Source organism: Streptomyces sp. NPDC050508, assembly GCF_040655155.1.
Classification (GTDB): Bacteria; Actinomycetota; Actinomycetes; order Streptomycetales; family Streptomycetaceae; genus Streptomyces.
The window spans coordinates 509,549-567,219 of sequence record NZ_JBFAJJ010000004.1 but is presented as its reverse complement, the minus strand read 5'-3'; the positions used below and the strand labels follow the sequence as shown (position 1 = coordinate 567,219).

Genomic DNA, 57,671 nt, shown 5'->3' with positions numbered 1-57,671 from the left:
GGAAGTGACAGGCCGTCAGATGCCCGTCGGCGACGGCCGCGAGCGGTGGCTCCTGGGCGGCGCAGACGTCCTGCGCCTTCCAGCAGCGGGTACGGAACCGGCAGCCGGACGGCGGGTTGGCGGGGCTCGGTACGTCACCGGTGAGGCGGATGCGCGCGCGTTCGCCCCGCCTGCGCGGGTCGGGTTCGGGCACGGCCGAGAGGAGTGCGTGCGTGTAGGGGTGGTGCGGGGCGCCGTAGAGGGCGTCGCGGTCGGCGATCTCCACGATCTTGCCGAGGTACATGACCGCCACGCGGTGCGAGAAGTTCCGTACGACGGCCAGGTCGTGGGCGATGAACAGGAAGGAGATGCCCTGTTCGCGCTGGAGCCGGCGGAGCAGATTGACCACCTGCGCCTGGATGGAGACGTCGAGCGCCGACACCGGCTCGTCCGCGATGATCAGCTTCGGGTCGAGGGCCAACGCGCGGGCGATGCCGATGCGTTGGCGCTGACCGCCGGAGAACTCGTGCGGGAAACGCTGCGCGTGCTCGGGGTTGAGACCGACCGTCCGCAACAGCTCCTGCACGCGCGCCGCGCGCCCGCCCGGCGGGGCGATGCCGTTGACCTCCATCGGCGCCTCGATGATCGAGCCGACGGTCTGGCGCGGGTTGAGCGAGGAGTAGGGGTCCTGGAACACCATCTGGATCTCGGAACGCACCGGCTTCAACTCGCGCCGGGAGGCGTGCGTGATGTCCTGTCCCCGGTACGCGATCGAGCCGCCGGTGGGTTCCAGGAGCCGCGCGACCATCTGGCCGGTGGTCGACTTTCCGCAGCCGGACTCACCGACCAGGCCGAGGGGCTCGCCCTCGTGGACGGTGAAGCTGATGCCGTCGACGGCGCGCACTGCGCCGACGGTGCGGCCGAAGACGCCGCCGTTCCCCCTGACCGGGAAGTGCTGTTGGAGGTCCTTGACTTCGAGCAGCGGGGTTTTCTGACTGGTACTCATACGTCGCTCCCGTGCCTGGAGTTGATCTCCTCGACGAGGATCTGTTCACGGGTGGCGGCCGGGAGGTGGCAGGCCGCCTGATGGCCTACGCCGTCCAGGGTCGGCCGCCGTGTGAGGCACGGGTCGCCGACCCGGTCGACGTAGGTGCACCGGGGGTGGAACGCGCAGCCGGGCGGCGGGTCGAGCAGTGAGGGCGGGGTGCCCTCGATGGGGGTGAGGTCGGCGTCGGGGTCGCCGTCCAGGGTGGGCATGGAGCCCAACAGGCCCCAGGTGTACGGGTGTTGGGGGTGGACCAGAACCTCCTCCGCGGTGCCGCGCTCCACGCACCGGCCGCCGTACATCACCATCACCTCGTGCGCGGTCTGCGCGACGACGCCCAGGTCGTGGGTGATCAGGACGATCGCGGTGCCGAACTCCCGCTGCACATCGGCCAGTAGGTCCAGGATCTCGGCCTGCACGGTGACGTCGAGAGCGGTGGTCGGCTCGTCGGCGATGAGCAGATCGGGGTCGCACATCAGCGCCATGGCGATCATCGCGCGCTGCCGCATACCGCCCGAGAACTGGTGCGGGTAGGCATCGGCGCGCTGCCTCGGCTGCGCTATGCCGACCCGGGCGAGCATGTCGACGGCCCGTTCCCGCGCCGCCTTCCTCCCCGCCCCGGTGTGGGTGCGGTAGCCGTCCGCGAGCTGGTTGCCGATCGTGTAGTACGGCGAGAGGGCGGTCAGCGGGTCCTGGAAGATCATGGACATGCGGCGGCCACGGAGCTGTTCGAGCTCCTTCTCGCGCAGGACCGTGAGGTCCTGGCCGTCGAGGAGGATCTCGCCCTCGACGCTCGTCTTCGCGCGGTTGTGCAGGCCGAGGACCGCGAGGCTGGTGACGGACTTGCCCGAGCCGGACTCGCCGACGATGCCGAGGGTCCGGCCGCGCTGGAGGTCGAAGCTGAGGCCGTTGACGGCGTGCACGGGACCGGCCTCGGTCGCGAAGCGGACGTGCAGATCGCGTACGGACAGGAAGGCGTCGGTCATGACAGGCGCACCCGGGGGTCGATGAGGCCGTAGACGAGGTCGACGAGCAGGCCGAAGAGGACCATGAAGAACGCGGCGATCAGGGTGACCCCCACCAGCGTCGGCAGGTCCTGGTGTTCCACGGCCTGGACGGCGGTCTGGCCGATGCCGGCGATGTTGAAGGTGGTCTCGGTGATCATCGCGCCGCCCAGGAGGTGGCCGAGGTCGAGGCCGAAGATGGTGACCACGGGGGTCAGCGCGGCCCGGCCCGCGTACTTGAAGAAGACGGTGCTTCCCGGCAGGCCCTTGGCGCGGGCGGTGCGGACGGCGTCGTCGTTCAGCGCGTCGATCATGGACGAGCGGGTGTAGCGGGAGTAGCTCGCGGTGTAGACGACGGCCAGCACGAGCCACGCCAGGACCATGCCGCCGAACCAGTCGCCGAGGCCGTCGGTGAAGGGCTGGTAGCCGGGCTGGGGAAGCCAGCGCAGCCGGTCCACGAAGAAGTACCGGGCGAGGATGCCGATGAAGTAGATCTGTACGGCAGCGCCGACCAGGGCGAAGACGGAGACGGCCTTGTCGGTGGCGCTGCCGCGCCGCGCGGCGGCGATCAGGCCCGCGCCGACTCCGAGGACGAGGAAGACCAGCACGGCGCCGCACACCAGGGAGAGCGTCGCCGGGAAGCGTCCGCTGAGGGTGTCGAAGACCGGCTTGTGGTTGTAGAAGGAGTAGCCGAGGCAGGGCGCGTCGCAGTGCGAGGAGCCGATGTCACGGCCGGCGACGATGCCGCTGAGGTACTGCCAGAGCTGCTGGTACACGGGCTGGTCGAGGCCCATGTTGTGCTTGATCTGCAGATAGCTGGCAGGGGTGCACACGGAGCCGCAGGAGAGTCTTGCCGGGTCGCTGGGTGCGGTGAAGAAGAGGAAGTACGTGACGGCCGTGACCACCAGCAGGATCACCAGCGCGCCCAGGATGCGGCGGACGAGGTAGCGGGCCATGAGGAGAGCTTTCGGTTGCGTGGGTCAATTGCCCGAGCGGGAAAGGAAGTTGCCGCCGGGCCCCGCGTCGGCGAGCGGGGCCCGGCGGAGTCCGGTCACGCCTTGACGTACACGTGCGAGGGCTGACAGCCGGTCGGCGACATGGTCACGTAGGCGCCGCCGAGCTTGCCGCCGATGAGGTACGTCTTGGCCTCGTAGGCGAGCGGCACGATCGGTATGTCCTTCATGATCTTCGCGTCGAGCGCGGCCCAGGCGGTGTTGGCCGCATCGGCGTCGGTGAGCGCCTTGATGCGGTCGATCTCTGCGTTGACCTCGTCGTTGTCGTAGTTGTAGTAGTTCGTCGCACCGTCGGCGATGGTCCGGCCGTCGAAGCAGCCGGGGATGACGCTGGAGCCGGTCGGCCAGTCCGGGGACCAGCCGGAGTGGAAGATGTCGTACGGCTTGTCGACCTTGCCGATCTCCGTGAAGTACGTGGTGGAGTTGAGCGGCTTCTTGACGACCTCGAACCCGGCCCGGGTGAGCGCCTCGGCGACAATGATCCCCGCCTTGTCGGCCTGGTCGGTCTGCCCCCAGGCGTAGACGAGTTTGGTGCCGAGCTTGCCCGCCTTCTTCAGGATCTTCTTCGCGGCGGCCGGGTCACCCGCCTCGGCGACCGGGTACACGTCGTTCTTCTTGAAGCCGACGACGACCGGGGCGAGGATGTCGGTGGCGATGTCGCCGTAGACGGGACCGCCGTAGATCCGGCGCCAGCCGGTCTTCGGGAAGGCGGTGAGGATCGCCCTGCGGACGTCGACGTCCGTCACCCGCTTGCAGTTGATGCCCAGCACGCGGCTGGTGATGCCGCCCTCGGAGAGCGTGCGGGTCTTCAACTCGCCGGTGGTGCGCGAGAGATACGAGGCGTCGACCACACCGGTGAAGGTCATGACCGCGTCGCCGTCGGCGGCGGCCAGCTGCTGCGACTCGTCCAGCGAGGCCACGTTGAAGGTGATCTCGAAGCTCTCGGGGTACTGCGCGCGGACCGGGTCGGTGTCGGCGTCCCACTGGTCGTTGCGGACGAGCACCATCTTGGCGTCGTCGTGGCTCTTCACCTTGTACGGACCCGTCGTCGCCGTCGGCGACTGGTCGAAGTCGCCCTTCTTCGCGGCCGATTCGAGCACCGGGGTGGTGATCGGGTAGGCGCAGGCGAACGGGAAGTCGGCCTGCGGCTCCTTGAGATGGAAGACGATCGTCGTGTCGTCGGGGGTCTCGATCACCGAGTCCGGCAGCGACTTACCGGCGGACGGGCCCGTGTACTCCTTGCGATAGTCGTCGCCCGACAGCCAGGCCGGGATGAAGGTCGGACCGTCGGTGATCTCGGCGTCGTAGGCGCGCTCGATGCCGTACTTGACGTGCTTCGAGGTGACCACCGTGCCGTCGGAGAACTTGACGCCCTCCCTCAGCGTGAACGTCCAGGTCTTGTTGCCGTCCGACGCGGTACCGGTGTCGGTGGCCAGGTCGCCGCAGAGGATCTGCTCGTCGCCGACGCGCTTGTAGGCGACCAGGCGGCGGTGGATGAGGGTGGCCGCGACGCCGCCGTCGGAGGCGTACACGCGCTGCGGGTCGAGGTGCGCGAAGTCGTACGGCTGGAGCACCTTGACGGTGCCGCCCTTCGTGGCGCCCTCGACGGTGAGCGGCCCCTTGGAGTCGGCGGCGGTGCCCAGTCTGACCTTGAGACCGGTGACGGCCTTGGCCTTGGGCGCGGTGGAGGCACCGCCACCGGGCGAGCCCGAGCTGCACGCCGTGGTGAGAGCGGTGCCGGCGACCATCGCGGCGGCGGACTGGAGGAACAGACGGCGGTCCATGGCAGGAGTTCCGTTCTGGGTACGGGAGTTGAGGGTGGTGGCGGGCCGCGGGACAGCTGGGTTCAGCGGTCGGACCGGGGGTCCAGGGCATCGCGCAGGGAGTCGCCGAAGAGATTGAAGGCGACGACGAAGACCAGCATCGAGATGCCGGGGATCACGGTGTACGTGATGTCGTTGAGGTAGACCTCGGCGCCGCGCTTGATCATGCGGCCCCAGTCCGGGGTGGGCTCGATGATGCCCACGCCGAGGAAGGACAGCGCGGCCTCGGTGGTGACCAGTGCCGGGAGGTCGAGGGTCATGAAGACGAGGATCGGCGTCCAGAGATTGGGCAGCAGCTCCTTGGTGATGATCCGCCAGGGGCTCGCGCCGTACACCTTCGCCGCGTGCACGAACTCCCGCTCGCGCAGGGAGAGCACCTGGCCGCGCAGCAGCCGGGCCACCCTGGTCCAGCCGAACATCGACAGGGCGACGATCAGGGTGGCGACCCGGACCCAGGTGGGGGTGTTCTCCTCGTCCGAGACGAAGAAGGACATCACCACCGGCGTCATCGCGATGAAGAACAGGGTGGACGGGAAGGCCATGGTGACGTCGATGACGCGGCTGATCGCGTAGTCGATCCGGCCGCCGAAGTAGCCGGCGGCGATACCGACCAGCGAGCCGACGACCGTCACGATGATCACGACCGCCGCCGCGATCAGCAGCGAGGTGCGGATGCCGTACAGGAGCTGGGTGAACACGTCACGGCCGACGTTGGGCTCGACCCCGAGCCAGAACGCGCCGCTGATACCGCCGTTGGCGCCGGTGGGGAAGCCGTAGTCGTCGAGCAGACCGGGGTACCGGTCGGCGTAGACGGTGTAGGGATCCTTGCCGTACAGGGCGGCGATCAGCGGTGCGCCGATGCCCGCGAGGAGGAACAGGGCGACCACGGACCCGGCCACCACGGCGACCCGGTCCCGGCGCAGCCGGCGCCAGGCCAGTGCCTTCGGGGACAGCCCTCGCACGGGGGCCGACCGCTCGCTCGTCTCGGCGGAAAGAGTGCTGGACATGGCGCGGAGCCTGGCACGTACGGTAAACGCCAGGTAATCCCAGCTCGTTATAACGCCTGGGAGTTATAACCTCCCGGACGCCTGCGGTTCGCGGGAGCGGGCCGTGCTCAGACCCCGCGCCGGGCCGCCCAGCGCAGATAGCCGGAAGCGTTCTCCATCGAGGCGGTGTACGCCCGCTGCGCCAGCCGGAGCATGTCGTCGCCGTACGGCGCCAGCGGCCCCTTGCCGTGCCAGGCCAGGTGGTAGCGCATCCACATCGGGTCGCCGGCGATCGGGTGCACCACGATCCCGGTGTCCGCCCGGAAGGTCGGCTGGACGGGGCTCACCGCCCGGCCGGTGGCGATGAGTTCGCGGCGCAGGGAGTTGTCGGCCAGGCGGTAGCGCGCGCGGGGCGTGAAGCCGCGGGAGGCGCAGGTGTCGAGGAGGTGCTCGGGCCAGCCCATGCCGTCGGACGCGGGCAGCACCCAGTCCTCGTCGGCCAGCGCGTCCAGGGCGACTTCGTCCCCCTCCGCGAGCGGATGACCGGCCGACAGCGCGATGAAGACCGGCTCCACGGCGATCAGGCGGTACTCGACCGAGGGGTCGGGGTGGGCGTCGTAACCGGGGTAGTCCCCGACGACCGCGCAGTCGAGTTGCTGGCTCGCCACCATCTCCAGGAGGGTCCGCACCGAGTGGTCCGTGCGGACGGTGACCGGCACGCCGGAGAGCAGGAAGCCGAGCCGGTCGGCGAGTTCCACCACCATCGGGCTGGCCACGCTGCCGAGACGGACGGCCGGCACGGGGGCGTCCTGCGGGCGGGCGGTCAGGATGTCGTCGAAGGCGGACAGCACGGTCCGGGCCCTGGACAGGACGAACTCCCCGAAGGGTGTCGGCTCGACGCCCTTCGGGCCGCGCAGGAAGACCGGGGCACCGAGGGACTCCTCGATCCGCTTGAGCTGGGCGGTCAGCGCGGGCTGCGAGACCCCGAGCGTGGTGGCCGCGCGGTTGAGACTCCCGTGGTCGGACACCGCCCGCACGATCCGCAGGTGACGGAGATCCAGCTGCATCCGCGCAGCGTAGGGCGGTTTCGGCCGGCGGGCCAGGGAATGTCTGGATGCTGGACGAACGTGGGTGAGTGCTGGGCGGCTGCTGGGTGAAGCCTGTGGACGGAACCCTCTAGTGCTATGTCACATGTGACGCTACTCTCGCCGGAGTTCGGCATCCCGAACATCCTCTCGGCATGGCGAACACCCCCTCCCCCACCCGCACTTCACCTCTTCTTCCGCCTCACCAGAAGGAAGTGTCATGCGCGCAGCAATATCGGCCGCTCTCGCCGTCGGGCTCGCCCTGTTCGGCGTGGTCGCCGGAACCGGAACCGGGCCCGACCGCGCCGCGGCCCTCGGCACCACCGCCCCGGCACCCGCCTGGAACGCCCCCCACCACGGCACCGTCAAGGGCCTGATCACCGGCCGCGCCGCCCGCACGGGCATGGCGAAGGCGGAGCAGGCCTTCACCACCGCTCACGAGAAGACAGCGGCAGCCGAGAACGCCGGCGACGAGAACGTCCCGGCCCCGGCGTCGGAGGCGGCGACCGCCTCCACGTACGTTCACAAGTGGTGGGGCGTGAAACTCACCACCGGCAGTGCCACCGTCAGCGGCGTCCAGGCCACGCACTCGGTCGACTCCGCGCTGCGGATGACCGACGCGAGCGACTACCTCTACTCCCCCACCACCAAGCCCCGCCAGGGCGCGTGCATTGAGTCGACCACCGCGTACAGCAAGACCTACGCGCAGTTGTGGGCGTACGACTGGTGCGCGTCCGACCCCGGGATCGGGGTGCGGCTGACGATCGACAGCAGCTTCCTGAGCACGTACACGACCACCGTCAACGGCGTGGCCAGTTACAACCTGCAGATCCTGCAGACGGATTCGGCGACCAACACCTGGACCGCCTACCTCTACGACTACAAGACCGGCGCGTGGGAGACGTACTACACCAGCAGCGGTACGGACGGTGGTACGGCGACCTTCGGCTGGGACGAGTTCGAGTTCTACTCGTACCTCGACACCGACGGCGAGACCTATCTCTGCGACGGGTACGCCGGTCACTCAAGCGAGAGCAGCAACCTCAAGATCCGTACTGGCACCGGCACTTGGGCCGACGCCACCACGTCCAACACCACCGTCTACCCGTCGACGACACCGAGTCCGTCCGACTACTACTGCGCCGGCCTGAACTTCACGACGGTGACCGCCAACACCCATTGGAAGGTCTCCGAGTAGTCCGACCTGGAGTCCTCACGCTGCACTGTCAGTGAGTGGCACCGCCCGCCATCCGGATGTCGTCGTCGAGGGACGCCGCCGTGGTCAGCACGGCTCGCAGTCCCCGTGCCGCGAGGGACGACGGAAGGGACGGCCGGGCGGTGCCCAGCGTCTGTTCCGGGGTGTACGGGACATGGACGAAACCGCCGCGCAGGCCCGGCAGTTCGGTCGCGAACAGGTGCATCAGGCCGTAGAAGACGTGGTTGCACACGAACGTGCCCGCCGTCTGGGAGACCGAGGCCGGTACGCCGACCGCGCGGGCCGCTGCGACACATGCCTTGACCGGCAGGGCGGCGAAGTAGGCGGCGGGGCCCGCTTCGACCACGGCCTCGTCGATCGGCTGCCGTCCGGAGTTGTCGGGTATGCGGGCGTCGTCGACGTTGACCGCGACGCGCTCCACCGTGAGGTCCGGACGGCCGCCCGCTTGGCCGGTGCAGAGCACGAGATCCGGTGCCGCTCGCGTGATCGCGGCACGGAGTTCGTCGAGGGCCGTGCCGAAGGCACAACTCAGGCGGGTGACCGTGATGTTCGTGCCGGGCGGGGTTTCGGCTGCGGCGCGAGTGACCGCCTCCCAGGAGGAGTTGGACGCTTCACCGCCGAAGGGCTCGAAGCCGGTGAGGAGAATTCTGGTCATGTCGACGACACCTCGGCCTCGGTTCCAACTCCCCTGGCCTCAGCCTCAGTTCCGGCCCGGCAACTCATCGCTCGGCGGAGGTCGTCGCACTGGTCGGTGAGCCAGCGGCGCAGGGCCGGTACGGGCGCGCCGTGGGCGAGGCAGTGCTCGGCGACCGCGAGGACGGCCGGGTCGGTGGTGTGCGCCGGGAAGCCGTATCGCCCCAAGGTGGCGGCGACGGTCGGGCCCTGTCGGGCGGCGAGGTCGGTGGCGGCGGGGAACCAGCGCGGGACATAGGGGGCGAGCAGGTCGGTCTGCTCGGGCTGCCAGAAGCCCTGGGCACGCGCCCTGAGGAGGGTGGCGGACTGGCCGTCGCTCTCGAACATGGCCCTCCAGGCCGCCTCCTTGGCCGCCGGGTCGGGCAGCGCGGCACGGCAACGGGCGGCGGACTCCCCGCCCGCCGAACTCCGGTCGCGGGCCGCCTCGTTCGCGATGTCGGCCTCGTCCGCAGCGCCGAGCACGCACCGGCGGAACAGGGCGTGCCAGCGCAGTTCGTGATCGTCTCCGGGGACCTCCGGGACGGGTACGGCGCTGTCGACGAGGGTGCGCAGGGCCCCGAGGTGCAGAGCTTGCCGGGCCGGGTCGACCAGGATCCCCCGGCATACGTCCGCCAGGGCGATCAGGGAGGCCGGGCGGAGTTCGGGCGCGAGGTAGCGGTCGGCCACCGGTCCGCGCGCGAAGGCCAGGACGCTGTCTACGACGGCGGCGTCCGTCTCGTACGGCAGGTGACGGGTGACGAGGTGCAGGTAGGCGACGGGCGGGAGTTCGGCGTCGCGGACCATGTCGCGGGCGGTGGTCCACAGCACGGCGCGGGTGAGCGGGTCGTCCAGGGTGGAGAGCGAGGCGGTGACGGCGGCCCAGGAGTGCGTGTCCAGACGGACTTTGGCGTAGGTGAGGTCACCGTCGTTGGGGAGGAGGAGGGCGGGGGCATGGGCATGACTGCCGGAAACGAGGGTGTCGGAGCCGGGCCCGGTGTCGCCTGGACCGGTCCAGATCCGCTCCCGCAGGACGAGCCGGCTGTTCGCGTCGTAGTCGTACAGGCCGAACCGGACGCGATGCGGGCGGCTGACCACCGACCGCTGCCCGCCGATCGTGTCCACGCCGGTCGTGCGCAGCCATGACTCGCCCCATGCGTGGACGTCGCGGCCCGACGCGCGGGTCAGGGAGTCCAGCAGGTCGTCGAGGGTGGCGTTGCCGAAACGGTGTCGGGTGAGGTGGTCGTTGACCCCGGCGAGGAACGGCTTCTCGCCCAGCCAGGTGGCGAGTTGGCGCAGTGCGGCGGCGCCCTTGGCGTACGCGATGCCGTCGAAGTTGGCCAGTGCCCGGCCGGTGTCGGGTACCGCGTCCGGTGGCGGTGCCACGGGGTGGGTGGAGGCGCGCTGGTCGGCGTCGTAGCCCCAGGTCTTGCGGGTGACGGCGAACTCGGTCCAGGCGCCGGTGAGTTGGTAGGCCATGTGGTCGGCGAACGACTCGTTCAGCCACAGGTCGTCCCACCAGCGCATGGTGACCAGGTCACCGAACCACATGTGCGCCATCTCGTGCGCGATGACTCGTGCCCTGTTCTGCCGCTCGGTGCCGCTCGCCGCGGACCGGAAGAGGAAGCTCTCGCGGAAGGCGACCAGGCCCGGGTTCTCCATCGCGCCGTTGGTGAACTCCGGGACGAAGACCTGGTCGTAGGAGTCGAAGGGGTACGGCTCGTCGAAGAGCTCGTGGTAGCGGTCGAACGCGTGGCATGTGATATTCCACAGTTCGTCCACGTCGGTGTCGAGATACGGGGCGAGGCTGCGGCGGCAGTGCAGGCCGAAGGGCAGACCGGCGTGTTCCGTGCGCAGGGAGTGCCAGGGCCCCGCGGCGAGTGCGAAGAGGTAGGTGCTGATCGGCGGGGTCGGGGCGATCCGCCACCGTCCCCGTCCTTCGTGGGCCGGGTCGCATGTGCAGACTCCGTTGCCCAGAACGGTCCAAGAGGGCGGCGCAGCGACCGTCACCTCGAAGACGGCCTTGAGGTCCGGCTGGTCGAAACACACGGTGATCCGCGGCAGTTGGTCCAGGAAGGCCTGGCTGTGGACGTACGTCTCGCCGTCGGCCGGATCGGTGAGACGGTGCAGGCCCTCACCCGTGCGCGAGTAGGCCATGTCCGCCTCGACGTACAGCTCGTGCGGTCCCACCGTGAGACCGCGGAGGGGAATCCGGCCGTCGGTGAGCAGGGCCGGATCGAGGACGTGACCGTCGAGTGCCGCCCGGTGCAGGACGGCGGGCTTCAACTCGGCGAAGGTGTCGCCCGCGGTACGAGCGGTGAAGCGTACGGTCGTCGCCGAGCGAAAGTGCGTCTCACCCCGGGTGAGGTCGAGGTCGACGGTGTACCGCTCCACGTCGACCAGGCGGGCGCGGGCCTCGGCCTCGGCGCGGGTCAGCGAGGGCATCCTTCTCCGTAACGTGTCGGGCGTACCGGCGGGCGGTCCGCTTGGGGCCGTTCAGTGGGCCCACAGGCCCCGGACATGGCCGAGGTGACGGGTCATCACCTCGCGTACGGCGTCCTCGTCGCGGGCGAGGAGCGCGTCGAGGAGCTGGAGGTGTTCCTCGGCGGACGACTTCAGCAGTCCCCGCTCGACGAGCGCGGTGAGCCCGTACAGCCGTGACCGCTTGCGCAGGTCGCCGACCACCTCGACCAGATGCTCGTTGCCGGCCAGGGCGAGCAGGCCGAGGTGGAAGCGGCGGTCGGCCTCGACGTAGGCGATGAGGTCGCCGTCCGCGGCCGCGGTCACGATCTCCGCGGCGGCGGGGCGGAGGGCCTCCAGTGCCACGGGGTCGGCGGTGGCGGCGAGGCCCACGACAACGGGGATCTCGATCAGCGACCGGACGTGGGTGTACTCGTCGAGCTGACGCTCGGAGACGGCGGTGACCCGGAAGCCCTTGTTGGGCACCGTGTCGACCAGTCCCTCCTTGACGAGGTCGAGCATGGCCTCGCGCACCGGTGTGGCGGAGACTCCGAAGCGGGTGGCCAGCATCGGCGCGGAGTAGACCTCGCCAGGGCTCAGCTCGCCGGCGACGAGGGCGGCGCGAAGGGCGTCGGCGACGCGCTCGCGGTAGCTGGGGCGCGCTCCGCCGAGGGTGGGGAGGGCAGGTCCTGCGGCGCCGGCGGAGGCCTTGGAACTCTTGTCCCCGTTGCGCTGAGCAGCCATGCGGTGGTCCTCCTGGACGGAATGTGTGTCTGTGCGGCCGAGCGGAACATGCGTCGCGGCGCCGCGCGCATCAGACACACGGTGCGGTATGCAATGTCACGTGCCACCAGCATTCATGGCTCGTTCACACCGGGGAGAGCAGGGTGACCGTCCGGGTGCGGGTGTAGAAGTCCAGAGCCGCCTTGCCCTGTTCCCGCGGGCCGTGGCTGGACGCCTTCTCGCCGCCGAAGGGAAGGTGGAAGTCGACTCCGGTGGTGGGGGCGTTGACCTTGACGAGACCGGTGTCGAGGCGGTCGGCGCAGCGCAGGGCGGCGTCCAGGTCGGCGGTGTGCACGGAGGCGGCCAGACCGTGGGCGACCGCGTTGGCGCGGGCGACGGCCGCATCCAGGTCCGGGGCCGAACTGAACGCGGCGATGGGCCCGAAGACCTCCTCGGTGGCGAGGAGATGCCTGTCGGGCAGCTCGTCGACCAGGGTCGGCCGCGCGTACCAGCCGGGATCGCCGCCCAGTGCCCTGCCGCCGGTGAGCACCCGGCCGCCCGAGCGGGCCGCGGCGAGTACGGCGTCCCGGGCCTGCTCGGAGATCAGCGGGCCGCAGGCGGTTGTGGGCAGGTCCGGGTCGCCGACGGCGAGCGCTTCGAGGGCCGCCACCAGGGCGTCCCGCAGCGGTCCGGGGTCGCCGACGGCGATGACCCGCTTTGTCGCGGTGCACTTCTGCCCGGCGTATCCGGCGATCGCGGCGGCGAGTTGCGCGGCGGTGGCCCCGATGTCGGCGTCGGGCAGCACGATGGCCGCGTTCTGCCCGCCCATCTCGGCCTGGACCGGTGTGCCGAGCGCGGTCGCGGCCTGAACGACCGCCCGGCCGACGGCTGTTGAGCCGGTGAAGGAGACGACGTCCGCACTGTCGACGAGCGCGCCGCCCTCCTCCGCCCCACCCGGGACGACGGTGAGGACATGGCGGGGCAGTACCTCGTCGAAGAGTTCACCGAGCCGCAGCGCGCAGGCCGTGGCCGGTTCGGCCGGCTTGAGGACGACGCAGTTGCCGGTGGCGAGGGCGGGCGCCGCCTTCCACACCGGGATGGCCAGCGGGAAGTTCCACGGCGTGATCAGCCCGGCCACCCCGTAGGGCGCACGTCGGGTGAACAACAGCCCGGCTCCGGCGGCCGGTTCGTGGACGGAGCCGACGGGGTCGTACGGCTGCTGCGCGTAGTACCGCAGGATCGCGACCGTACGGGCCACCTCGCCCCGCGCCTCGGTGATCGGCTTGCCGACCTCGCGCGAGACGAGGCTCGCGAGTTCGTCGCCGGCCGCCTCTACCCGGTCGGCGGCCGCGTGCAGTGCGGCGGCCCGGCGGCCGGCGCCGCCCTCCGCCCAGGAGCGGGCGCCGCTACGGGCCCGGTCGACTGCGGCGACGACGCCGGTCCGGCCGGTGGCGGGGGTCTCGGTGAGGATCTCGTCGGGGTGGGCGGGGTTGTGACTGACGACGGTCGCGGCCATGGCGGTCATTCCTCGGGAGGGTCGGGGCGAGTCAGAGGACGAGGCCGGCCGTGAACAAGTCGGCCGGGTCCAGCGGGTACTGGGCGGTGCCGGTGATCCAGGCCCGTCCGGTGATCGTCGGCACCACGACGGGGTGTCCGGCGACGTCGGCGGCCTCGACGAGGCGGCCGGTGAAGGACGTACCGACGAAGGACGTACCGATGAAGGACTCGTTGACGAAGTCCTGGTCCAGAGGGAGTTCGCCGCGGACGGGCAACTGCGCGCCGCGCGGATCACGTGCGCGGCAGTCGGCGACGGCATCACCTGACAGCCTTCTGGACACTGGACAACGGACTCCGCCCGCGAGATCCGGCACCAAGTGCGGTTCCAGGTCGGGTAGTTCATGGGGGCTACCCTCCGCGCGTCCACGACCGCCGTGCGCCAACCGGCGGCGAAGGTCTCCAGCGCCGCCGCGCTCTCGGGGCGGAAGGCGACGACCACACCGCCCTTCGCCTCGAACTCCACGCCTCTGCCCGTGCCCGGCTCGGGGCCAGGCCCGCCCGGGTCGCTCAGAGGGCGCAGGAGCGCCCGCCGTTTCGGCTCCGACGACCACGATGTCGCAGGTCAGTCGCTTGCTCACGCCAGTACAATGTCACATGTTTCTGTTCAGGCCAAGGCCCCCTGGGCCGCGCTTCACCGTCCCACGACGGCGATCACGACTGCCTCGCAACAGAGAAGGGCTTGAAGGTGGCCAAGGATCCCTGCTTGCACCTCCGCCACCACCGGCGCCGGACCACCCACTCCCCCGGTCCCCTGACCACGCTGCCGCTTGCGCGGCAAAGGAACTGAGACAGACCGTCGCCGACCACCTTGAGGCCTGGCTGGAAGCGAAGGCGCCGGTGCTCAATCCGGCGACTGGATGCAGGGTGTGTACGGCCCCGGGGTCAGTGGCCGCCCTCGGGTCCACCGGTGAAGACCTCGATCAGCTGAGCGACCGGGTCCGGGCCGAAGCACATCTCCAGCCCCTCGGCCGACTCCGCGGCCTTCTCCTCGCTGCGCGGGAACAGCTCCTCCTCGTAGACGGCGAGCGCCTTCTCCGTGTCGCCCGGGTGGGCGGCGATGGCCTGACCGAGCTGCGCGCCGTCCAGCATCGCGAGGTTGGCGCCCTCGCCGGCGAACGGCGACATCACATGGGCGGCGTCGCCCAGGAGGGTCACCCCGGGAACGCGGTTCCAACGGTGGCCGACCGGCAGCGCGTTGACCTTGCGCGGCGTCAGAGCGCCGTCGGCGCGGGCGATCAGCGCCTTGATCCTGTCGTCCCAGCCGTCGAACTGGGCGAGGACGGCTGCCTTCGCCGCCTCCGTGTCGGTGAAGTCGACGGTGCCGAGCCAGTCCTCGGCGACGCGCAGCGCGGTGTAGATGTGCAGGCTGCCGTCGGTCTTGCGGTGAGCGAGGAATCCCTTGCCTCCGTCGAGCGCGAAGAGCATGCCGTGACCGACGAGCGCGGCCTCGTCCGGGTGACGGGTGTCGGCCTCCTCCAGACCGGCTTCGACGAAGGAGATACCGGTGTACTCGGGCCAGGCGTCGGAGAGCAGCGGGCGGGTGCGGGACCAGGCGCCGTCGGCCCCGACGAGCAGGTCCGTGGTGATCCGGGAGCCGTCGACGAAGGTCACCTCGTGTCGGCCGTCACCGAGCGGACGGGCGCCGGTGGCCTGCCGGCCCCAGCGGACGGTGTCCTCGGGCAGGGAGTCGAGCAGCAGCTGACGCAGCTGACCGCGGTCGACCTCGGGGCGGTCACCGTTGTCGTCGCCACCGGTTTCGTCCCAGTGGACGGTGGCGTGCTTGTCCAGAACGCGGCTGGCGTCCCCGCCGCGATGGACCAGGGCGAGGAAATCGTCGTGGAGTCCGGCGGCGCGCAGCGCGATCTGGCCGTTCTCCGCGTGGATGTCGAGCATGCCGCCCTGGGTACGGGCGTGCCGGTCGGCCTCAAGGTCGAAGACCACGGCCTCGATGCCGCTGACGTGCAGCACGCGGGCCAGAGTCAGGCCGCCGAGGCCGGCGCCGATGATCGCGATGGGGTAGTGGTTGTCCATGTCGAGATCCTTTCAGGATGCGAGTTTTATTTCGTTTTGGACTGGTCTGATGTGCTTCCGATGCGCTCAGGAACCGGCTCGGGACGGCTGTTTGCCGGTGGGCTGATCGGTGGTGGACTTGCCCCGCAGGGGAACCTCCTCGATGAACACGGCGGCGACGAGTGCCGCCACGGCGCAGACCGCGCCGACCAGGAAGATCTGCTGGGTGCCGTGGGCCACCGAGTGCGTGTAGGCGCCCTTGGCCGCCTGGGACACGGCATGCGTGTTCGCGTGTCCGCCTTCGGCGGGAGCGGCGCCGTTGCCCTGCAGGGCGCGCGTCAGCAGGGACCCGAAGACGGCGACGCCCAGGGAACCGCCGAGGGTGCGGAAGAGGCTGGTGGCCGCGGAGGCGGCGCCGATGTCGCGCAGTTGGACGCTGTTCTGGGCGATGGTGTTGGCCATCTGGATGGTGAAGCCGGTGCCCACACCGACCAGGACCATGTAGGCGCTGGTCGTGAAGCGGGACGTACTGGTGTCCATGGTGGACAGCAGCCCCATGCCGACGGCGAGCGAGGCGGCACCCGCGACGGGGAAGATCTTGTACTTTCCGGTCTTGGACATCACCTTTCCCGCCACCATGGAGGCGACGACGGTGCCCGCCATCATCGGCAGCAGGAGCAGCCCGGAGTTGGAGGCCGAGGCGCCCTGCACGGTCTGCTGGTAGAGCGGCAGGTACAGCGAGCCGCCGAAGGTGGCCGCACCCGCGACGGTGAGCAGGACCGCGGCGATGGGGAAGTTGCGGTGCCCGCTGAAGATCCGCAGCGGCAGCAGCGGCTCGCCGGCCCGCTTCTGGGAGGCGACGAAGGCCAGCAGAAGGACCACTGCCGCCGCGGCGAGAGCGAGGATCTGCCAGGACCCCCAGGCGTACGTGCTGCCGCCCCAGGTCGCGGCCATGACGACGGTGCTGATCATGGCGGTCATGAGGGTGATGCCGAGCCAGTCGATGACGACCTTGCCCCGGTGGGTGGTCGGCACCTTCAGCAGGAGCCCGCACCACACCAGACAGACAAGGCCGACGGGAACGTTGACGTAGAAGGCCCAGCGCCAGCCGAGGTGCACTGTGATGAAACCGCCCACCAGCGGGCCGCCGATGCTGCCGACGGCCTGGACGATCGCCACCATGCCCTGGTACTTGCCGCGCTCACGGGGCGGCAGCAGCGCCCCGATCAGCGCGAAGGCCCCGGCCGCCAGGCCGCCGGCGCCGATCCCCTGCAGGGCACGGAAGCCGATCAGCTCGCCCATGGACGTGGCCTGGCCGGAGAGCACCGAGCCGATCATGAACACCACGAGTGAGCCCAGGAACATGTACTTGCGGTTGAAGAGATCGCCGAGCTTGCCCCACACCGGCGTGGAGCAGGTGGTGGTCAGCGTGTAAGCGGTGACCACCCAGGACATGTGGTCGATGCCGCCGATGTCCGCGACGACCGTGGGCATGGCGGTGCCGACGATGAGGCCGTCGAGCATGGACAGCAGCATCGCGAGCAGGACGCCGAGCAGGACCCAGCGGATGTTCTTCGGCACGATCGGCTCGGCGTCGGCCGCGGGTGCGGTGGATGCAGACATGGCGGAGCCTCCTCTTCGGAAGCGGTAGGAGGTGAACGATTACGATCGTAGCGAACACGTTCGCTACGAACAAGTTCGGCCTGAATACGAAGACGCTCACCACGCCAGGGAGGCGACCAACAAGGGACGGTTCGTCACGAACACGTTCGGTACGCTTGGGGCATGACCGCCCGACCTGAACCCGTCAGCCGCCGTGAGCGACCGGCCAAGCCCGCCCTGACCCGTAGCGGAATCATCGCTACCGCCGTCCGCGTCATGCGTGCGGAGGGACTGCAACACGTCACGATGCGCCGTCTGGCCAAGGAACTCGACACAGGTCCGGCCTCGCTGTACGTCTACGTGGCGAACGCAGCCGAGTTGCACGCCGCGATCCTCGACGAGCTGCTGGGCGAGGTCGACCTGGGGCCGGCCGGCGCGGGCGGGGACTGGCGCGAGGGGATCGAGGCCATCCTCTCCTCCTACACCCACCTCCTCGTCCAGCTTCCGAGCCTCGCCCACTCCGCACTGGTCGCCCGCCCCTCTGGCGCCAACTACCTGAACCTGCTGGACGCGTTGCTGGCTCTGCTCAAGCAGGGCGGTGTGCCCGACGACCAGGCGGCCTGGGGAGTGGACACGCTGCTCCAGGTCGCCACCGCCAGCGCCGCCGAGCACGCGGGCGAGGACGATTCGGACAGTACGGAGAAGGAGTGGGAGGCAGTCGCCGCCGCCGTGGAGAACGCCTCCGCGGACCAGGTGCCACACGTCACCGCACTCGGGGCCGAACTGCTCTCGGGGAGCCCGAAGATGCGCCGGAAGTGGGCGACCCGGATGCTGCTCAACGGCATCCTGCACACACCTCGCGACCCATCCTGACCTCGGGAACTGTCGTCCGGACCTGTCGCCGCCGGTGTCGAGTCGGACGCGGCCGACTTCGTCGGTGAGCTGGCCGCAGACCGTGCCAATGGCTACGGCCACGATCTCCGCGCCGTCCTCGGCGATGCCCCCCGGCCTCCGCCCCGTAGGGGAAACGGATGTGGTCCAGGGGTCGGGTGCGCCGGGAAGCCGCAGCGATCCAGCGGCCGGCCCAACGTCTGACGGCCCGGTTCTGCGCGACGCAACCCACTGGGACGAGGTGGTCCGGATGGGGACTCCGGCGTCCGCGAGGGGGGAGCAGCTCAGGAAGCCGTGTGGCTCCGCTTCCTTTCGGTGCGAGGTGGCTCCCGGACCCGTATTCAGGGCTTGGCAGAGGCGCGGGGAGCCCGGCGGCGGCGGGGGGTGGCGCGCTGGGGGGCCAGGTCCGGGGGTGGGGTGCCGGGGTCGGGCAGGGGCTGGAAGGGCAGGTCGCCGTCGTAGTGCACGGCGAGGGTCAGCATGTCGGCGGCGAGGCGGCGTGCGTCCGGCAGGCCGAGTGCGGACTCGTCGGTGATCAGCCGGTTGGTGAGGCCGTCGAGGAGCGCGAGGGCGACGGTCGCGACGTCGGAGGGGTCGCAGTCGCGGAAGTCACCGGTGCGCAGGCCGTCTTCGACCAGCGCGGCCAGGGGACGCAGCATGCGTGCGCGGAACTCGGCGAGCGTCGCGGCGAGTTCGGGTGATCCGGAGGAGCGGATCTCCAGTTCGGCCCACAGCCGGCATTCCAGGACGTCGGCGTGCGTGAGCGGGAGTCCGAAGTCGATGAGGTCCGCCAGCCGTTGGGGCGGGGTCTCGCGGTCCGCTTGTCGGGCGCGGCCGGCGAGGCGGGCTTCGGCGCGGGTGAGGGAGTGCGCGAGTGCGCCGGTGAGCAGCCGTTCGCGGCCGGTGAAGTGGTAGTGCACCAGCGCGGTCGAGACGCCGGCGCGGGCCGCGATGTCGGCGATGCGGACGCCGTCGAAGCCGTCCCGGGCGATCAGTTCGACGGCGGCCTGCAGAATGCCCTCGCGCGCGCCGCCGGCGGTGTCCGCGGCTGCGTCGTCGGTCTTGGTCGCATGCTCGTTCACGGCGTCGATCCTGTCACAGCCCCTTGCCTCATCCCTTGACTGACTTTAAAGTCAGCAACCTGCTCCTGACTTTAACATCAGGGGAACGGTACAAGGAGAGCACCATGAGCCGCTACGGCGCGATGTTCGGCCCCGACATCACCTTCCTGGGCATCGACCCCTGCACGCTGGACGAGCCCGAGACCTACGCGGACGCCGATGTCGTGATCGTCGGCGCACCGTTCGACGGAGGCGTGAGCCACCGCCCGGGCACCCGGTTCGGCCCGGGCGCGATGCGGTCGACGGACTACAACGCGCACGACGGCTCGCGTCCCTCGCTGCCTCTCCGGGTCGACGCACTGCGGGACCTGCGGGTGGTGGACGCCGGTGACGTGGAGATGTTCGCGGGCGACATCGAGGGCAGCATCAAGGCGATCGAGGAGGCCGTGGCGACCGTATCGGCGTCCGGCGCGGTGCCGATCGTGCTGGGCGGCGACCACACCATCGCCCTGCCGGACATCACCGGTGTGGCCCGCCACCGCGGCTGGGGCCGGGTCTCCGTCATCCACTTCGACGCGCACGCGGACACCGCGCACATCGAGTTCGGCCACCTGCACGGACACGGCCAGCCGATGCGCCGGCTGCTGGAGTCCGGCGCCGTGCGCGGGGACCGGTTCCTGCAGATGGGCCTGCGCGGCTACTGGCCAGACGGCGAGACGCTGGACTGGATGGCCGACCAGGAGATGCGCTCGTACGAGATGAGCGAGATCGTCGCCCGCGGTCTGGACGCCTGCGTGGACGAGGCAATGACCATCGCGCTGGACGACTGCGACGGGGTGTTCCTGTCCGTGGACGTCGACGTCGTCGACCCCGGCATGGCGCCGGGCACCGGCACCCCCGAACCCGGCGGTCTCACCTCGCGGCAACTCCTGGACACCGTCCGCCGCCTGGCCTGCCAACTGCCCATCGTCGGCATGGACGTCGTCGAGGTCTCGCCGCCCTACGACCACGCCGACATCACCGCGTTCCTCGGCAACCGCATCGTCCTCGAAGCGCTGTCCGGCATGGCCGCGCGCCGCCGCGGCGACGCCTGGCAACCGGCGCGCCCGCTGCTGGAGGGACGCGGCACCCGCGACCTCGCCGGCTGACGCGACTCCGCCCACCGCTGTCGCCACAGCACCCGCCGCCCCACCAGCACCGCAGCGTTTCCCCGGACCGCACCCTTTCACCCCGTTCGAACCGGAGGACCCGGTGCCCCCAACTGGACCTGCCAGAACCACGGCCGACCCGGTGCCGCCGCCCACATCGCCCGCCACAGCACACATCGAAACCCGCGGCATCGACCACATCCCCGACGACGAACGCCACGGCCGCCCCCGCGACCTGCTCTTCGTCTGGGCCGCGGCCAACGTGAACTACCTGTCCGTCGTCCTGGGCGGCAGCCTGGTCCTGCTCGGTCTCAACACCTGGCAGGCGCTGCTCGTCGTCGCCCTGGGCAACCTGTTCTGGACGTTCAACGGCATCCTCGCCATCAGCGGACCCGTCTCCGGCACCCCCTCCAGCGTGCTGACCCGCGCCGTCTTCGGCATCCGCGGCAACCGCGTGTCGACCGTGATCACGAACTGGTCGGTCTGCGTGGCGTACGAGGCCATCAACCTCGCCATGGGCGCACTCGCCGGCTTCGCACTCCTCGACCAACTCGGCGTCGCCGTCGGCACAACGACACGCTGGACCGTCGTCCTGCTGCTCGCGGCCGTCACCATCGTGGTCAGCGTCTACGGCCACGCCCTGATCGTGCGCCTGAGCCCGGCGTTCACCTGGATGCTGACCATCACCCTGACCGTGCTCGCCGGATTCGTCGTCGCCCACGCCGTACCCGGGCGGCAGCCCGCCGGGGCCCCGCACGGCGGCGAACTGTTCGCGATGGCGCTGCTCGGCTTCGCCGTCATCGCCTCCGGCCCCCTGTCGTGGGGCACGGGAGCCGACTACGCCCGCTACCTGCCGGCCGACTCCTCGCGCCGCGCGGTGGCCGGATGGACCACGGTCGGCGGCTTCATCCCCTCGGTCCTGCTCGGCGCGGTCGGCGTACTCGCCGGCACCGCCGTCGACATGACCGACCCTCAGGTGTCCCTGAAGGAGATCGTGCCGGGCTGGTTCTACCCGCTCTTCCTGCTGGCCGTCATCATCGGCTCGGTCGCCGGCAACATCCTCACCATGTACAGCTCCGGCCTGGCCCTACAGGCCGTCGGCCTGCCGATCAGGCAGTGGGCCGCCGTCCTGCTCGACGGCGTCGCCGGCGTCGCGATCACCGCGTACGCCCTGTTCGTGACCGACTTCATCGACGCCCTCAGCCAGGTCCTCGAACTCACCGTCGCCGTCCTCGGCCCCGGCCTGGCCATCAGCGTCGCCGACCTGATCCTGCGCAGCAATCGCTACCGCGGCCCCGGCCTGCATAACGAAACCCCCACCAGCGCCTACTGGTACCACGGGGGCGTCAACCGGGCCGGCGTCACCGCACAGGTCCTCGGCTCCACCGCCGCGCTGCTGTGCATCAACTCCACGGACTTCCAGGGCCCCCTCGCCACCGCACTGGGCGGAGCCGACCTGTCCGCGCTGGTCGGACCCACGTGCCGCGCCGTGCGGTCAACTGCCCGGTGCGGACCAGCAGGGCATCCCCCGGGCGCACGGTGGAGCCCTGTGCCGAGAGTGCCTGTTCGAGATCGTCGACGGTGATCGGACAGCCCGGATCCAGACCGTCGACACCGAAGTGGGCGGGAAGGTCCACCAGCACGCCGCGCAGTACCAGGCGGTCGCTCCAGTGCTGGATGCCGTTGCGTGCCGCGCCGCGCGAGGTGTGCTCGGCCGCGCTGCAGCCGTTCCACATCCGGCCCTTGTAGAAGATGTGCGAGAGCGCGTCCCACTGTGTTCCGCACTGGTGCCCATGACGACCAGGTCGTCGGAGAAGCCGAATCCGCCGACGGGCCCGAGGGCGGACAGCACCTCGTCCTGAGTCCCGGCGAGGTGGTCCGTGCCGGTCGCGGTGGTGATCAGCTGGGGGTTGGACCGCAACCCGCCGGGCTGCGGTCCGCTCCGGTCGTAGGGCAGGGTCAGGGAGATGACCTTGCCGTCGCGGACCAGCGAGGCGGCGGCGCGAACCTGTTCGGCGCCCACGAGGTTCAGTGCGCCGAGTTGGTCGTCCTCGCCCCAGCGGCCCCGGCGGCTGAGCCGGGTGATGTAGTCGTCGAGGATGTCCGTCGGGCTCATCGGACCGTCTTTGCGGTGGCGAGGGTGCGGTCGAGCCAGCCGATGATCGTCGGGAACACTTCGGGCAGCTTGCTGACCGCGCAGTGCCCGGTGTCGGGAACGAGGTTCACGACGGTGTCGCGGCGGCCCTGGAACACCAGGGTGTCGTGCTGGGGCACATGGACGTCGTCGGCGCCGTTGACCACCAGCATGGGGCTGTTGCGGTCCTGGTCGAGCAGCGGCCGTAGCGAGAACTCCGCCCTGCGTACGGCCAGTTGCTCGATGGTGGGCGGCGCGTCGAAGCCCATCGCGTTGCCGACGATCCCGTCCATCCCGAAGGCGTACGTCCGAGCTTCGGTGAACGCCGTTTCGACCGGCCCGCCCAGCACCACGGCGGCGTCGGCCTCACCGCCGAGACCCGACCGGGCCGAGAAATATCCGCCCATCGAGATGCCCACGTGCGCCACCACGCCGTTGCCCAGCGACCGGGCGTGCTCGATCAGCCCACTGACCATTTCCGCGCCGCCGGAACCGGTCATCGGCACCGTCGATTCGCCGGTTCCCGCGATGTCGAACACCAGCACCCGGGCGCGCAGCTGGGTGGCGAGGAGCACCATCAGCCCGTGCACATCCATCTTCCAGCTGTCCACGCCTCCGCTGGCGAGCACCACCGGCCGGTCGGCGGGAAGGTCGAAGGGCGTGAACAGATGGACCGGGACACTGGTCGTGTTTCCCCGGTACGGCAGTTCCAGCACGTCCCGCTGGAACCGCACGCCGAAACCGGGTGCGGCGAGCCGGTACTGCTCAAGCTGCTTGGCGAGCGCGACCCGCTTGCTTGCGTCTGCCAAGCTGGGGAACTTCGCCCATCCGTAGGCCAGCGCCGCCTGCTCATGGGCTCCTGCGTCGGCGTAGGCCGCGGCCAGCTTCGACCATTCATGGACCCAGCCGCCCGGAGCGTCCGCCCACATCTCGGTGACCGCGGCGCGCACGGCGTCGATGTCGGCCACCGGCAGTCCGGTGTTGACCATCTGTGGATACCGCTCGCCGAACAGCTCCGACGCGTCCAGCGGCCATTGATAGGACATGACGGCTCCTTCCGTTCCTTCTGCGACACACCTTCTGCAACACAGTCACTAACGCAGATATCTTGCATTAGTGGACGCTACGCCCGCCCTGAAACAAACGCAAGATCCGTGCGTTAACGTGATGCGGTGAGCAAGAACGAGACGAGCGACCAGGCAGAGGCGTCCCGCCGTCCGGGCGGCCGGTCCGCGCGGGTCCGCGCCGACGTCCTGCGGTCGACCCTGGAAGCGCTCGCCGAGAACGGCGCGAGCGGCTTGACGGTGAGCGAGATCGCCCGGCGGTCGGGCGTCCACGCCACCTCGATCCAGCGGCGCTGGGGCACGCTGCAGAACCTGACCCTGGACGCACTCCTGACCTACAGCCAGGAACAACTACCGGTCCCCGACACCGGAAACCTCCGCGACGACATGGTCGCGCTGGCCCGACTGATCGCGGCCTACCTGAACACCCCGCTGGGCGCCGCACTGGCCCATACGATGGCCGCGGTCGAGGAAGATCCCAACCTGGCCGAGAACCGCGCCCAGTTCTGGCAAACCCGCTACGACGTCACCCGAGTCATCGTCGACCGCGCCATCGACCGCCACGAGCTGACAGCCGACACCGATCACCAGATGACTCTCGAACTGCTGGTCGCACCACTGCACTTCAGGGCGCTGCTCATCCGGCAACCCATCGAGGAGGACTGGATCGAGCGGATGGTCGACACGCTCCTGCACGGATTGGCCGGCTAGAGCTCTGCCCGCACGCAGCCCTGCGGCAGCTCGCCGACCGCGCCTACACCGACGCCGGCATGCACGTCACCACCGGCCTCAAACGGCCGCCCGGCAGAGGACTCACCCCCGACCAGCGCACCATCAACCGTGCCCTCGCCCAGGCCAGGGCCCCGGTCAAGCGCAATATGGCACGGCTCAAGTCCTGGCAGGTCTCCCGCAGTTCACGCATCAGCCCCACCCGCATGACCGTCATCGCCAAAGCCGTCCTCGCCCTGGAGCGGCAACGCTGAAAGACCTCCCTGCGTTGTTCTGTGGGATGTGGTGAGCCCTTCGTATGGTTGGCCCGCCCAGGGGTGCCGGGTGTGGTCTGAAGCAGTCGGTGGCCATGCCTCCACCTATCGCCACGACCACCCTCGCCAACGCCTCGCAACGGGTCTTGGCCAAGTGGCAGTGCTGACACAGCGGCTGAACGTTGCCGTCCGTGCTCTTGCCACCGGGAGCGAGCGGCTGCACATGGACCGCGTCCACGAGGACGAGCAACCCGCACCGGGCACTCCGGGTTGGCGCGGAGCCCCGAGACAGCCAGGGCGGCACCACACACTGAGCTCGCCGGGCACGCACCGAAGCGACTCCTCGCTCGTCACAGTCGGATCTGATGCAGGTCAACCTGTCACCCAAACCTGCACCAGACCCACCCCACCGAGGCCCTCAAGGCCCACGCACAGGCCCTCAAGGCGGCGCGCGAGATGGAGGAGCGGGAGGAACAGGCACGCGCCCACGTCCGAACGGCCGTTGTGCTGCGAGCCGGCAACGACCCGGTCGCAGAGTCAAACCACCTCCGCGAAGCCTTGAAGCTCTGCACGGCGTCGGGCTCACCACGGGCGCAGCAGGTCGCGAAGACGCTGGGCAAGCCTTTCGACCGTAGTCGAAAGGTATGACCGGAGTGCGGCGATCACTCCAGACTCGGACGAACGGACTCAGCCTGTGAAACCGAGGGGGAGCACATGCGCAAGGAAAATCGGCCGGGCAGGGGCACGAAGGCCAGGAGGGCGGGCGCTCTGTTGGCGGCCACGGCGCTCACCGTGGGAGTCGCGGTGGCGACCGCGCCCTCTGCGGCTGCCGCCAGCCCGTGTTGGAACGACGGCTCCACCAAGTGGTGGTGCAACAACGTCTCCGGCGCACGGGTGTACGGCACGGTCGGGGACAACCACATCTACCCGGACCCGAACACCGTCGTCGGCTACATGTACTCCAACCCGAGCTGGTTCTACTGCAAGGAGGACGACCAGGCATGGGTGGGCGGGCCGCACTCCACACGCTGGGAGATGACGGTCGCGGACAATGGCCGGCTCGGCTTCATGAAGGACACGGCGATCTCCAGCGAGACAGACCCGCTCCGCAACTGCTTCGGGTGATCGGTGACGGCCGTACAGCGCCACCGGCTGCTTTTCCATGGTCCACTTCTGCGACGCACCCTGGAGCCCCTTCACATGCGTACACGGAACAGCCTTGCTGCCCTGTTCAGCGCCACGGCACTGGCACTGGGGCTCCTGACCACCACCGCGCCCGGCGCCTCGGCGGCATCCGGCTGCTGGTACAGCGGCAGCCATTGGTGGTGCAACAACCGCGTGGGTGCGCCGGTCTACGGCTACAAGGACCTCGCCCGCGCCTACCCCGACTCCAGCCGCGTCGTCGGGTACATGTACTCCAACCCCAGCTGGTTCGACTGCCGCTACGACGGCGGTGTGCCCGACGAATATGTGGGTGGACCACACCCCTACCGCTGGGAGTGGACCGAGGCCGACAACGGTCAGTGGGGCTGGATGAAGGACACCGCCATCAGCAGCGAGACCAACACGCTGCCGGCCTGCTGGTAGACGGCCGGCGACGACACACGGGGAGAGAGATGAAGTTCAGCAAGCGTGCCCTGACGGCCCTGGCGACCGCCGCGTTCTCCGCCGCCCTCACGGTGGCGGCGGCGCCGTCCTCGTCCGCGGCCTCCGGCTGCTGGTACTCCGGCAGTGAGTGGTGGTGCAACAACGTGCGGGGAGCCGCCGTGTACGAGCCCTCGGAGACCAACGGATACCCGCACGCCGATGTCGTCGTCGGGTACATGTACTCCAATCCGAGCTGGTTCCGCTGCCGCCGCGACGACGGCCCCTACGTCGGCGGACCGCACCCGAACCGGTGGGTGTTCACCGAAGCCGACAACGGGGAGTGGGGCTACATGAAGGACACGTCCATCTCCAGCGAGACGGACCCGCTGCCCGTGTGCTGACTATGGCGCCGACGTAACCACCACGACCCGTCACCGCGATGTCGGTGGCTGCGGGTCCGCGGGCCGGCTCCGGGCCGTCGTGGGCGGTTTCCGACTGAATCGCCGACGACGTGCCCGGCCAGGACCTCAGCAGACCGGGACGTCGGGCAGTTTGTTGTCCGGGTAGTTGATGTAGATGTTGGTGATGTAGCCGCCGTACAGGGGGAGATAGGCCCACCAGTCGTTCGTGTACTGCCCGTCGGTGACCTCCTCGCCCTGCTTCTGGCAGCCGATCAGCGCATCGACCCCGGCGGGCAGTCGGGTGAGCGCCTGCGAGCTGGTGGTCGTGTCGGCGCGCACCTGGACGTGGGAGCCCCATGTGCCGTACCACGAGCCGGAGCGCGGAACGGCGCCGGGGACGTTCAGCGAACGTACCAGCGTGTCGAGGGCGCTGTACGCGGCGCCGAACGGGGTGCCCTGCGGGTGCAGGGTGAAGACGGCGACGATCGAACGGTCACCCGCGCCCACGGTTCCCGTGGTGTGCAGTGCGGGTCTGGCAAGGTCGACGCCCGCGCCGGGTGCGGTCGTGACCCGTCGGCCGGCGGCCGAGGCCGTCGTGTCGGCGCAGTCGCTGCTCTCGCCGAAGCCGGACCAGCCCTGCTTGACCGCCCACGGCTGCTGGAACGACGCTGGGATGCCGAACCGCTGGTCGAAACCGTCGACGCCGCACCGGGTGGAGGCGCGCAGGTCACCCATGACGATGTCCCGCAGGGCGGCAGGTGCGCTGTCCAGGATCCAGCGGTAGATCCGCACGGTGTCGGCCGCCGACAGGGCCGTGTAGCCCCAGTAGCCGGGGTAGTCCGCCGGCGGGCCCGCGGTGTCCGTCAGCCCCAGGCGGGGGATCATCCGGTCGATGATCGCCGAGCCACCGTCCTGGGTCCAGTAGAAGTCCGCCGCGGAGTCGTCACTGGAGCGCAGCATGCCGTCGAGGCGGGCCCGGTCGTCCAACGGCAGGCCGTAGCCAGGGCCGCGGTCCCACAGGTGATCCAGAGCGATCAGAAGCTTCACCACCGAGGCGGAACGGAACTGCGTGTGAGCGTTGGACTGCTCGGTGAAGGTCCCGGTCTGGCGGTCGTACACGGCGATTCCGGCGGTGACGCCCGGCGGTACGTTCACCGAGGCCGTGCGCGGGGTGGTGGGTGAGGGTGTCTGGGCGCGGGCGGGTGCCGCCGTGGCGAACAAGGCGGCTGTCAGGACCAACCAGGCCGCCACGAGGGCGAATCCGCCTCGCGGTCTGTGTGAGGAGAAGGGTGACATGAACGACTCCCTGGCTCGGACGGGGCCGAAGAGGAACGCGTCGAGGCCGGCCACCGTTGGGGGGCCGGCCACGACACGTGTGTCAGCAGTTGCGGACGGACCAGACGGGGTTCCAGTCCTGGTCACCCACCTGCGGCGGGGAGAAGGCGCGCAGGACGTTCCCGTTGGCGTCGTAGAGGTAGGAAGTGACCGACCCGGTCTGCTTGTTGAGGTAGTAGCCGTTGCCGTACCAGTTGGACAGGTAGTAACGGTTGCAGTTGTAGAGGTAGAAGATCTTCCACTTGGACACGGTCGGATCCCACACTTCGAGGCAGAGGTTCCCCGGTCCACAGGTGAACGTCTGGTCGTCCGTGCGGTAGCTGACGGTGGTGGACGGAGAGATCGTCGGGGAGACGGCGGCCGCGGCCTGTGCATGGGTACTGGTACGAGGGCCGGAGGCGGTTGCCGCCTGTGCCGGACCGGTGGCGAAGACGGCCATCAGCATGCAGACCACCACACCGATGATGCCGAGCAGCGAGCGCTTCGCGCGCATGGATGAGACCTCCGTCGAGACGGCAGCGGGACATCTGGGACAGCGGCACGGAACGTGCCCTGACGGCCACGATCGCCGATCGCGTGTGCCGGCAGAAGCCTTTCGAACCTCGTCGAAAGGCCGCTGTCCCCGGGCACGGCCGCATCACGCCCACCGACGGCCAACTCTCCCAGGCCGCACGCCCGTTGAGGCGTGATCGGCTCACAGGACGGCATCGGTACGGCCCATGTGCGTCGTTGACGTCGCCCGCACCGAACGCCATCGTGGTCCGGCCGCACATGGTAGCCCTGCACGACCCGGACACGGTCATCGGACCGGGGACAACCACGACACGAGCATGCGCGAACACCGCCATGCCTGACGGGAGACTGCCGAACCGTGCCTACCAAGCGCTCACTTGCCGGACTGTGCGCCGCCCTCGCAATGGGGGCGGCCCTCCTCGCCACCGGAACCGCGCAGGCCACCCCGGCCTCGCACGGAACCTCCTCCGGTCACGTCATGACCATGCCCGCAGCGCCGAAGACGGCCCGCCCTGCGGCGCTCCTGGCCGCGGCCCCCTCCACTTCTCCGGCCGTCCGCACGGCCTACGCCGGTGCCGGCGGGGGCGTGTACTGCCAGAGCGGCTACTTCTGCGCCTCGGTCTGGGACCCGACGGCCGGCAAGTTCAAGATCTTCTTCTTCTACTCCTGCAACCGCTACACCCTCTCGAACTGGATCGACTGGGCCGAGGCCCAGAACAGCCAGACCGGAGGTGCCGTCGCCAGTCTCTACGGCTCCGGCGGCGGTCTGCTGCAGACCGTCCCGGCCGACAACGCGGTCTACGCCGTCAACTGGTCACCGGTGTACTCGATCCGCAACTGCTGAGCCGGACGCGCTTCGGGCAGTCCGTGACGGTCACCAAGGTTGCCGTCACGGCGAGGCCGACGGTTCCGGGATGCGACGGCACCGCGGACATCGTCGGTCTGGTCACCACCAACGGCCGTCGCGGCACCCTCTCCTACCGATGGGTGCGCCTGCACCTTCGATGGACCTACCAGGGACCGGGCCACCGTGCGGCACGGGCGGAACTGCGCATCCTGTCTCCCGGTCACCGGGCGACCGCCGCCCACTTCTCGTACGACTGTGCGGCGCTCCTAGCGGGGTACAACGTAGATCCCGCTCTCGACCTCCAGGACGCCTCTCGCGCGCAGGACGGCGACCAGTGAGCGGGATCGCGCGGCGCCGACATGGAGGCGCTTACGGAGTGTTTCCGCAGAAATCGGCCGCCGGTGAGCTTGCCAGTGCCGGGCGTCTTCCACCCGAGCCCGCTCCAGAAGATCATCGGCACCGTCGTTCCAGGTGCCGGCTTCAGCTGCCGGCATGCTGCGTAGTCGCCCTCCGGTGGGGCCGGAGCTGCTACGCGGCAATGTCGGTGCAGCGTTGGTGACGGCACGGATACCGCTGATGGCCTGCAGCAGGCCGGGGCCGACCTCGGCCCAGCCGATCAGCAGCAGCGAGTCCACAGCGTCGAAGGCCGCCCGCCCGTACATGCACACGAGCAGCGGTTCGGTGACGTTGAGGGCGAGGGTGAGCAGACTGGCCAGGAGCAGCAGACTGCGGGCCGGGAGCAGCGCAGCCTCGGGGGCACCCATCCGGACACACCCGGCCGCAGGGCCAGCGTCCAGACGTTGCCGAAACCGAAGAGAAGGGCGAGGCAAACCACCACCCCCGCGATCGTGGTGACAGCACGGAAGGCGAGCTGTTGCTCGCGCCCGCCGCCGTGTCGCGCGGGAACCCCCGCGGGTTCAGACATGATCGCCGACCCCGATCCGCTGGTGGGTTTGCTGGGCGCGTTCGGCGGCGGCTGGCGCCGCAGCGGCGGGGCATCTCCTGCGACGTCCAGCCGAGCAGCAGCATCAGCGCGCCGGTGTCACCGCCGGCGCGCTTCCACTCATGGGCGAAGGTGTGCCGCCACCGGTGCGCGTGCAACTTGACCAGCCCGGCCTCAAGACCCCGCCGCTTGATCATGATCTTGACGCCGTTGGGGGCGAGCGCCCGCATCCCCCGCTCGGCCAGCCACAGACCCGGCAGGTCAGCCGCCTAGTGCTTGGCGCGGGCCCGCAGATAGCGGCTGACGGCGCGCGGTCCTCGGCCCGAAACGTACACGCCGGTCCTTGCTGCCCTTGCCGTGGAAGTGCACCGACTCGCTGTTCATGTCGACGTCGTCGAGCAGGAGGTTGCCGACCTCGGACAGGCGCGCCCCGTGTTGCAGTACAGGCGGATGATCGCCTCGTCCCGCAGCTGGGCGAACTCCCTGCCCCTGCAGGTGCCGAGGACTTTCGTGGTCTCCTCGTTGAAGAACTGCTGCAGCGCCTTGTGCTCCCCCAGGTAGCGGCCCAACTGGGCAGCCGTCAGCAGATAGTTGTAGCGGGTCGTCTCCGGATAGTTCCCCGACCTCAGCGAACGGTCCCAGTCCCGCAGAAACCCCGACCAGGTCTTCGACAGACCCACAGTGATCTTGTTCAGGTCCAGCAACGGCATTTTCGCCGGCCTCCGAGTAAATCCGAGTAAAGGTGCCGATGAACGGCATGCTCAACCTCGAAGACCGGAAACAGCCCACGCGAAAGGGCCCCCACAGACTCACGCCTGCGAAGACCCTTCGCTCTGTCGGGACGACAGGATTTGAACCTGCGACCCCTTGACCCCCAGGAGTAGGGGTCAAGGGTATTTTCTGGATATAACAGACTTAATCGGGACGGATAATGTGCATAGTAGGCTCCGTCGTGCACCATCGCGCACACCGCGTGGTCCCCAACTGGTCCCCAAGCCGTCCCTGTAGAACCCTGCAACGGACCCAGACCTCGCCGCGCTCTCGCCAGGCTGGCACCACCGCTCCACAGACCGCTCGTTCACTCGCACAGCAGCCGCGACTTCGAGCTGCCTCATCCACCGGGCCCTCTCGGCCCTGACGCCGTCACGCATCACGTCTGCCCGCCCCGATCGTGGGTGGGCGGCTGCTCCACCACGCGCAGCAGATCGGGGCTGACGACGTTCCCGCCGACAGCACGCCCGTTGTCAGTGGTGTAGGAGAGAATCCTTGTGTGGCGACTTTCCCTGAGACCGAACGCTATATCCAGTTTCTGCTTGAGCAGTTGGCGGGCCGCAACGAGCACCATGTGTTCGAGCAGATCGTGTTTCAGATTGCGCTGCGGCGGCTGAGCAGCAACATCGTGCCGGCTACCGGTCCGGTGAGTGCCGGTGGGGACCAGGGACGTGATGCCGAGTCGTACTACACAAACCTGCCACACGAGCTGGCTGGGGCGGGCGGGTTCGTCGGGCGTGCCACCACGGAGCCCTGGGTCCTGGCGGCATCCGTGCAGAAGCCGCCGTTGGACGGGAAGATCCGCGACGACCTGAAGTCGATCTGCAGCCGAGGCGAACCCGTGCGCAGGGTGGCCTTCTTCGCGGTGCACGAAATCCCGGTGGCGGCACGGCACCGGCTGCAGCAACACGCGCGTGATACCTACGACGTCGCCCTGGACGTGTTCGATGGGCAGGCTGTGGCCGGCATGCTCACCCAGGGCGACCTGGTCTGGATCGCCCAGCGGTTTCTGGATCTACCCTCGGCGATGATCCCGGACGAGCCGGCCGAGGCACATCCGGACTGGTACCGCTCCACCCTGACCGCTTTGAGGGAGCGGCCGGGCAAGCGCCTGACGCCGGGAGCCCTGTCCGAGGTCCGGGACGGTTTGCGGCATGCGACCTTCGACGACGAGGCGCGGGTGGACCTGCCCGAGTGGCTCGGCTACGTCGGGGAATTCATCGACGCCGGGGACGGAGAGCTCGCCCTGCGGGCGCGCTACGAACGAGTGCTGGCCGTGCTGCGCGGGAAGAACAGCCTGGATGGCGTCGAAGCGGATATCCGTGCGGTCATCGACGCCGCCCTGTCCTCGGAGCGTGTCGCACTCCAGGATGACGCGGGCCAACTGCTGCTGTATTGGGGCGGCGCCTGGCTGCGTCACCTGGGTACGACGAACGCCGAGGAACTGCGCGAGCTGGACCTGCGCCTGCGGCAGCGTGTGGCCGTCTTGATCAAGGCCACCGACGCCGCTGTCTACCCGGTACGCAAGGCGTCGCTCCTCGACGTGGCCGCCCGCTTGTGTCTGCACCCGTGCTGGCCGCAGGTCACGCGCCCGGCCGCAGGGGCGCTACCCACCCCGCAGGAGACGACCCGGCTGCGGCGGGCGGGTGAGGTCGTGCCCGATGTCAGCCCGGCGAGCCGCCCGGTGGACGTCACCGAGGCGATGGACTGTCTGGAACAGCTGGTCGACCTGCTGCCGCAGGCCCGTGCCTTCCCGGTCGGCGGTGTGAGCGAGACGTTCCAGATGTTCGCACCCACCCTCACCGAAGACCCTCGCTACGAGAAGATCCGCGACGCGCTGGACGTCGCGCTGGCGGACCTCGCAGGCGACAGCAGTGTCGCCGCACGCTGCCGGGACCGTGCGATGGCATTCCTGCGCGCGGGCAGACCGCTGGACGCGCTGCACGAACTGCACGAGGTTAAAATCAACTGGTGGCACGGCGACACCCTGCGCGGCGCGCTGCTCACCATGCGCATGATCGGGAAGATCTACGGCGACCTGGACCTGCAGCAAGCCGCCCGGCAGTACGCGCTGACCGCCGCCGCCGTCGCAGCCTCATCCGCGGGCCAAGAACATGAAGACCTGCTGCCCGCCGCATTGACCCAAGCCATGGCCCATACCCACGCGGCGGGCCACTGGGGCGACGCCCTCGCTCTCGGCGGACTCGCCTTCATGGCCCACCACCTGTTCGCCGAGACCCCCGAGGACTACCCCTCTCACGGCTACATCCAGCAACTCGACTTCCACGCCAGCATGGTGATGCTCAGCGCAGAGCGGTTCCGCCCCGCGCTCATGCCGGCCCTGCGTGAGCTCACCGATGCGGACTATCTGGCCGACCTGGACGAACACCTCCCGCTGATCCGGCCCAGCTTCACGCAGACCGAGCAGCAGTTCATCCAGAACGCAGACGACCAGCTCACCGGAAGACCGTTTTCGGACGTGGGAGCGCACCGGGATCTGAACTTCGCAGCCCTGGGCACGACATGGCGTATCCGGTGCGACAACACCCGCGCCACCGTCCTGGCAGCCGAGCGTTTCACCGCCGCGGTGCAGATCTCGCTTGCGGAACTCGCCCCGCACGATCCTCTGTTCTTCCCCCAGGACATCCTGGTCCGGGTGATCACGGGCACACCGCTGGGCGGAGGGGACAGAGTCACCTTCCGGCCCAACAATCACGCCGTCGACTGCACCGTCATCCTCAGCCCCTACAGCGCCTCGACCGACCACACAGCCTTCGAACGCGAACTGTCCGCCACGGTGGTGCACCTGCTGGCCCACCTCAGTGCCAGGCCCACCGAGGCGTTCATGTCCCTGGTGGAGACAACATTCGCCCGCGGACTCCTGCACAAACTGATCAGCGGCCGCCCCTACGACGAAGCCGCCGGTCTGCTGACCGAGGCCCACTACGACACCCTGCGGCAAACCGCCATGCAGCCGTGGTCGGACACGGCATTCCAGCCGCCCACCACCCCGCAACTCTCCCCGCCCACGACACCGGGCCCCGGATACGACCACACCAGAGCACTCGACATAATCCGCGACAACTACACCGACCTGCCCCAGGTACTCAGCGAGACACTGCCCCGAGTCCTGGCCGACCCCGACACCCGCACAGGACTGCAGGAACTACGCGGGGAAGGATGGCTCGACTGGCAGATCCTGCTGGCCCTGGCCAACATCGCCGCCAACCTGCGGCTGCAGCAGGCCAGCCCGGGCAGCATTTCCCGGGACGATCTCACCCGCTTCTTCCGAACACCGGAAAGCCACTACGCAACCGCACTGCCCCTGAACGCCTTCACCCCTGACAGCCTGCGCGCACAAATGGAAGTGACCCTGCTGGCCGTCGCCCAACGCCGCTGGAAACTGGGCTCCGCCATGACGACCCCCAACCCGCAGGCGTTCAAGGAGCTGTTGACCACCCGCTACAACTACGCGACAGATGACGTTCCGCACCGCGACCTGCTCAACGGCGCCCCGGATGAGCGCGGGGCCGTGCTTCCTCCGGGCACCTGAAGAATAACCGGGTGAGATGCCCCGAGTTCCATACGCGAAAGTGCGCCCTCTCATGGATGAGAGAACGGCCTCCGACATGCGTTTCCGCATGGTCGAGACGACAGGGTTTGAGCCTGCACCCCTTGACCACAGAGGCCGCAGGAATTAACTGCACGCACCTGGCAGAACTACCACGCCAGACACGCGTCTGCGCACTGTTCAGGGTCGCGAGCACCGTGTGGTCCAAAGGGCAGTGGTGACAGCGCGGGTGCCTGGCTGCCGTAGACCACTAGGTTCCGGACAGATCGCGCCATGCTCGGTCCAGGTAGGTCGCACGCTTCGCTCGTGCTCGCCAACGTCACTCACAACCAGCGTCGCCCTCGGCAGCAGCATGAAATTCTGCACGGCGGTGGGGGCGACGAGGCCCACATCACGTCCAGCGGGGCCCGTCCGCATGATCACTTTTTGCTGCCAAATGGGAAGGAAGCGCCGGCGCACGGTGCACAGGGTCTTCCGGAGACGCCAGAGACCACAGTCGACCATCCATCTCCGCGAGAGGCTTGTCGATCCCAGGCAGAGCCGGTACGACCCGCGCGCTGACGAACTCTCCTTCCCGGGGGACGGGAAGGCCGAGCTGACGGGCGATGTGCCGGTGTGCCTCGTAGTCGCCCATAATGATGATTCCGTCGTCCCGAAGTGCTGAGCGGGATCCGCCGTGCCCGCGGATACGCTTCATGTAGTCCTTCTGCTGAACCACGGTGCGCACGGCGTTGCGTCCGATGCGGCGTCCCTGGACACGCTGGAACAATTCATTGAGTCGCCTCTGACCGGACTTACTCTCGAAGACCGCCTCGCGGTCGGACTCGGGCATGTGCAGCAAGACGTTCTCCGAAAGCTCGGCGTCGCGCCAGAGCCAGAGGATCTTGTCGCGGTGTCCGGCTTTGAGCGTGGCTCTCAGGTCTCGGTTGCGCCCAGTGTTGAGCCACTCCGGTTTGACGCGCAGCAGGCCGACACTCCACCGGCTCAGGTAGTCATCAGCCCACACCAGAAGGCAGATGTGCCCCAACGTCCCGTGAGGGAGCGTCCAGCCGCCGAATGTGAGGCTGAAACGGCAGTCGACATCGACGCCGGCGATGCTGAAGTCCATTGCTTGACCGTCCTCGAAGACGAACTCACGCTGGATCGCAATGTTTACCAGGCTTCCGAGGTACGCCCGCTCTGCCTTGGTCAGGTGCTTCAAGTCGTATCGACCCGTCACTTCGCCGTTCAGCACCTCGTCGATGGCTTCCCGCAGGACCCGCTCCATACGTGTACCGCCCGGGTCCAGATCCCGCACTGCACGGTAGGCCGCGATGAGCTGCTCATCGTCTGTGCCCGCACTCGTGAGCCTTTCCAGCACCTCGGCCGCGTTGGCCGGCCGATCCTCGGAATTGAACGCCAGCAGGTCCGTGACCAGTACTTTGAGCTCGGAGGGGAAGCCAGAGGGCAGTTCCGGTTGGGGGTGCGAGCGTCGGTGGACCTCTGCTTCGCGTGAGGTGAGCGCGGCCACAGTGGGCGGGGCGCCGGTGGCCATGGCGTAGAGCAGACAGCCCAGTGAGTACAGGTCGCTTCGGTGGTCGACGGCGATGTTCTCGAAGAGCTCCTCGTAGGACCGGTAAGGAGGCAGGAGCCCGAAGGGATTGGGGGTGCGCCGTATGTGCCCACCCAGCAGACCGGGATCGGACACAAGTACTCGACCGTCACGGCACAACGTTACGGCTGAAGGGTTGAGCTCCAGGTGAAGCAGCCCGTTCCGATGGAGTTCGGCGAGCGTCCCCGCGATCTGCCCGCCAATTTCTCTGATCTTTTCCAAAGGCAGAGTGCCAGGTGAGAGGTCCAGCAGTTGCCCCAAGTCCTCGCCGGCGACAGCATCCGTCACAAGGTACGGACGACCCTCGTGCAACCCGTAACCTCTGACCCGCACCATTCCCTGAATGTCGAGTGCAGCCAGCCGCTCCGCATCCGCGAGGAAGCTATCTCCTCCGGCCCCCGTGCCCGCCCTTGGTGCGTTGAAGAGCTTGAGAGCGACCTCCCCGCCCTGCAGCTCATCCGTCGCCTGCCAAGTCGTTGACGTCGTTCCGATGTGCCGCCGCTGGGTCAGCCGATAGCGCCCCCCGACCGACCTTCCGTCCTTGTCGGCGGGGATGTCCGGATCACGGCTCAGCTCCCGTACGGGCTCTTCAGAAACCACGGCCGAGGGCTCCTCGCCCGACGCTCTGTCGGCCGTCGGCCCTCCGGAGTCAAGAGCGAACGCCTCGGCCAGATCTGAGGCCGAGGGTCTCCGGGTGGGATCGAACTCCAGACAACGCCAAAGGGACCGCAGGAGTACTGGGCTGATCCCTGGATCAGTCAAGGGGCCACGTTCCGAGATGTCGGCCGTCGGGTCACTCCACCGTCCCGAGAGGAGGGCCAGCAGCAGTGCCCCGATGGCGTACACATCGCTCTGCGGCGTGAGAGACCGCCCGTCGTCGTTCGCCTCCAGGTAGGTGTCGCTGAGGGGCAGCACGTCGCGGTGAGCACTGTCGACTCCGTCGACTGTCGCGGTCGTCCAGCCGACCAGCCGTACGTCACGGTCGGTTACGAGAACGGCCCGTGGTGCGAGCGAGCCGTGCACGAGCCCCCGGGAGTGGGCACGCGCGACGGCCTCCGTCAGGCCGAGCCCGATCCGCAGGAAGAGCTCCTCCGGGACCGTTCCCCCGTGTTCGTCGAGGACGGCACGCAGGTTCGGTGCGGGCGGTGAGGCCGGGTTGTCCGCGCTGCGGTGGACGCAGCTCGCCGCGACCCACGGTGGCTCCCCAGTGGTGTGCGCTGCCACGCCGAGGAGTGCGGGGGCATTCACGCCTTGCATGCGCGTCAGGCACTCCGCTTCTGTCCGGACGAGGTCCAGCGCGGTTCCCGGGTCGCGGGTACTCAGCACGACCGGCGCCCGGACCGTGGCGACGGTGCCGTCCTCGTCCTCGGCCAGGTACATCGTCAGGTGGGGCCAACCGTGGGCACTACGTGCATGGAGCCGGAACCGACCGAGCCGTACCGGGTCCTCCCGCAGAAGCTCCGTCCAGCCGACCGGCAGACTCTCATCCGGGGCGTCGTCGTACACCTCGTCAGTCACGGCAGCCGCTGAGTGCCGGGATCCGGCGGAATCCCCACTCTCCCCATCGGGGACACGGGGCCGCTCAGGCCCAGGCGCCACCTGCGCAGTATCGGCGGATGGGATGCCGAGCCGCGTCAGCACCTGCTCCCGAAGCCAGCCGAAGGAACGCCCGATGTCGTCGATGACGGCCGCGCCGTCCGGGTGCCCGACCCATGCCGGGAAGACCGGGGCGCGGCCGACAGTGGCCTCGATACGCCGTGTCACGGCCTCGGCCGTGCGCAGGAGTTCCTTCGGAGAAACTGCGCTGAGGAGAGCGCGCCGGGCATCGTCCGTGAAGTCGAACCGCCGATGGTGAGGCAGCCGCTCCGCCCCATCAGCATCGAGCTCATGCATCAAGCCCCCCAGGAACACCTCCATGAGGTGGCCGATGTCTGTCGGTGGCCCGAGGGCAGCCTGGACCAGGCGCATCACGGGCGGCGTGGCGGGGGCGACGGCCGCCACGTGAGCCGCAAGCCGATAGGCGTCGACGGACGCAGCCTCCCTGAAGCGGAGTACCGCTTCGGCGGTGTCACCGTCCCGGGCGTCGGCCATGGTTCGGCTGGAGCCTGGCTGGCCGGTGTCCCACAGAGGGAGGAGCGCCGTGCTGCCGGGTGAGGCGACGAGCCAGGCCCAGTCGGCGATGGCCGCAGAGGTCGGTGTCAGGACCGGGACGGGTACGGAGTCGAAGCGGACGAGGTCCGGTGGCAGGTCCGGGTCGGTGACCTGCCAGGCGCGGGTGGGGCCGCCGCGTCGATGGGTGGTGACCTGCCAGCGCCGTGCACAGATGCCGGTGCTCGCCCAAAGCCGGGATGGCAGTGCCTGGATGATCGCCGTGGGGCCGCAACGTCCCCAGCGGTCCATCACCTGGCGCATCCCGCCGTCCCGCCAGGCTTCGCCCACACCGTCGCTGACGACCAGGACGAGGGTGTCACTGGTTGGGGCGCACAGGGCCTCCGGCCTCAAGAGTCGGCTGCGGTGGCGGTACGGGCTGGTCCGAAGGGACGGAGTGCCGCTGCGCGTGTCGAGTCCGTACACACGAACGTCTCGGAAGGCACCGGCACGTTCCATCAGCGCCCGGACATCGGCGGCCAGCCGCTGCCAGAGAACCATGGAGACGCCGTCGTCAACCACAAGGGCCAAGGACAGCCAGCGTGTGCGCGGCGCACGGGTGACGGTTTCGGGGACGCCCGTCTCCGCTATGGCGGCGACCGTCCGTGGGACGTCGAGTTCCCGCTGGCGCCGGTCGGGGAAGCGCTGCCGCAGCGGCCGGAGGGACTTGCCGAGCCGAAGCTGCCCGGCGCGGAGGGTACCGCTGTCCGGGGCGCGGACGGCGACCGCTGGCGACAGGCCCGCAGGCGCCTGCGCGTCACCGTCGGGACTGGGGTGCGCCGAGGCCAAGAGCGGGCGCGCGGAGCGCTTCCTCGTGGACTCCGCAGCGGTCGGCTCTGGTGCGGGCTCCGCGGTTCCGGCCGCCGACACCGCCGGCCCATCGGGATGGGACTCGCCGTGCCGCTCCGAGGTCGCAGCGGACACGCCGCCGGACCGCGCGAGGGGCCCGGAGTCCCGAGGCAACTTCCCGGCAAGCCACATGGCGTCGAGGAGTTCCTCGTGGGACAGCTCCACCCCGCTCTCGGCCAGGACCTTCGTCACACGCGAGATCACGGCGTCACACGGCTCCGCCGAGACGGTGCAGAACACCTTGGAGGAGAGAAGCCGCGTCGAGGTTCACGCCACCCTTGCGGAGAAAGACGGCGTTGAGCAGCTGATCAGTGGCCAGTTCGCCCTCGGCACGGCGTTCGAGAAACTCCCGCAGCAGATCGTCTGTGTCGCCCAGGGCGTCGGGGCCGAGGTGCGCGGCGACGATCTCCCTAAGCCTCCGCTCGTCGGGCTCAGGGAGATCAAGGCGGACGCAGCGCCGCAGGAAGGCGGGCGGAAATTCCCGTTCGCCGTTGCTTGTGATGACTACGACCGGGAACTCACCGCATCGGACACGGCCTCGTGTGACCGGAGCGGTCTCATCCACGTCGTCGGTCCGAACGTGTACCGGTGCGTGGCTCGCGGGCAGCCTGGTGAGTTCCGAGATTGCGAACTCACCCTCCTCGAAGACGGTCAGCAGGTCGTTGGGCAAGTCGACGTCGCCCTTGTCCAGCTCGTCGATCAGCAGCACGCGAGGACGCTCCCGGGGCACGAGCGCGTTACCCAGGGGGCCAAGCCGGATGTACTGGCCGATGTCCGGTTCCGTGTCGTCCGAGTCTCGGCGCAGGGTCGCCTCGCGCAGCCGACCGACGGCGTCGTAGTGGTAGAGGGCATCCTGAAGAATTGAGCGGCTGTTCACTGGCCACTGCAGGACACGGCCAAGCGCGAGTTCGTGAGCGATGGCGTGGGCCAGCGAGGACTTGCCCGTGCCGGGCTGCCCAGTCACCAGGAGGGGTCGGCGCAGGTGGATTGCCGCGTTCACCACCTCCACCTCGTCAGGGCCGATGAGGTAGGGCCGCGGGTACGGAACCCTGTCGCCGGTCACGGTCTCCTGCCGGTCGAACCGACGCCATGGAGGCGCAGCGGGGAACGGCACCTCACGGCACTCGCCGTCTCCGCGGAACAGCCACCAGTCGCCGCCGTCTGAGGATGAAAGCCAAGGGCTTGTACCGGCCAGGGGCTCTGAGGTGGTCATGACGCGCGCGATCCTCTCCAAGGGTCACTCAGTTGAAGCGACTCAGTCCGCGGAATGTTGCCTTCCGGTTCCCATACGAGGGAGGGCCGTGCCCGCTGCTCCGTCTGACAAACCGCCGAGTCGCTCCGGAAGTCCCGGACTCGCTCGGGAAGTCCCTCCAGGTCGCTGGCGGGAGCCAGGGTCTCCAGTCTCCCTGCGTCCTCATAGCCGATGGCCTCACGGTCCCACAGCACAACCGGGACGCCCAGGACGAGACATGTCAGCAACGAGGACCGGCGCTCGTCGGCGGGGCCGTGGAGGACGACCCGCGCGGTATCACGATGCTTGGTCTTCAGCAGGTTCACGAGCTGTCTGGAGTCGCCAGACGTCCGGTTGGTGATGAAGACCGAGGCGCGTCCGTTCTTCCACCGGCGTTCCTGGTCGACTGCGCGTTCTGGCCTCCGGTAACTGAGCTCCGGGCAGCTCAGGGAGACGCGGTAGTCCGCTCCGATCGGCCACGCCGGAAGGATGTCGTCCAGTGCTCCGGGCTCCCATTCGTCGACGGCCAAGTCGAGCCCCGCCCGGTCGACCACGACGGTCACCCACGGCACATGGTCGCCTTGCCCGTGCTCCTGGGCCGCAGCGAAAACCGCCTCGCTCAGGCTGCTCGCCGCCTCCTGAGGGGTCTTGGGCTCCGACTCAGCCTCCTTGAGCATGCGGTACGAACCGTCGTCGCGGACGAGCAGAATCCGAACCCGGTACCGGTCGTCCCCCGCGCCGGGATCGTGTGCCAGCTCCATGACGACCCGCGACACTGGCGACTCTGCGCGTTTCGACCACTGGGCGGCGTCCGCACGCCGCTCACCCAAGGCCCCATCGCGGATGCCGAGCCGCCGAGCGGTCTTCCCCGACCACGCGCGCAGGTCGTTGCCCAGCTCGCCGCCCGCGACCGCCGCCACGTACTCGACGAGCCGCAGCAGAGCCGGCACCGGCGGGGCACCCTCGGGGTCGCTCACACCGTCGGACAGATCCTCCAAGCCCTCGACCACGCCGTAGACATCGCCCTCGCCGAGCTGGGGGCGGGTGAGGATCTCCGGAAGAACGACGTACCGCAGCGCCTCACCGGCTGTTCGGGACAGCAGCGCCGGCTGCTTCTCGCAGATCCGGCTCAGCAGGACGATCAGAGTGTCGTACTCGTTCATGGAAAGCAGCGACCCGCAGTCGAGCGCCCTGGCCCACGAGAACAGATATGTCAGAGCCGCCCGGGACGTCCCCTGCGCGCTGCTCGCGAGGGCTTCACCGAGCGACGCGATTGCCCGGGGATGCGCCATAAGAAGGGCGACGAGGTCGGCGACGGTGGGCTCATAGCCCTCAGCCTCGTAGCCCAGTTCGTGCGCCAGGGCCCGGGCGTGATCGACACGGACACCGGGGTGCGAGAACAACGGGGCGAGCAGCTTTTCCAGTTCGCGCTCAGCAGCCGTGCGTTCAGCAGCGGGCCCGGCCTCCGGCAGGGACGCGCCGATCGCACTCATCTCGGGAGACCGACCGGTTTGCTCCTTGAGGTGGGACACGAAACCGCCGTCCCCGGCGAAGGAGGACACCGGCAGTGCGATCAGACGACGGGCTCCGTAGGCGTGGTCCTCCTCGGTCACGACGCCGACGAGGTGGCTGCCACAGAAGATCGCCGCCCCCGAGGCCCCGCCCCAGGCGTTCCCGCCGTCAGTACGGGCAGTGGGAGCAGGTCCCTGGTCAAGGACGTAGCGGTCCTTGCCTCCGGAGAGGACCGGCAGGACACCGCGCAGATGCTCTGGGGCCCTGGTTTTCCCCTTGGCAGCCCAGGGGTAGCCGAGGCCCTCGTACGGCAGCGGCGCGGTGCCTGCGGGGCAGCCCCAGCGGACGGAGCCGGACGGACCGATCTCCCGGTCTATGTGCAGCAGCGCGACATCGAGTCCGTCCGGGTGGGTCCAAAGCAACTCCGCGTCCACGCGCGTCGTCTCGCCGTCAAGGTGGTGGCCTATGTGTACGGTGATGACCGGCCACAGCATTCCCGTGTCTCGGTCCTCCAGTACATGGCGGGCGGTCAGTACGACCCGCGGGGCGATCAGATAGCCGGAGCCGACGGTGAGGCGTCCCTGATCGGGGCCCCCGCTGCGGATCAGCGCCAGTCTGCGGCGGTCCACGTCACTCCTCGTCCAGCGACCCGAGCTCATCGTCGCCGATCTCAGGGCGCGTGCCTCCGAGGGCCCGGTCGTTGACCGACAGCTTCAGCACCAGCTTGTGGGTACGGACGGTAGCTTGCTCGCCCCCAGCTCCCACGGCGACCACACCGAAGGAGAGCTTGCCGTCTCCCTTGGCGGACTTGCGCAGTTCAAGCTGCAGCTCCAGTTCCGCCTCTTCGACGCCGAAGGCGAACTGCTGGTTGACGCCGAGCCGCTGTGCCTCGTAGAGCTCCTGCCGCAGCTCCTCGATGGCTGCGGCCAGACCGATAGTTGACACCTTCGCCCCGCCCCCGGTTCAAGACACTCAGAAATCACTAGATCACCGGTACGGTACAACGCTCGCACGACACTTCAAACCCAGGTCATGGGCAATGACTTGAGGAAGCCGTCCACCGCATGCCACCGGCCGAGAATGTCAACGGCCATTGGGCAGGAGAAGACATAGAGCGCCTCCACCCCCGAGGAGATGCACAAACATGACCAAGCCCTACTAGTGACGAGAGGTGACCGCGTACGGCTGCTGATCGAACCGGCGTCGGCTCCTGCTCTCCTCTAGATTCACAAAACACGAGCAGGAGCGGCATCTCCAGCGACGTCAACCACACCGTGGCCCCTCCAAGATCCCGGATCAAGATCTGTCACGGCGCCCGACAGGGAGGCCCGAGGGCCGTCATCAATCAGGAGGTCGACGTGCCAGGTGCATCCGTCCGCTTCCCAGATCTTCACCACGGTCGACGCTGCGATCAAGATCCGTGCACAGACCACTGGTCCCCAGAACTGGTCCCCAAGTCGACCTCGCCGAGCTTTCGGCCCAGTTGGAAGAGAGACGCTTGTGCCATCGCCGACGGGGCATCCGCGACGCACGTCCGAGGACTGCCGCCTGGTCAGGAGGCGGGTTCGTCAGGGACGGTAACGGCGTGAGAACTCGCGACTCGCCGCCTGAGCTCGCGGATGGTGTGCTGCCATTGCCAGGAATCACTGCCGCACCACTCTGCTTCATCATCCGGCTGCCAGGCCGCCAGTTCGTCCAGGCGAGCGATCACCGTGGAGATCTCGGTGTCGGGAATTCCGCTCCCGCCGTCGAGTCGCCCTTTCATACCGTGCAGTTGGTGAGCTGCACGGTAGTAGGACAGTTGGGTGTCGGTGAGCCTGCGCATGGCGTAGCCGCCGCACTTGCTGCACCAGTCGAAGTCGGTGCGCGCCATGAGGTCGGCGACCGTGAGGAGGTCGTCGCCGGCCACGACCGCGCGTTCGTGGGCGTGCCGGCACAGCGGCGAGTGGCCCTTGCCCTCGATCAGAGGGCTGGCGTTGGTGGTGTAGAGCTGGACTGCGGCCAAGGGTCCCAGAGGGAGGCCGCTGCCGCTTCGCCAACGGTCGCTGCCGGGCTGCCGGAAAGGTGCGAGGCTGAGGCGGTCCTCGGTGAGCAGGCCGTGCCATACGGCCACCGGCAGCCCGCCAGGCTGTCCGGCGTCCAGGCTTCGCAGGTCGTGCGCGCCGCGCGCCAGGGCGAGCAGGCGAAGATTCAGGTTCCGGTCTTCGGTGGCATACGTCTGGCGGAGGGTCCGGCGTGTGCCCTCGGCGAGACCCAGTCCTTCGCCGAAATTCGGATCGTGGACGCCCTGGCCGCGACCGGGCAGCTGGGCCTCACGCGCTTCCGGCTCGGGACTCTGTACCAGCTCCTGCAGGCCAAGCACGCTTCCGGGCAGGTCACGGGCCCCTGCGATGAGGACGCCCAGCCACCCCTTGGCCAGCCGCTTCTCGATGCTGTCCAGAGGCAGTACTTCCGCTCCCCCGCTCGCCGAGAAGACAAGGTAGAGCTCGTCGGCAGCGGGCCCAAGTGTGTGCAGCGCACGGATGTGATCGAGGGTGACCGGACGCCGGTCGAAGACCGGGGTGTCATCGAAGACACCCGGCCGGACGATGCCCGGCTGCCTTCCCGAACTGCGGTCAGGTTCGGGCAGATCCGGCGCCGCGGCGGCTGGACTGCACGGAAGGCTGCTCACCGGGCTCAGTAGCCGTTCGGCGACGAGATCAGGCACTTCCAGGATGAGGACGCCGCTCCCCCAGTCGGCATCAACGGTCCACGTGAGCAGCACACCGAGCGTCCACGTATCCAGCCCGTCCAGGAAATCCCGGGCACCGTGACGCGGCATGGCGTCGGATGCTTCCGGCATCTGCGCCGTCAGCCGGCATCTCGGTGCCCGGTCGGCCGGCGTCGCTGCCGCCTGGGCCTGTTCCTCCCAGGAGGCGATCAGGCGCGCTGCCTCGGCTCGGGCCTCGTCGTAGCCCTTCCGATTGCTGCGAATGCCTCGCACGATCTCGTACGAGAGGTATGCACGCGTCCCCGGACCTTCCCAGGGCCGCTCGGCCGCGCTCTGCCACCGGTGCCACAGGTCCACCAGTGCCCTGGACACCCGGCTGTTGCCGCCGAGCACCGCGAAAGCTGGATCCGCGTGCGGAAGCTCGGGCACAGGGAGTGCCGTTGCGGCAGCAGCCACGACAAGCTCCTCCGGGTCTACAAACCGCGCCGCCTGAGACCGAAGCGTCTCCAGGTACCGCGTCTTGACCGTCAGCGACGGCTTCGCCCACTCCTCCAGCCAGGGAAAGTGAGCAAGGGTGGCCTGTGCCCGATGCAGGCTCCGTCCCGCGCCGCGCCAGTGGGCAAAGATCAGACCGCGCAGCTCCTCTGCATCCTCACGTGCCTCCCGCCGCGATATGCCGCCTTCCACCTCCTCCTCGTCATCATCGGAGTCGACATCCTGTTCAGTGCGAAGGAGTTCGGCGGCTTCCCGTGCCTCGCGGTCGGACCAGCGTTCCTCCTCGTCCGGCTTCACGTAGGACTGCAACTGGTACAACAGCCCCGTTCCGCCGAGAGCCCCGAGGAACATGCCCAGTCCGGTACCCGGCCGGCCCCAGACACCCCATGCCGCGCATCGCGAGCACAACCGACGCAACATCGCCGTCTCCAGCGGCACGTCGGCGGTCCTCACCTCGGACGTGCGCAACTGTCCGCACTGCCTCGACACGTGCAGATTGGCCTCCTTGCTCCTGGCCGAATACACCGTGACCAACGAACCCTCGAACGGCCCGAGCGGAACGTCAGCCAACGACAGCTCGATACCCACACGTCCCCCCGACTCTGCTCCTCGACAACTCGAACCCCGCAACACCGCTACCCCTTCCAGGCACCAGAACGGCGCCTCGTCCATTCTTTGAAGGACGCCGTTTCATCACTTGCATGCTCTTCATCAACACCGACACTCCGAGGCCACTGCGTGCACCACGCACTGGTCCCCAGATCTGGTCCCCGACCGACGAGGCGTTTTCCCCCTCCCACTCGCGCACACAGGCAGCCATCGCCTGGCGCAGACAAGGGGATCGCCATGTCCGTCAACGAACGCAGACAATGATCAGGAGAAGCGCCGGTTTGGCCAACCGGCGATCCCGTGTTATGACCGCCAGGCATAGCCGCCGACGGGGGCTGCCTAAGTGACGAGTGCAACAGGCGGCTTCCGAGCACTTGGCGGCACGTTCGAGCCGGCCGAGAGTGCCCAGTCTCCGCCCGCATGCAGGGGACGTTTCTGATCACAGCAGCAAGTCACACACAGGAGACCTGCCGGGCCCCAAAGAGGGCAAAAAGGGGCGACGAAAACTGAACGTTGAAGCGGAACTCCACCACGTCGTCGGACAGGTACCGCCCGCCCTCCAACTGCGTCAAGCAAGCGTGCCGTTGCTGCCGCGTTTGAGAACAGAGCAGGCGCCTTCTAAGCACCCGATCTGATCCACTGCTTGGCAGGTGGCTCCAGCAGAAGAATCCGGCACACAATCTGCCGCCGCAATTGGAGCCAACCCACCGCGCTTTCCGAGTCACAGATCCGAAAGATCGCTAACCTCCGCCATCAAGTGGATTGCCGCTCGCCCACCTTATGGCTCCTGACCGACCCCATGGCGCCCCATTACAAAGCTCACCCGCACCAACAAAAGGCGGCAACTCAAAGACGCTGACAGTCCACTCTGCACTCACGGCAAGGAACTGCGCCGTCCTCGCCGACATCTCCGGCTACTACACCACCAGCACCACCGGCCAGAAATTCCACACCATCAACCCCACCCGCCTCGTCGACACCCGCAGCGGCATCGGCGGATCCACCAGCCCCGTCGCCGCCAACAGCACCTACACCCTCACCAGCACCACCACCCAGCACATCACCATGGCCACCACCCCCGCCATCGCCGCCATCACCGGCCCCACAGCCGGCGGCAACGCCACCGTCTACCCCACCAGCGTCGGCAAACCCGCCACCAGCAACATCAACTGGAGCACCGGCGACACCCTCGCCAACCTCACCCTCACCCCCACCGACACCAGCGGATCCATCACCCACTACAACGACAGCACCGGCACCACCGACCTCGTCATCGACTCCAGCGGCTACTACACCTGACAGCACCAGCCCGTTGAACCCGAAGGGCCGGCCCCGCAACAACGCGAGCCGGCCCTTCGGCACTCCACCAACAGATGTCAGTCCAAACGCCGACCCCGTCAGCCCAAACGGACCCAACACACCGCTCACCCAGGTCCGTACGAACTTCATCTCATCAGGCACGACTGCAATGCGTGCGGTGCCCGATGACACGGACTCGACCTGCATGGAAGATGGCGCAAGGGATCGGTATCGCGCGCATACCCGCGCGCCCACTCCAACCACCGTCGTGCTGATTCCAGGGCTACTCACTCAGGTCCCCGTCCAGTTCAGCAAGCGGAGCCAGAGAACTCCCACGTGATGCCGTGAAGCCATCAGTCAGAACCACCCGCCGGCACCCCGACGCCTCCACGGCCATCTGAACAACAACAGCCAGCTGTCGCGATCGCGACGCGCCGACGCGCAATTGCTGCGGTCAACGATTTTGGGTCGTGCGGGAACAGAGCGGATGCGAATCGGCGGCAGACAGCGGGCGCATGCCCCGGAACTCCGTAAGAGCAGACCGCTGAAAACGCCACCCCGACGACACCGGCTCCGGAAAACCTCCGCGGAAGCGGAGCGGAACTCGCGATTGCCTGTGCGGCGGTGCGCGGGTTCGGGACACCTCCGCGAGAGCGGAGCGGACACCACCGGCATCGACCTGCGCTGCTACATCGTCGGGACACCTCCGCGGGAGCGGAGCGGACGTCGGGCTCAGACTCGGGGGCCGGTGTGGCGGCGGGACACCTTCGCGGGAGCGGAGCGGACCACAGCAGGACCCGCGCGAGGGCGGCCTTGAACGGGACACCTCCGCGGGAGCGGAGCGGACTTCGAGAAGGCCGACGGCTCTCTGATCATCGCCGGGACACCTCCGCGGGAGCGGAGCGGACGAGACCGCCACCCGCAAGGGTGGCAGCGGGGCCGGGACACCTCCGCGGATGCAGAGCCAACTCAGCATTCGAGCGGCTGCTCCTGCTCGCCGACGGAACACCTCCGCAGATGCGGAGCCATCCCTTGCCGACCGTTACAGCCTAATCGGCTTGGCCGTTCCGTTACGTGCCGCGACGGATCCTTTCGATCATGGCCGTTAATCAGTCGCCAGACACGCTTTCAAGCCATTCGATCGGGCGGGACGAGGCGTCGGTCTCCGCTGATGCGGAACCGGGGGACCTTGGGTCGATTTGCACCATGTGTCCCAGGGTTACCTCTGCGTGCGCAGAACGTGTCCTCGGGCACTGTATTGGGCGGCTCTGACAATTGCAGCGAGCCTGATGGTTCCGGTTGCGCCGACTCCATGAGTCCCCTTAGCGTCGCCCTCTGCTTGGGGTTGGCGACTGTGTGTGAACTCGTCGATTTTCGGGCGCTGTTAACGTTTCCGAAAGTGTGAGGAGGGGGAACTTGCGTGCCTTCAGTGCGGCTGACCAGCCGTGCGTCACGCTGGTGTTCCGTCGGGACATGGATCCCGAGGAGTTAGCGGCCCTGGTGCCGGGGGCTGAGCCTGGTGGCCGCCGGGGAGCGGGTCTGCGGACGGCTCTTCTGGCCGCTCATGCTGTGGCCGACCTTGAGGTGGCGAACCCGGCGGTGGAGTCGATGCTGCGGCGCCTCCTGACCGCGCTCGCAGTCCGCGCCGGCGGCCTTGATGTGCCCGACCGGGAGGCGTGGGAGGACCGCTTCGACGCGCTGCTGTCGGCAGGCCGGTTCGATGCGGGGGCCGTGAACGCCTACTTCGACCGGTGGCGGCACCGGTTCGACCTCTATGATCCACACCGGCCATTCCTCCAGGACCCCCGTCTTGCGGCGGAGTGCTCACGCCAGGCGCCGCCCGGGAAACTCGTGATGCCGAGGCCATCGGGATCGAACCAGCCCTGGCTGGACCGGACGCCGCAGGAGGTCTCCGTACCGTCCGGCGAGGCCCTGGGCTGGCTGCTCGCCTGGCGCGGCTACGGGCCGTCCGGCACCGGAGCCCAGCGCCAGCACAGCGGCACGAACTCCAAGAACATGAAGGCCGCGCCGCTGCGGGCGCTGGTGTCCATTCACCCGCTGGGCGAGAGCCTGTTCACCTCACTCGTCCTGTCGTGCCCGCCGCCGGCGGGAGGAGAAGATCCGGCCCAGGATCTCGCGCCGTGGGAGCGTGAGGAGCTCGAAGACCCCCTGCTGCCAACCCCCGCCTGCGGGCCCGTCTCGCTCCTGACCGGCCGAAGCGCCCACCATGTCCTGCTGTCTTCAAACGAGACGGGAGCGGAGACGACGGGCTGCTGGGTTGCCTGGGGCACTCGGACGGATCTGCCCCCGGCCCGGGATCCGTTCGTCATCGACCGCGCCAAGGGTGGCCCGGTGCGGGCGAGTTGGCGCCGTTCCCTGCTGCGGGACTTCGACGCCTTCATCCACGCGAAGAATCCCGCCGCGGCGGGCGTCCTGGGGCAGATTCTTCCGGCCTGGCTGTCGGTGTTCGCCGACCTGCCCGAGGACGTGCTCGACGGGCTGGGGCCGGTGCGCGTGCGGGCGCTGGGCTGCCACCAGGAAAAGCAGGAGCGGGACGAACACTGGTACGCCGCAACGACCCCGGCGAGCATCGCCGCGTTCCTGCCTTCCCGGCATCCTGAGCGCGCGGCCCGCGTGGCCGACACCCGCAAGGCGGCGGAGGGCGCGGCGGCCGATCTGGCCAGGGCTCTGCGTACGGCGTGGAAGCACCTGGCGCCCGGCGAGAAGTCCTGCCCGTGGGCGGATGAGGCGACCGCCGCGTACTGGGACCGCGCCGAGGCGCTGTTCTGGCCCTCGATCAGCCACGACAACGCCGAGGCGCCCCGGTTTCGCAGCCTGGCCCTGGAGATCTACGACGCCACCACCCGGCCGGCCGCGACCACCCCACAGGGATTGCACCCGGTGGCCCAGGCCCGCACCCAGCTCACCCACCCACGCACTCCCGGAAGGAGGGCGAAGGCCGCATGAGTACCGAGTCCCCGCCCGCCCCGTCGGCCAAGAAGCACCCGCTGGAGTCGTTCGAGCGGTTCATGCGCACCGTCCGCAGTGCGTGTGCCACACCGGGCGGCCGGGCCGCCCTGCGCAACGGGCTGGCCGAGGAACTGTCCTCCCCGTGGCAGCTGTACATGCATCTGCTGCCCGCCGGAGGGATCCCGGCCTACGCGCCCACCCGCGAGGCCGAACGCCCGTATCTGCTCGTGGCCTGCCTGTACGCCGTCCACGACGCCCCCAACCCCCGTACCGCGAAGTCGAACCCGCCGCCTGCGGCGAAACCGGCGCAGGTGTGGCAGAACCTGGGCTGGTCCTACGCCCGCGCCGCACATACGGGCGCGATGCGCCGACAGAACGCCGCCGACGCGCTGTCGCACCTGGCCGAGCTCGGCGGCGACGACCTCGTCCGGGAGCTTCCCGGCGCGATCTCGTTGCTGCGCTCGCAGCAGATCCCCGTCAAGTGGCCGGTGCTGCTGCGGGATCTGACCCGCTGGCCGAAGTGGGCGGACGACGTCCGCGTCGACTGGGCCCGCGCCTTCCACACCCCCACCAGCCGCACTGCTGAGGAGAACACCAAGTGATCAACATCGGCCCGGGAAGCCTGCACGTCGACCTTCACCTGATCCAGTCCTACCCGTACTCCAACGTGAACCGCGACCGGCAGGGTGCCCCGAAGTCCGCGCGCTACGGCGGTGTGATGCGCGCCCGCACTTCCTCGCAGAACGGCAAGCGGCACACCCGCAGGGCCGTGGAGAAGGCCACCGGGATCCGCGCGGTGCGCACCCGCGGCGTCCCCCAGGAAGTCGCCGAGCGGCTGACCGCCCGCGGCTGGCAGCCGGAACCGGCCCTGGCCGCAGGCCAGATGCTGATCCTGGCGGCCGGGGTGAAGGGGCTGGGCATCGCCGACTCGCAGGGCACCAACGCCCTGCTGTTCCTGCCCGAAAGCGCCCTGGACGAGCTGGCGGACCTGGCCGACACCCACCGCGGAGACATCACCCAGGCGGTCTACGACATCGAGGCCGAGGCGGCGAAGGCGGCGAAGAAGACCACCCGCACCACGGCGGACGCCGACCTGGACGCGGCGGCAGACGCCGAGGAAGAGCCCGCGGTCGGCGAGGGCAGTTTGCTGGCCAAGTACGCGGCGAAGATCGTGCCCAAGGCGGTGGTGCTGACCATTCTGCAGTCCAAGAACGCCTCGGTCGCCGCCTTCGGCCGCATGCTCGCCAACGAGGCCGGCTCCACGGTCGACGGCGCCGTGCAGATGGCGCACGGACTGAGCACCCATGCGGCCAGCACCCAGCTGGACTACTTCACCGCCGTCGACGACGTCCTCGAAGAAGCGGGCACCGAGCGCGGCGCCGGGCACATGGGCGACCAGCGCTACACCTCCGCCACCTTCTACCGGTACACATCCGTGAACGTCACCGAACTCCTGGGCAACCTCGACGCCGACACCGACACCGCCCAGGCCGTGCTGGCGGAGTTCGTGCGCGCCTTCGTCACCACGGTGCTGCCGGCCAAAGCCTCCGGCACCGCCCCGTTCACCCTGCCGCACCTGACCTACGTCGCGGTGCGCTCGGACCGTCCGGTCAGCCTGGTCGGCGCCTACGAGACCCCGGTGCCCGACAGCACCGAGGGCTACCTGCCCCGCTCCCTGCAGCGGCTGAACGACCATGCCCGGGCCCACCACCGTTTCCTGGGCACCGGCGGCCTACTCACTCACGCCCACAGCGGCCTGACCGACGAAGCCTTCGACGCGCTCGGCGACCGCCTCGACGGCCTGGCCGACCTGATCGCCCGGATTAGCGACACCGTCGCCAAGGAGCTGTCGTGAGCGACGGGCTCCTGCTGCACCTGTCCGGGCCCCTGCAATCCTGGGGCTCGGACGCCGACTTCGAGGTGCGCACCACCCACCGCTGGCCCACCCGCTCCGGACTGAACGGTCTGCTCGCCTGCTGCCTGGGCCGCCCCCGCGACAGCGACAACACCGACCTCGGCGAGCTGTCGTTCACCATCCGTGTGGACCGTCCGGGCCAGCGGGAGATGGACTTCCACACCATCGGCGGCGGCTACCCCCGCCACCTCACCCCGCCCACCGCCGACGGCAAGTTCCGCAAGTTGGGCGAGGGCACCATCCTCACCCAGCGCTGGTACCTGACGGACGCTGCCTTCACCATCGCCGTCACCGGTCCCGCGCCCACGCTCGTCAGGTGCGTCCAGGCCCTCCAACGCCCCCGGTTCGCCCCGTACTTGGGTCGCCGTTCCTGCGTCCCGGACACCCCGATCCTCATCCGGTCCGACGTGACCGACCCGGTGGTCGAGCTCGACCGTCTGCCGCTGCACCGCACCCCAGCACGGTCCGGCGCCCGCGAGCCGGTGACGTTCCTCTACGACACAGCCCCCGAGCCCGGAGCCCTAATGGACACGGAGATCCGCGACCAGCCCGGCCCGCACCGCCACTTCACCAACCGCCCCGTGTGGGAGCGGCAACGCCCGCTGCCCGACGCCGACGAGGCCGGCCGGGGCACGGACTGGCTCACCGCACTGACCGCCTACCGAGAGGCAGCCGCCGCATGACCACCACCCCCACGGCCGCCACCCAGACGGTGCACCTGGCCCAGCTCCACCTTGCGGCCCGCAGCCGGGACGTCCACCGCGACCTGAAGGACGCCACCCGCCTGCACACCACCATCCAGGCCCTGTTCCCCGACGCCCTCGGGCCCGCCCCCCGGACGGCCACGAACACCCTCTACCGCATCGAGCGCGAGCAAACCGGTGCGCTGCTGCTGATCCAGTCCACGCTGCCCATCAACCGCAACGCCCTCCCCTCCGGCTACGCCAGCCAGGTCGAATACCGCGACCTGGGCCCGCTGCTCAACTGGGTGGACGAAGGCCGCGTCGTGCGCTTCCGGATCGACGCCAACCCGATCAAGAGCGTGCCAGTGCCCGGCGCCCGGCGCGGCAAGCGGGTGCCCGTCTCCGGCGAGGAAGCCCTTGCCTGGTGGGAGCGCCAAGCAGGCCGGGCCGGACTGGCCAACCAGCTCGTCCTCGACCTCCCGCAGCCCGACGTGCTCGGCTCGCGCAGTGAGAGCAAGGGGATCCGGCTGCGGGCGATGCGCTTCGAGGGCGTCGCCACCGTCACCGATCCCGAGGCCCTGCGCACCGCGATCACCACCGGCATCGGGCAGGGCCGCGCCTACGGCCTTGGCCTTCTGTCCATCGCCCCCTACCGCTCCTGACCCCTGGCTCCCGCCGTTTCTCCACCCGGCCCCGGCCGACGCCGGGGCCGCCGGCCTGTCCGTATGAAAGGAATCAGGGCGCGTGTCCGCTCCGTTCGAACTCCGGCTGTGGGGCAAGGAACGCGGTCTTACCCACCCCTATCCGCTGGGCTGCCACGCCATCGACGCCGCCGTGATGGCGGCATCCCTGTGGGACCGCTACCTCACCCCCCACCAGCGCACCGTCATCGCCGACGGCTGGGGCCTGACCGAGACCGAGGCCCGCACCTTCGTCATCTGCCTGGCCGGTCTCCATGACCTCGGCAAGATCACTCCCGGCTTCCAGGGCTGCGTGCCCGGCGCCCACGAGCTCACCGGACAGCCCGGATACGAACCCGCACCCGCCACCGCCAGCAGCCCGAACCACCAGCGGGCCACACACCTTGCTCTGCCGGAACTCCTGCACCGCCTGCACGGCCTGCCGCTCACCGGCCGCCCTACCCGCGGCGCAGCCCACCAGATCGGCCAGCTGCTCGGCGGCCACCACGGCACCTACCCGATCGCCCTGTCCCATCAGGGAAGTGAACTCACCTGCCCGCTCGCCGCCGCACCCGGCCTGGGGGAGAAGGCATGGGACGAGCAGCGCGAACACCTCGTCCAGCTCATCCACGACCTCTTAGGCACCCCCACCTGGCCCACCCGCCCGGCCACCGGCCCCGCCGCGGCGGTCACCACCGGCCTGGTGATCCTGGCCGACTGGCTCGTCTCCCAACTGCCCTGGATCCGCGCCCGCCAGCGCCGCTGGGACCGCGACCCCACCCAGCACTGGCACGCCCACGCCCGCCGGGCCCGCCGCGCCGCCCCCAAGACCCTACGCGAGGCCCAACTCGTCCCACCCACCTGGCGACGCACCCGCAGCTTCCACACCCTCTTCCCCCACCTGCGCGGCAAGACCCTGCACCCTCTTCAGACCAGCCTCGCCCAATACCTCCCGGCCCTGGCCGGGAAGAGACCCGGCCTGCTGCTGATCACCGCGCCGCCCGGCGAAGGCAAAACCGAATGCGCCCTGTTCGCCGAACGCGTCATGGGACCGGCCGCCGGCACCAAGGGCCTGGCCTTCCTGCTGCCGACCATGGCCACCACCGACGCCATGTGGGCCAGGGTCCGGGCGTACGCCCGCGACAACTGCCGTACCCCACCCCCCATCACGCTGCTGCACGCGATGGCCTGGCTGGACGCCGACTACGCCCCTGACCAGCTCGCCACCGCGACATCCAGCCCGGACGTGGTGGCCGAATGGCTTCGCGGCCGCCACCGCGGCTTCCTCGCCGGCATCGCCGTCGGCACTTGGGATCAGGCCGCCCTCGCCGTCCTCCCACACCGCTTCTTGGCCCTGCGCTGGCTCGGCCTGTCCGGCAAAACCGTCATCATCGACGAGGTCCACGCCTACGACGCCCACGGCCACGCACTGACCCTGCGCCTGCTCGAATGGCTCGGCGCCCTCGGCGTCCCCGTCGTCCTGCTGTCCGCCACCGTCACCGGCGACAGTGCCGCCGCCCTCATCCACGCCTACCGCCGCGGCGCCGGACACCACGACACCCCACCGATCAACCCCAGCTACCCCGGCTGGACCTACACCGACCACACCACCGGAACCATCACCACCTCACCCACCCTCGGCTCCAACCGAGCCCACCCGCTCACCATCGACACCCTCACCTGCACCCACACCCACAATCCGGACCATGAAGGAGGCCGCGCCCGCGCCGTGCTCGACTTGCTCGCCCCCCTCGAACAGGCTCGCAAGGGCTGCGCGTTGGTCATCTGTAACACCGTCGCCGACGCCCAGGCCACCCGCGACCTCCTTGACACCGCCTGGGCCACCAGCACCGACCGGCCGCTCGTGCGGATCCTGCACGCCCGGATGCCCGCCCGGCAGCGCACCGCGATCACCCGCCGCCTCCAACGATGGACCGGCCCCCACGGCAAACGCCCCCACCGGCCGTTCGTCGTGATCACCACGCAGGTCGCCGAACAGTCCCTCGACGTGGATTTCGATCTCGTCATCAGCGATCTGGCCCCGCTCGCCCTCCTCCTCCAGCGAGCCGGCCGCGGCCACCGCCACCCCCGCACCGACCGCCCCACCTGGGCGGCCAAGCCGCGCCTGGCCGTCCTCATCCCCGCCGGCCAACTCCCGCCCCCTGCCTGGGGAGACGTCTACCCCGCCTCCCTCCTGCGCCGCACCCGCGACCTCCTCACCACCCTCGACGGCGAACCGGTCAATGTCCCCGAGGACGTCCAACGCCTCGTCGACCAGGTCTACGGACCCGAGTTCGCAGGCGCCGACGACACCGCCCGCCTCGCCGACGACACCCAACGCACCGCCACCGCCCACCTCACCGCCATCCCCGCCCCGGCATCCGTCCGCGACCTGCACCCCCTCACCAACACCGACGAACACCCCGACCAGATCGCCACCCGCCTCGGCGCCGACACCGTCCGCATCCTGCCCACCTACCTCACCCCCGACGGCCACCACTGGCTCCACCCCACCCACCACACCCCGCGAACCGCCCTGCCCCAGCGCATCGACCCCGACGACCGCCACACCATCCGCCAACTCATGCAGGCCACCATCCCCGTCAACAGCCAATGGCTCACCGGCCGCGGCCCCGCCACCCACATCCCCGACAACTGGTCCCACATCCCCGGCCTACGCGACCTCATCCTGCTGCCCCACCCCGTCACCCCCACCGCCATCAACGCCTACCGGGCAGCAAGAAGAGCCATCAGCCTCGACCCACAGAACGGCCTCATGCGCCACTGACCCCCGGTTAGCTCCTCCGGCCGCGAGCCACGTACCTTGATAACAAAATGGCAAAACCGGCCTGCCCGTGCAGGTCAGCAAGAGTCTGCTCCGCGCCCGCAGAGGTCACCCGCGAACCGACCTGGGAAAAGGCTGATCGATGATGTCTGCTCCGCACCCGCAGAGGTCACCCGAGGTCGTCGCTGCTGTACGGCATCAGCCTTCCGTCTGCTCCGCACCCGCAGAGGTCACCCGGCGATCGGGGACTGTGCCCGCAAGTACGAGGGGTCTGCTCCGCACCCGCAGAGGTCACCCGAACTCGGCGGCCACCTCCATGCCCATCAGGCGGTCTGCTCCGCACCCGCAGAGGTCACCCGCACGCGCACCCCGAGGAGTACCGCCAGGCGATGTCTGCTCCGCACCTGCAGAGGTCACCCGTCCCAGTTGTCGCTGTCAGGGCCGCTGTACGAGTCTGCTCCGCACACGCGCAGGTCACCCGACGAGGAGGTAGGCGGCGCGCGCTGTGCCCTTGTCTGCTCCGCACCTGCGGAGGTCACCCGGCGCGCCACAGGGCCCAGCGCCAGAAGTACACGTCTGCTCCGCACTTGCGGAGGTCACCCGTTCAACGAGCTGAGCGGGCCCGTCTACGTGCAGTCTGCTCGCACCCGCAGAGACCATCCGATGACGCACGAGGGCATGACAGTGCCGAAGGTGTCCGCTCCGTACCCGCGGTAGGTCACCTGGAAGCCCGAGAATTCAACGGCTGGACTCAGCAGTCCGCTTCGCCCCCGCGGAGGTCACCCGGCCGCCGGACACGAGGCTCCGGTCGAGTTGATGTCTGCTCCACGCCTGCAGAGGTAACCCGCAGACCGACGCCTGGCAGCGGCACGCGCTCGTGTCCGGGCCGCACGTGCGGAGGTTCACCCGTTCTCCAGCGTCGCCTCGGCCAGGGAGGTTTCGTCCGCTCCGCTCCGAGGAGGTCACTCGCAGAAGAACGCCGCGCGGATCATGTCGACTACGTCCGCTCCGCACCCGCGTGACACAGCGGAGGTCACCCGGGAACCGCGGAGCTGGCGAACGCGTACGAGGAGTCCGCTCCGTACCCGCGGAGGTCACCCGACCCAGGCGTCGAAGCCGCCGACCCCCGAGTCGTCTGCTCCGCTCCCGCGGAGGTCACCCGCGCTGGTGCAACGGCGCCGCCCTCGACCTCGAGTCTGCTCCGTTCCCGCGGAGGTCACCCGGACTGGTTGGGTACGGCCGGGTTGGGCTTGGAGTCTGCTCCGCACCCGCGGAGGTCACCCGTTGGGGGAGTCGTCGGAGAAGAGCGGGAACGGGTTTGCTCCGCACTCGCGGAGGTCACCCGGGGACGACCGGGACGACGCCGAGGAGGTTGGTGTCTGCTTCGCGCGCGGAGGTCGCCCAGACTGGGCCGGTACCGCCAACGGACTGCTCCGCATCTGCGGAAGTCACCCGAACACGTCGCGGCTGCGGGTCGGGGTGAGGGAGTCTGCTCCGCACCCGCGGGGGTCGCCCTCAGTCGAACACGAATCCGTTGTCGACGTCACAGGCTGCTTCGCACTCGCGGAGGTCACCCGGCGTCCTCAGGGTGGAAACCGGGCCGGACGTGGTCTGCTCCGTACTCGCGGAGGTCACCCGTCCTCCCAATCGGAGTGCCAGCGGCCTACGTAGTCTTCTCCGCAGCCGCGGAGGTCACCCGCAGCCCGACGTCCTGCGCACCCTCTACATGGAGTCTGCTCCGCACCCGCGGAGGTCACCTGTCGGACAGCGTGA

Annotated in this window: 42 protein-coding genes, 4 pseudogenes and 1 CRISPR repeat array (1 of these 47 cut by a window edge); of the genes and pseudogenes, 19 read left to right on the top strand and 27 right to left on the bottom strand. The window is 69.3% G+C overall.

Annotated features, from left to right (window positions below; translation table 11 throughout):
- The 6 genes from AB0I69_RS14935 to AB0I69_RS14910 all read right to left on the bottom strand — a co-directional run.
- Positions 1 to 985, bottom strand: partial view of a dipeptide ABC transporter ATP-binding protein gene (locus AB0I69_RS14935; RefSeq protein ID WP_363096019.1) — the 5' portion only. 50 nt of this gene lie to the left of the window's left edge; the window shows 985 of its 1,035 coding nt (coding positions 1-985); its start codon is at positions 983 to 985; the stop codon falls past the left edge of the window.
- Positions 982 to 2,010: an ABC transporter ATP-binding protein gene (locus tag AB0I69_RS14930; protein ID WP_363096018.1), complete on the bottom strand. Its 1,029-nt coding sequence runs from the start codon at positions 2,008 to 2,010 to the stop codon at positions 982 to 984. Before AB0I69_RS14930 ends, AB0I69_RS14935 begins: the two co-directional genes overlap by 4 nt.
- A complete protein-coding gene (locus AB0I69_RS14925; RefSeq protein WP_363096017.1) occupies positions 2,007 to 2,984 on the bottom strand; it encodes an ABC transporter permease in 978 nt (325 codons plus the stop codon). Before AB0I69_RS14925 ends, AB0I69_RS14930 begins: the two co-directional genes overlap by 4 nt.
- 95 nt (positions 2,985 to 3,079) lie before the next feature.
- Positions 3,080 to 4,825 carry an ABC transporter substrate-binding protein gene (locus AB0I69_RS14920; RefSeq protein WP_363096016.1) on the bottom strand — a complete coding sequence of 582 codons (1,746 nt, stop codon included), beginning with the start codon at positions 4,823 to 4,825 and terminating at the stop codon, positions 3,080 to 3,082.
- Positions 4,826 to 4,887: 62 nt separating this feature from the next.
- On the bottom strand, positions 4,888 to 5,871 hold the full coding sequence (locus tag AB0I69_RS14915; RefSeq protein ID WP_363096015.1) for an ABC transporter permease: 984 nt from the start codon (positions 5,869 to 5,871) through the stop codon (positions 4,888 to 4,890).
- 107 nt (positions 5,872 to 5,978) lie between these two features.
- Positions 5,979 to 6,917: a LysR family transcriptional regulator gene (locus tag AB0I69_RS14910; protein ID WP_363096014.1), complete on the bottom strand. Its 939-nt coding sequence runs from the start codon at positions 6,915 to 6,917 to the stop codon at positions 5,979 to 5,981.
- A 238-nt stretch (positions 6,918 to 7,155) separates the two neighbouring features.
- On the opposite strand from AB0I69_RS14910, the gene AB0I69_RS14905 reads away from it, so the two are divergent.
- A complete protein-coding gene (locus AB0I69_RS14905) occupies positions 7,156 to 8,133 on the top strand; it encodes a hypothetical protein (protein WP_363096013.1) in 978 nt (325 codons plus the stop codon).
- A gap of 28 nt (positions 8,134 to 8,161) precedes the next feature.
- Here AB0I69_RS14905 and pcp read toward each other — a convergent pair whose 3' ends face one another.
- The 7 genes and pseudogenes from pcp to AB0I69_RS14870 form a co-directional block, all read right to left on the bottom strand.
- Positions 8,162 to 8,806: a pyroglutamyl-peptidase I gene (gene pcp / locus AB0I69_RS14900; RefSeq protein WP_363096012.1), complete on the bottom strand. Its 645-nt coding sequence runs from the start codon at positions 8,804 to 8,806 to the stop codon at positions 8,162 to 8,164.
- Positions 8,803 to 11,265, bottom strand: a complete 2,463-nt coding sequence (gene pepN, locus AB0I69_RS14895) for an aminopeptidase N (protein WP_363096011.1) — start codon at positions 11,263 to 11,265, stop codon at positions 8,803 to 8,805. The genes pcp and pepN overlap by 4 nt, the downstream gene beginning before the upstream one ends.
- A 51-nt stretch (positions 11,266 to 11,316) precedes the next feature.
- Positions 11,317 to 12,024 carry a GntR family transcriptional regulator gene (locus AB0I69_RS14890; RefSeq protein WP_363096010.1) on the bottom strand — a complete coding sequence of 236 codons (708 nt, stop codon included), beginning with the start codon at positions 12,022 to 12,024 and terminating at the stop codon, positions 11,317 to 11,319.
- 124 nt (positions 12,025 to 12,148) lie between these two features.
- Positions 12,149 to 13,528, bottom strand: coding sequence for an aldehyde dehydrogenase family protein (locus AB0I69_RS14885; protein WP_363096009.1), 1,380 nt, complete (start codon positions 13,526 to 13,528; stop codon positions 12,149 to 12,151).
- A gap of 22 nt (positions 13,529 to 13,550) precedes the next feature.
- A pseudogene (locus tag AB0I69_RS14880) lies at positions 13,551 to 13,781 on the bottom strand (proline racemase family protein); the annotation flags it as partial.
- Positions 13,782 to 14,442: 661 nt separating this feature from the next.
- Complete coding sequence (locus tag AB0I69_RS14875; RefSeq protein WP_363096008.1) at positions 14,443 to 15,591, bottom strand: NAD(P)/FAD-dependent oxidoreductase; 1,149 nt, start codon at positions 15,589 to 15,591, stop codon at positions 14,443 to 14,445.
- Positions 15,592 to 15,657: 66 nt separating this feature from the next.
- The gene (locus AB0I69_RS14870) at positions 15,658 to 17,193 is read right to left on the bottom strand and encodes an MDR family MFS transporter (RefSeq protein ID WP_363096007.1); all 1,536 of its coding nucleotides are present in this window, start codon (positions 17,191 to 17,193) and stop codon (positions 15,658 to 15,660) included.
- A gap of 162 nt (positions 17,194 to 17,355) precedes the next feature.
- On the opposite strand from AB0I69_RS14870, the gene AB0I69_RS14865 reads away from it, so the two are divergent.
- Entirely contained in the window at positions 17,356 to 18,045 is a 690-nt protein-coding gene (locus tag AB0I69_RS14865; protein WP_363096006.1) for a TetR/AcrR family transcriptional regulator, read from the top strand.
- A gap of 359 nt (positions 18,046 to 18,404) precedes the next feature.
- Here AB0I69_RS14865 and AB0I69_RS14860 read toward each other — a convergent pair whose 3' ends face one another.
- A complete protein-coding gene (locus tag AB0I69_RS14860) occupies positions 18,405 to 19,145 on the bottom strand; it encodes a TetR family transcriptional regulator C-terminal domain-containing protein (protein WP_363096005.1) in 741 nt (246 codons plus the stop codon).
- Positions 19,146 to 19,249: 104 nt separating this feature from the next.
- Here AB0I69_RS14860 and speB point away from each other — a divergent pair, with 104 nt between their 5' ends.
- Positions 19,250 to 20,272 (top strand): agmatinase, encoded by a 1,023-nt coding sequence (speB, locus tag AB0I69_RS14855; RefSeq protein ID WP_363096004.1) that lies wholly within the window; start codon positions 19,250 to 19,252, stop codon positions 20,270 to 20,272.
- A gap of 103 nt (positions 20,273 to 20,375) precedes the next feature.
- Positions 20,376 to 21,734, top strand: a pseudogene (locus AB0I69_RS14850) (cytosine permease); the annotation flags it as partial.
- Here the strand turns inward: AB0I69_RS14850 and AB0I69_RS14845 are convergent.
- Both AB0I69_RS14845 and AB0I69_RS14840 read right to left on the bottom strand, forming a co-directional pair.
- Positions 21,676 to 22,008: a cyclase family protein gene (locus AB0I69_RS14845; RefSeq protein ID WP_363096003.1), complete on the bottom strand. Its 333-nt coding sequence runs from the start codon at positions 22,006 to 22,008 to the stop codon at positions 21,676 to 21,678. The pseudogene AB0I69_RS14850 and the gene AB0I69_RS14845 sit on opposite strands and share 59 nt — an antisense overlap.
- Positions 22,009 to 22,384: 376 nt before the next feature.
- Positions 22,385 to 23,452: an alpha/beta hydrolase gene (locus AB0I69_RS14840; RefSeq protein WP_363096002.1), complete on the bottom strand. Its 1,068-nt coding sequence runs from the start codon at positions 23,450 to 23,452 to the stop codon at positions 22,385 to 22,387.
- Positions 23,453 to 23,578: 126 nt separating this feature from the next.
- Between AB0I69_RS14840 and AB0I69_RS14835 the strand changes: the two genes are divergently transcribed.
- On the top strand, positions 23,579 to 24,181 hold the full coding sequence (locus AB0I69_RS14835; protein WP_363096001.1) for a TetR-like C-terminal domain-containing protein: 603 nt from the start codon (positions 23,579 to 23,581) through the stop codon (positions 24,179 to 24,181).
- A 29-nt stretch (positions 24,182 to 24,210) separates the two neighbouring features.
- Positions 24,211 to 24,453: pseudogene (locus AB0I69_RS14830) on the top strand (transposase family protein); the annotation flags it as partial.
- Here AB0I69_RS14830 and AB0I69_RS14825 read toward each other — a convergent pair.
- Positions 24,413 to 24,676: an HNH endonuclease gene (locus tag AB0I69_RS14825; RefSeq protein WP_363096154.1), complete on the bottom strand. Its 264-nt coding sequence runs from the start codon at positions 24,674 to 24,676 to the stop codon at positions 24,413 to 24,415. The pseudogene AB0I69_RS14830 and the gene AB0I69_RS14825 overlap by 41 nt on opposite strands.
- A 491-nt stretch (positions 24,677 to 25,167) precedes the next feature.
- Here AB0I69_RS14825 and AB0I69_RS14820 point away from each other — a divergent pair, with 491 nt between their 5' ends.
- The 3 genes from AB0I69_RS14820 (at position 25,168) to AB0I69_RS14810 (ending at position 26,441) form a co-directional block, all read left to right on the top strand.
- The gene (locus AB0I69_RS14820; protein WP_363096000.1) at positions 25,168 to 25,578 is read left to right on the top strand and encodes a hypothetical protein; all 411 of its coding nucleotides are present in this window, start codon (positions 25,168 to 25,170) and stop codon (positions 25,576 to 25,578) included.
- Between the two features lie 75 nt (positions 25,579 to 25,653).
- Positions 25,654 to 26,040: a hypothetical protein gene (locus tag AB0I69_RS14815; protein ID WP_363095999.1), complete on the top strand. Its 387-nt coding sequence runs from the start codon at positions 25,654 to 25,656 to the stop codon at positions 26,038 to 26,040.
- A gap of 29 nt (positions 26,041 to 26,069) precedes the next feature.
- Positions 26,070 to 26,441 carry a hypothetical protein gene (locus AB0I69_RS14810; RefSeq protein WP_363095998.1) on the top strand — a complete coding sequence of 124 codons (372 nt, stop codon included), beginning with the start codon at positions 26,070 to 26,072 and terminating at the stop codon, positions 26,439 to 26,441.
- A 126-nt stretch (positions 26,442 to 26,567) separates the two neighbouring features.
- Here AB0I69_RS14810 and AB0I69_RS14805 read toward each other — a convergent pair whose 3' ends face one another.
- Together AB0I69_RS14805 and AB0I69_RS14800 are read right to left on the bottom strand one after the other, a co-directional pair.
- The gene (locus tag AB0I69_RS14805) at positions 26,568 to 27,737 is read right to left on the bottom strand and encodes a hypothetical protein (RefSeq protein ID WP_363096153.1); all 1,170 of its coding nucleotides are present in this window, start codon (positions 27,735 to 27,737) and stop codon (positions 26,568 to 26,570) included.
- An 82-nt stretch (positions 27,738 to 27,819) separates the two neighbouring features.
- A complete protein-coding gene (locus AB0I69_RS14800; RefSeq protein ID WP_363095997.1) occupies positions 27,820 to 28,269 on the bottom strand; it encodes a hypothetical protein in 450 nt (149 codons plus the stop codon).
- Positions 28,270 to 28,647: 378 nt separating this feature from the next.
- Between AB0I69_RS14800 and AB0I69_RS14795 the strand changes: the two genes are divergently transcribed.
- On the top strand, positions 28,648 to 29,133 hold the full coding sequence (locus AB0I69_RS14795; protein ID WP_363095996.1) for a hypothetical protein: 486 nt from the start codon (positions 28,648 to 28,650) through the stop codon (positions 29,131 to 29,133).
- A gap of 23 nt (positions 29,134 to 29,156) precedes the next feature.
- Positions 29,157 to 29,474: a hypothetical protein gene (locus tag AB0I69_RS14790; RefSeq protein WP_363095995.1), complete on the top strand. Its 318-nt coding sequence runs from the start codon at positions 29,157 to 29,159 to the stop codon at positions 29,472 to 29,474.
- Here the strand turns inward: AB0I69_RS14790 and AB0I69_RS14785 are convergent.
- From AB0I69_RS14785 to AB0I69_RS14775, 3 genes and pseudogenes are all read right to left on the bottom strand, one after another.
- Positions 29,403 to 29,900 carry a hypothetical protein gene (locus AB0I69_RS14785; RefSeq protein ID WP_363096160.1) on the bottom strand — a complete coding sequence of 166 codons (498 nt, stop codon included), beginning with the start codon at positions 29,898 to 29,900 and terminating at the stop codon, positions 29,403 to 29,405. The two genes, AB0I69_RS14790 and AB0I69_RS14785, sit on opposite strands and share 72 nt — an antisense overlap.
- Before the next feature lie 244 nt (positions 29,901 to 30,144).
- A pseudogene (locus tag AB0I69_RS14780) lies at positions 30,145 to 30,309 on the bottom strand (tyrosine-type recombinase/integrase); the annotation flags it as partial.
- 150 nt (positions 30,310 to 30,459) lie between these two features.
- Positions 30,460 to 30,789: a hypothetical protein gene (locus tag AB0I69_RS14775; RefSeq protein ID WP_363095994.1), complete on the bottom strand. Its 330-nt coding sequence runs from the start codon at positions 30,787 to 30,789 to the stop codon at positions 30,460 to 30,462.
- Positions 30,790 to 31,349: 560 nt separating this feature from the next.
- On the opposite strand from AB0I69_RS14775, the gene AB0I69_RS14770 reads away from it, so the two are divergent.
- Complete coding sequence (locus tag AB0I69_RS14770; protein WP_363095993.1) at positions 31,350 to 34,403, top strand: hypothetical protein; 3,054 nt, start codon at positions 31,350 to 31,352, stop codon at positions 34,401 to 34,403.
- Between the two features lie 409 nt (positions 34,404 to 34,812).
- On the opposite strand, the gene AB0I69_RS14765 is transcribed toward AB0I69_RS14770, so the two are convergent.
- The 5 genes from AB0I69_RS14765 to AB0I69_RS14745 form a co-directional block, all read right to left on the bottom strand.
- Positions 34,813 to 39,174, bottom strand: a complete 4,362-nt coding sequence (locus AB0I69_RS14765; RefSeq protein WP_363096152.1) for a NaeI family type II restriction endonuclease — start codon at positions 39,172 to 39,174, stop codon at positions 34,813 to 34,815.
- Between the two features lie 43 nt (positions 39,175 to 39,217).
- The gene (locus AB0I69_RS14760) at positions 39,218 to 40,222 is read right to left on the bottom strand and encodes a MoxR family ATPase (RefSeq protein WP_363095992.1); all 1,005 of its coding nucleotides are present in this window, start codon (positions 40,220 to 40,222) and stop codon (positions 39,218 to 39,220) included.
- Positions 40,219 to 42,381, bottom strand: coding sequence for a trypsin-like serine protease (locus AB0I69_RS14755; RefSeq protein WP_363095991.1), 2,163 nt, complete (start codon positions 42,379 to 42,381; stop codon positions 40,219 to 40,221). The genes AB0I69_RS14760 and AB0I69_RS14755 overlap by 4 nt, the downstream gene beginning before the upstream one ends.
- Position 42,382: 1 nt before the next feature.
- Positions 42,383 to 42,697 carry a trypco2 family protein gene (locus AB0I69_RS14750; protein ID WP_363095990.1) on the bottom strand — a complete coding sequence of 105 codons (315 nt, stop codon included), beginning with the start codon at positions 42,695 to 42,697 and terminating at the stop codon, positions 42,383 to 42,385.
- A gap of 607 nt (positions 42,698 to 43,304) precedes the next feature.
- On the bottom strand, positions 43,305 to 45,545 hold the full coding sequence (locus AB0I69_RS14745; RefSeq protein ID WP_363095989.1) for a hypothetical protein: 2,241 nt from the start codon (positions 45,543 to 45,545) through the stop codon (positions 43,305 to 43,307).
- A gap of 801 nt (positions 45,546 to 46,346) precedes the next feature.
- On the opposite strand from AB0I69_RS14745, the gene AB0I69_RS14740 reads away from it, so the two are divergent.
- The 7 genes from AB0I69_RS14740 (at position 46,347) to cas3 (ending at position 55,901) form a co-directional block, all read left to right on the top strand.
- Positions 46,347 to 46,865 carry a hypothetical protein gene (locus AB0I69_RS14740; RefSeq protein ID WP_363095988.1) on the top strand — a complete coding sequence of 173 codons (519 nt, stop codon included), beginning with the start codon at positions 46,347 to 46,349 and terminating at the stop codon, positions 46,863 to 46,865.
- Positions 46,866 to 48,338: 1,473 nt separating this feature from the next.
- Entirely contained in the window at positions 48,339 to 49,832 is a 1,494-nt protein-coding gene (gene casA / locus AB0I69_RS14735) for a type I-E CRISPR-associated protein Cse1/CasA (protein ID WP_363096151.1), read from the top strand.
- A complete protein-coding gene (gene casB / locus AB0I69_RS14730; protein WP_363095987.1) occupies positions 49,829 to 50,437 on the top strand; it encodes a type I-E CRISPR-associated protein Cse2/CasB in 609 nt (202 codons plus the stop codon). Before casA ends, casB begins: the two co-directional genes overlap by 4 nt.
- On the top strand, positions 50,434 to 51,690 hold the full coding sequence (cas7e, locus tag AB0I69_RS14725; RefSeq protein ID WP_363095986.1) for a type I-E CRISPR-associated protein Cas7/Cse4/CasC: 1,257 nt from the start codon (positions 50,434 to 50,436) through the stop codon (positions 51,688 to 51,690). Before casB ends, cas7e begins: the two co-directional genes overlap by 4 nt.
- Positions 51,687 to 52,433 (top strand): type I-E CRISPR-associated protein Cas5/CasD, encoded by a 747-nt coding sequence (cas5e, locus tag AB0I69_RS14720; protein ID WP_363095985.1) that lies wholly within the window; start codon positions 51,687 to 51,689, stop codon positions 52,431 to 52,433. Before cas7e ends, cas5e begins: the two co-directional genes overlap by 4 nt.
- Entirely contained in the window at positions 52,430 to 53,095 is a 666-nt protein-coding gene (gene cas6e / locus AB0I69_RS14715; protein WP_363095984.1) for a type I-E CRISPR-associated protein Cas6/Cse3/CasE, read from the top strand. The genes cas5e and cas6e overlap by 4 nt, the downstream gene beginning before the upstream one ends.
- A gap of 82 nt (positions 53,096 to 53,177) precedes the next feature.
- The gene (cas3, locus tag AB0I69_RS14710; protein WP_363095983.1) at positions 53,178 to 55,901 is read left to right on the top strand and encodes a CRISPR-associated helicase Cas3'; all 2,724 of its coding nucleotides are present in this window, start codon (positions 53,178 to 53,180) and stop codon (positions 55,899 to 55,901) included.
- An 83-nt stretch (positions 55,902 to 55,984) separates the two neighbouring features.
- Positions 55,985 to 56,561: a CRISPR direct-repeat array (repeat unit 29 nt; unit sequence GTCTGCTCCGCACCCGCAGAGGTCACCCG).
- Positions 56,562 to 57,671 lie beyond the last annotated feature (1,110 nt).

Bases quoted from the DNA above. Each gene is read 5' to 3' on its own strand.
- AB0I69_RS14930 (WP_363096018.1), bottom strand. From the start codon at position 2,010: ATGACCGACGCCTTCCTGTCCGTACGCGATCTGCACGTCCGCTTCGCG.
- AB0I69_RS14925 (WP_363096017.1), bottom strand. From the start codon at position 2,984: ATGGCCCGCTACCTCGTCCGCCGCATCCTGGGCGCGCTGGTGATCCTG.
- AB0I69_RS14920 (WP_363096016.1), bottom strand. From the start codon at position 4,825: ATGGACCGCCGTCTGTTCCTCCAGTCCGCCGCCGCGATGGTCGCCGGC.
- AB0I69_RS14915 (WP_363096015.1), bottom strand. From the start codon at position 5,871: ATGTCCAGCACTCTTTCCGCCGAGACGAGCGAGCGGTCGGCCCCCGTG.
- AB0I69_RS14910 (WP_363096014.1), bottom strand. From the start codon at position 6,917: ATGCAGCTGGATCTCCGTCACCTGCGGATCGTGCGGGCGGTGTCCGAC.
- AB0I69_RS14905 (WP_363096013.1), top strand. From the start codon at position 7,156: ATGCGCGCAGCAATATCGGCCGCTCTCGCCGTCGGGCTCGCCCTGTTC.
- pcp (WP_363096012.1), bottom strand. From the start codon at position 8,806: ATGACCAGAATTCTCCTCACCGGCTTCGAGCCCTTCGGCGGTGAAGCG.
- pepN (WP_363096011.1), bottom strand. From the start codon at position 11,265: ATGCCCTCGCTGACCCGCGCCGAGGCCGAGGCCCGCGCCCGCCTGGTC.
- AB0I69_RS14890 (WP_363096010.1), bottom strand. From the start codon at position 12,024: ATGGCTGCTCAGCGCAACGGGGACAAGAGTTCCAAGGCCTCCGCCGGC.
- AB0I69_RS14885 (WP_363096009.1), bottom strand. From the start codon at position 13,528: ATGACCGCCATGGCCGCGACCGTCGTCAGTCACAACCCCGCCCACCCC.
- AB0I69_RS14875 (WP_363096008.1), bottom strand. From the start codon at position 15,591: ATGGACAACCACTACCCCATCGCGATCATCGGCGCCGGCCTCGGCGGC.
- AB0I69_RS14870 (WP_363096007.1), bottom strand. From the start codon at position 17,193: ATGTCTGCATCCACCGCACCCGCGGCCGACGCCGAGCCGATCGTGCCG.
- AB0I69_RS14865 (WP_363096006.1), top strand. From the start codon at position 17,356: ATGACCGCCCGACCTGAACCCGTCAGCCGCCGTGAGCGACCGGCCAAG.
- speB (WP_363096004.1), top strand. From the start codon at position 19,250: ATGAGCCGCTACGGCGCGATGTTCGGCCCCGACATCACCTTCCTGGGC.
- AB0I69_RS14845 (WP_363096003.1), bottom strand. From the start codon at position 22,008: ATGTGGAACGGCTGCAGCGCGGCCGAGCACACCTCGCGCGGCGCGGCA.
- AB0I69_RS14840 (WP_363096002.1), bottom strand. From the start codon at position 23,452: ATGTCCTATCAATGGCCGCTGGACGCGTCGGAGCTGTTCGGCGAGCGG.
- AB0I69_RS14820 (WP_363096000.1), top strand. From the start codon at position 25,168: ATGCGCAAGGAAAATCGGCCGGGCAGGGGCACGAAGGCCAGGAGGGCG.
- AB0I69_RS14815 (WP_363095999.1), top strand. From the start codon at position 25,654: ATGCGTACACGGAACAGCCTTGCTGCCCTGTTCAGCGCCACGGCACTG.
- AB0I69_RS14810 (WP_363095998.1), top strand. From the start codon at position 26,070: ATGAAGTTCAGCAAGCGTGCCCTGACGGCCCTGGCGACCGCCGCGTTC.
- AB0I69_RS14805 (WP_363096153.1), bottom strand. From the start codon at position 27,737: ATGTCACCCTTCTCCTCACACAGACCGCGAGGCGGATTCGCCCTCGTG.
- AB0I69_RS14800 (WP_363095997.1), bottom strand. From the start codon at position 28,269: ATGCGCGCGAAGCGCTCGCTGCTCGGCATCATCGGTGTGGTGGTCTGC.
- AB0I69_RS14785 (WP_363096160.1), bottom strand. From the start codon at position 29,900: ATGGGTGCCCCCGAGGCTGCGCTGCTCCCGGCCCGCAGTCTGCTGCTC.
- AB0I69_RS14775 (WP_363095994.1), bottom strand. From the start codon at position 30,789: ATGCCGTTGCTGGACCTGAACAAGATCACTGTGGGTCTGTCGAAGACC.
- AB0I69_RS14760 (WP_363095992.1), bottom strand. From the start codon at position 40,222: ATGACCACCTCAGAGCCCCTGGCCGGTACAAGCCCTTGGCTTTCATCC.
- AB0I69_RS14740 (WP_363095988.1), top strand. From the start codon at position 46,347: ATGGCTCCTGACCGACCCCATGGCGCCCCATTACAAAGCTCACCCGCA.
- casA (WP_363096151.1), top strand. From the start codon at position 48,339: ATGGATCCCGAGGAGTTAGCGGCCCTGGTGCCGGGGGCTGAGCCTGGT.
- casB (WP_363095987.1), top strand. From the start codon at position 49,829: ATGAGTACCGAGTCCCCGCCCGCCCCGTCGGCCAAGAAGCACCCGCTG.
- cas6e (WP_363095984.1), top strand. From the start codon at position 52,430: ATGACCACCACCCCCACGGCCGCCACCCAGACGGTGCACCTGGCCCAG.